45 protein-coding genes and 1 pseudogene (1 of these 46 running past the window's edge) are annotated in these 57671 nt (G+C 72.4%); 17 read left to right on the top strand and 29 right to left on the bottom strand.

Going from position 1 to position 57671, the window contains the following annotated elements; translation table 11 throughout:
* Positions 1-118: 118 nt before the first annotated feature.
* From sucD to ABTY04_RS15825, 5 genes are all read right to left on the bottom strand, one after another.
* Complete coding sequence (gene sucD, locus ABTY04_RS15805; RefSeq protein ID WP_054227728.1) at positions 119-1009, bottom strand: succinate--CoA ligase subunit alpha; 891 nt, start codon at positions 1007-1009, stop codon at positions 119-121.
* Between the two features lie 21 nt (positions 1010-1030).
* Positions 1031-2209 carry an ADP-forming succinate--CoA ligase subunit beta gene (gene sucC, locus ABTY04_RS15810; RefSeq protein WP_352213952.1) on the bottom strand — a complete coding sequence of 393 codons (1179 nt, stop codon included), beginning with the start codon at positions 2207-2209 and terminating at the stop codon, positions 1031-1033.
* A gap of 270 nt (positions 2210-2479) precedes the next feature.
* Positions 2480-3679, bottom strand: coding sequence for a VWA domain-containing protein (locus ABTY04_RS15815; protein WP_502996648.1), 1200 nt, complete (start codon positions 3677-3679; stop codon positions 2480-2482).
* Positions 3680-3876: 197 nt separating this feature from the next.
* Positions 3877-6141 carry a DUF5682 family protein gene (locus tag ABTY04_RS15820; RefSeq protein ID WP_352213954.1) on the bottom strand — a complete coding sequence of 755 codons (2265 nt, stop codon included), beginning with the start codon at positions 6139-6141 and terminating at the stop codon, positions 3877-3879.
* Positions 6138-7244: an ATP-binding protein gene (locus ABTY04_RS15825; protein ID WP_352213955.1), complete on the bottom strand. Its 1107-nt coding sequence runs from the start codon at positions 7242-7244 to the stop codon at positions 6138-6140. The genes ABTY04_RS15820 and ABTY04_RS15825 overlap by 4 nt, the downstream gene beginning before the upstream one ends.
* Positions 7245-7378: 134 nt before the next feature.
* On the opposite strand from ABTY04_RS15825, the gene ABTY04_RS15830 reads away from it, so the two are divergent.
* On the top strand, positions 7379-8719 hold the full coding sequence (locus ABTY04_RS15830; protein ID WP_352213956.1) for an SWIM zinc finger family protein: 1341 nt from the start codon (positions 7379-7381) through the stop codon (positions 8717-8719).
* Positions 8720-8890: 171 nt separating this feature from the next.
* Complete coding sequence (locus tag ABTY04_RS15835; protein WP_502996649.1) at positions 8891-10531, top strand: DUF5691 domain-containing protein; 1641 nt, start codon at positions 8891-8893, stop codon at positions 10529-10531.
* 93 nt (positions 10532-10624) lie between these two features.
* Here ABTY04_RS15835 and icmB read toward each other — a convergent pair whose 3' ends face one another.
* Positions 10625-11029: a coenzyme B12-dependent isobutyryl CoA mutase small subunit gene (icmB, locus tag ABTY04_RS15840; RefSeq protein ID WP_352213957.1), complete on the bottom strand. Its 405-nt coding sequence runs from the start codon at positions 11027-11029 to the stop codon at positions 10625-10627.
* A gap of 209 nt (positions 11030-11238) precedes the next feature.
* Between icmB and ABTY04_RS15845 the strand changes: the two genes are divergently transcribed.
* On the top strand, positions 11239-12030 hold the full coding sequence (locus tag ABTY04_RS15845; protein WP_352213958.1) for an esterase/lipase family protein: 792 nt from the start codon (positions 11239-11241) through the stop codon (positions 12028-12030).
* A 221-nt stretch (positions 12031-12251) separates the two neighbouring features.
* The gene (locus ABTY04_RS15850) at positions 12252-13799 is read left to right on the top strand and encodes a M23 family metallopeptidase (RefSeq protein ID WP_352213959.1); all 1548 of its coding nucleotides are present in this window, start codon (positions 12252-12254) and stop codon (positions 13797-13799) included.
* A gap of 13 nt (positions 13800-13812) precedes the next feature.
* On the opposite strand, the gene pcrA is transcribed toward ABTY04_RS15850, so the two are convergent.
* Both pcrA and ABTY04_RS15860 read right to left on the bottom strand, forming a co-directional pair.
* On the bottom strand, positions 13813-16302 hold the full coding sequence (pcrA, locus tag ABTY04_RS15855; RefSeq protein WP_352213960.1) for a DNA helicase PcrA: 2490 nt from the start codon (positions 16300-16302) through the stop codon (positions 13813-13815).
* Between the two features lie 205 nt (positions 16303-16507).
* Positions 16508-16810 (bottom strand): ArsR/SmtB family transcription factor, encoded by a 303-nt coding sequence (locus ABTY04_RS15860; RefSeq protein ID WP_352213961.1) that lies wholly within the window; start codon positions 16808-16810, stop codon positions 16508-16510.
* Here ABTY04_RS15860 and ABTY04_RS15865 point away from each other — a divergent pair.
* From ABTY04_RS15865 to ABTY04_RS15875, 3 genes are all read left to right on the top strand, one after another.
* On the top strand, positions 16784-17044 hold the full coding sequence (locus ABTY04_RS15865; RefSeq protein ID WP_352213962.1) for a hypothetical protein: 261 nt from the start codon (positions 16784-16786) through the stop codon (positions 17042-17044). The two genes, ABTY04_RS15860 and ABTY04_RS15865, sit on opposite strands and share 27 nt — an antisense overlap.
* Positions 17045-17070: 26 nt before the next feature.
* A complete protein-coding gene (locus tag ABTY04_RS15870) occupies positions 17071-17424 on the top strand; it encodes a hypothetical protein (protein ID WP_352213963.1) in 354 nt (117 codons plus the stop codon).
* A gap of 126 nt (positions 17425-17550) precedes the next feature.
* Entirely contained in the window at positions 17551-18591 is a 1041-nt protein-coding gene (locus ABTY04_RS15875; protein WP_352213964.1) for a C40 family peptidase, read from the top strand.
* A gap of 33 nt (positions 18592-18624) precedes the next feature.
* Here the strand turns inward: ABTY04_RS15875 and ABTY04_RS15880 are convergent, their stop codons facing one another.
* From ABTY04_RS15880 to ABTY04_RS15890, 3 genes are all read right to left on the bottom strand, one after another.
* Positions 18625-19737, bottom strand: coding sequence for an alpha/beta hydrolase (locus tag ABTY04_RS15880; RefSeq protein ID WP_352213965.1), 1113 nt, complete (start codon positions 19735-19737; stop codon positions 18625-18627).
* Positions 19738-19807: 70 nt separating this feature from the next.
* Positions 19808-20500, bottom strand: coding sequence for a LuxR C-terminal-related transcriptional regulator (locus tag ABTY04_RS15885; protein ID WP_352213966.1), 693 nt, complete (start codon positions 20498-20500; stop codon positions 19808-19810).
* The gene (locus ABTY04_RS15890) at positions 20497-21792 is read right to left on the bottom strand and encodes a PspC domain-containing protein (RefSeq protein WP_352213967.1); all 1296 of its coding nucleotides are present in this window, start codon (positions 21790-21792) and stop codon (positions 20497-20499) included. Before ABTY04_RS15890 ends, ABTY04_RS15885 begins: the two co-directional genes overlap by 4 nt.
* A 131-nt stretch (positions 21793-21923) precedes the next feature.
* Between ABTY04_RS15890 and ABTY04_RS15895 the strand changes: the two genes are divergently transcribed.
* On the top strand, positions 21924-23291 hold the full coding sequence (locus ABTY04_RS15895; protein WP_352213968.1) for a PspC domain-containing protein: 1368 nt from the start codon (positions 21924-21926) through the stop codon (positions 23289-23291).
* Entirely contained in the window at positions 23278-23502 is a 225-nt protein-coding gene (locus ABTY04_RS15900) for a hypothetical protein (RefSeq protein WP_352213969.1), read from the top strand. Before ABTY04_RS15895 ends, ABTY04_RS15900 begins: the two co-directional genes overlap by 14 nt.
* Here ABTY04_RS15900 and ABTY04_RS15905 read toward each other — a convergent pair.
* From ABTY04_RS15905 to guaA, 4 genes are all read right to left on the bottom strand, one after another.
* Entirely contained in the window at positions 23448-23963 is a 516-nt protein-coding gene (locus ABTY04_RS15905) for a DoxX family membrane protein (protein WP_352213970.1), read from the bottom strand. The genes ABTY04_RS15900 and ABTY04_RS15905 overlap by 55 nt on opposite strands.
* Before the next feature lie 18 nt (positions 23964-23981).
* Positions 23982-25232 carry a hypothetical protein gene (locus ABTY04_RS15910; protein ID WP_502996652.1) on the bottom strand — a complete coding sequence of 417 codons (1251 nt, stop codon included), beginning with the start codon at positions 25230-25232 and terminating at the stop codon, positions 23982-23984.
* 131 nt (positions 25233-25363) lie between these two features.
* Positions 25364-26185, bottom strand: coding sequence for a class II aldolase/adducin family protein (locus tag ABTY04_RS15915; RefSeq protein ID WP_352213972.1), 822 nt, complete (start codon positions 26183-26185; stop codon positions 25364-25366).
* A 92-nt stretch (positions 26186-26277) separates the two neighbouring features.
* Positions 26278-27870, bottom strand: a complete 1593-nt coding sequence (gene guaA / locus ABTY04_RS15920; RefSeq protein ID WP_352213973.1) for a glutamine-hydrolyzing GMP synthase — start codon at positions 27868-27870, stop codon at positions 26278-26280.
* Positions 27871-28268: 398 nt separating this feature from the next.
* Between guaA and ABTY04_RS15925 the strand changes: the two are divergent.
* Positions 28269-28565: pseudogene (locus ABTY04_RS15925) on the top strand (chorismate mutase); the annotation flags it as partial.
* Between the two features lie 269 nt (positions 28566-28834).
* Here ABTY04_RS15925 and ABTY04_RS15930 read toward each other — a convergent pair.
* The 7 genes from ABTY04_RS15930 to ABTY04_RS15960 form a co-directional block, all read right to left on the bottom strand.
* Positions 28835-30532, bottom strand: coding sequence for a peptidase (locus tag ABTY04_RS15930; protein ID WP_352213974.1), 1698 nt, complete (start codon positions 30530-30532; stop codon positions 28835-28837).
* Positions 30533-30671: 139 nt separating this feature from the next.
* Positions 30672-32453: a GMC oxidoreductase gene (locus ABTY04_RS15935; RefSeq protein ID WP_352213975.1), complete on the bottom strand. Its 1782-nt coding sequence runs from the start codon at positions 32451-32453 to the stop codon at positions 30672-30674.
* Positions 32454-32485: 32 nt separating this feature from the next.
* Positions 32486-34114 (bottom strand): succinic semialdehyde dehydrogenase, encoded by a 1629-nt coding sequence (locus ABTY04_RS15940; protein ID WP_352213976.1) that lies wholly within the window; start codon positions 34112-34114, stop codon positions 32486-32488.
* A 127-nt stretch (positions 34115-34241) separates the two neighbouring features.
* The gene (locus ABTY04_RS15945; RefSeq protein WP_352213977.1) at positions 34242-35900 is read right to left on the bottom strand and encodes a serine/threonine-protein kinase; all 1659 of its coding nucleotides are present in this window, start codon (positions 35898-35900) and stop codon (positions 34242-34244) included.
* A gap of 124 nt (positions 35901-36024) precedes the next feature.
* Positions 36025-38655 carry a serine/threonine kinase C-terminal domain-containing protein gene (locus ABTY04_RS15950; protein WP_352213978.1) on the bottom strand — a complete coding sequence of 877 codons (2631 nt, stop codon included), beginning with the start codon at positions 38653-38655 and terminating at the stop codon, positions 36025-36027.
* A 419-nt stretch (positions 38656-39074) separates the two neighbouring features.
* Positions 39075-41453, bottom strand: coding sequence for a serine/threonine-protein kinase (locus ABTY04_RS15955; RefSeq protein WP_352213979.1), 2379 nt, complete (start codon positions 41451-41453; stop codon positions 39075-39077).
* A 383-nt stretch (positions 41454-41836) separates the two neighbouring features.
* Complete coding sequence (locus tag ABTY04_RS15960; RefSeq protein ID WP_352213980.1) at positions 41837-43558, bottom strand: glycerol-3-phosphate dehydrogenase/oxidase; 1722 nt, start codon at positions 43556-43558, stop codon at positions 41837-41839.
* 257 nt (positions 43559-43815) lie between these two features.
* On the opposite strand from ABTY04_RS15960, the gene ABTY04_RS15965 reads away from it, so the two are divergent.
* Positions 43816-45045, top strand: coding sequence for a nucleotide sugar dehydrogenase (locus tag ABTY04_RS15965; RefSeq protein ID WP_352213981.1), 1230 nt, complete (start codon positions 43816-43818; stop codon positions 45043-45045).
* Between the two features lie 225 nt (positions 45046-45270).
* Here the strand turns inward: ABTY04_RS15965 and ABTY04_RS15970 are convergent, their stop codons facing one another.
* From ABTY04_RS15970 to ABTY04_RS15985, 4 genes are all read right to left on the bottom strand, one after another.
* Positions 45271-46395 (bottom strand): GuaB3 family IMP dehydrogenase-related protein, encoded by a 1125-nt coding sequence (locus ABTY04_RS15970; RefSeq protein WP_352213982.1) that lies wholly within the window; start codon positions 46393-46395, stop codon positions 45271-45273.
* A 194-nt stretch (positions 46396-46589) separates the two neighbouring features.
* Positions 46590-48095, bottom strand: a complete 1506-nt coding sequence (gene guaB / locus ABTY04_RS15975) for an IMP dehydrogenase (protein WP_352213983.1) — start codon at positions 48093-48095, stop codon at positions 46590-46592.
* A gap of 159 nt (positions 48096-48254) precedes the next feature.
* Entirely contained in the window at positions 48255-48884 is a 630-nt protein-coding gene (locus ABTY04_RS15980) for a sigma-70 family RNA polymerase sigma factor (RefSeq protein WP_352213984.1), read from the bottom strand.
* A gap of 348 nt (positions 48885-49232) precedes the next feature.
* On the bottom strand, positions 49233-49844 hold the full coding sequence (locus ABTY04_RS15985; protein WP_003948568.1) for a response regulator transcription factor: 612 nt from the start codon (positions 49842-49844) through the stop codon (positions 49233-49235).
* 378 nt (positions 49845-50222) lie between these two features.
* On the opposite strand from ABTY04_RS15985, the gene ABTY04_RS15990 reads away from it, so the two are divergent.
* On the top strand, positions 50223-50549 hold the full coding sequence (locus ABTY04_RS15990) for a WhiB family transcriptional regulator (protein WP_352213985.1): 327 nt from the start codon (positions 50223-50225) through the stop codon (positions 50547-50549).
* Positions 50550-50649: 100 nt separating this feature from the next.
* Here the strand turns inward: ABTY04_RS15990 and ABTY04_RS15995 are convergent, their stop codons facing one another.
* Positions 50650-51549 (bottom strand): LysR family transcriptional regulator, encoded by a 900-nt coding sequence (locus tag ABTY04_RS15995; protein ID WP_352213986.1) that lies wholly within the window; start codon positions 51547-51549, stop codon positions 50650-50652.
* 88 nt (positions 51550-51637) lie between these two features.
* On the opposite strand from ABTY04_RS15995, the gene ABTY04_RS16000 reads away from it, so the two are divergent.
* The 3 genes from ABTY04_RS16000 to ABTY04_RS16010 all read left to right on the top strand — a co-directional run bounded on the left by ABTY04_RS16000 (position 51638) and on the right by ABTY04_RS16010 (position 54009).
* Positions 51638-52324: an MOSC domain-containing protein gene (locus ABTY04_RS16000; RefSeq protein ID WP_352214067.1), complete on the top strand. Its 687-nt coding sequence runs from the start codon at positions 51638-51640 to the stop codon at positions 52322-52324.
* A gap of 126 nt (positions 52325-52450) precedes the next feature.
* On the top strand, positions 52451-53224 hold the full coding sequence (locus tag ABTY04_RS16005) for an SDR family NAD(P)-dependent oxidoreductase (protein WP_352213987.1): 774 nt from the start codon (positions 52451-52453) through the stop codon (positions 53222-53224).
* 95 nt (positions 53225-53319) lie between these two features.
* Positions 53320-54009: an ester cyclase gene (locus tag ABTY04_RS16010; protein WP_352213988.1), complete on the top strand. Its 690-nt coding sequence runs from the start codon at positions 53320-53322 to the stop codon at positions 54007-54009.
* Positions 54010-54127: 118 nt separating this feature from the next.
* On the opposite strand, the gene groL is transcribed toward ABTY04_RS16010, so the two are convergent.
* Together groL and groES are read right to left on the bottom strand one after the other, a co-directional pair.
* Positions 54128-55756, bottom strand: coding sequence for a chaperonin GroEL (gene groL / locus ABTY04_RS16015; protein ID WP_352213989.1), 1629 nt, complete (start codon positions 55754-55756; stop codon positions 54128-54130).
* A 129-nt stretch (positions 55757-55885) separates the two neighbouring features.
* Positions 55886-56194 (bottom strand): co-chaperone GroES, encoded by a 309-nt coding sequence (gene groES / locus ABTY04_RS16020; RefSeq protein WP_030154760.1) that lies wholly within the window; start codon positions 56192-56194, stop codon positions 55886-55888.
* A 282-nt stretch (positions 56195-56476) separates the two neighbouring features.
* Here groES and ABTY04_RS16025 point away from each other — a divergent pair, with 282 nt between their 5' ends.
* Positions 56477-57181 carry a response regulator transcription factor gene (locus ABTY04_RS16025; protein WP_352213990.1) on the top strand — a complete coding sequence of 235 codons (705 nt, stop codon included), beginning with the start codon at positions 56477-56479 and terminating at the stop codon, positions 57179-57181.
* A protein-coding gene (locus ABTY04_RS16030) for a sensor histidine kinase (protein ID WP_352213991.1) crosses the window boundary here: on the top strand, positions 57178-57671 show its start. It continues 976 nt past the right edge of the window; the window shows 494 of its 1470 coding nt (coding positions 1-494); it begins with the start codon at positions 57178-57180; the stop codon falls past the right edge of the window. Before ABTY04_RS16025 ends, ABTY04_RS16030 begins: the two co-directional genes overlap by 4 nt.

The raw sequence follows: 57671 nt of genomic DNA on the forward strand, positions 1-57671 counted from the left end.
AGGACCGTGCCGACCGCCTCCAGAAGGCGTCTGAGGACATCGCGAAGATCGCGGAGAAGCTCAAGAACCACCGGGTCACCGGCTGGGCACGCCCGTACGACACGTACAGCGGCAATCGTTACTGCGCGGCGTTCAGGATCTCGCGCGCGAGCTTGGCCGTCTCGGTCGGCGTCTTGCCGACCTTGACGCCGGCGGCCTCCAGGGCCTCCTTCTTGGCCTGCGCGGTGCCGGAGGAGCCGGAGACGATGGCGCCGGCGTGGCCCATGGTCTTGCCCTCGGGGGCGGTGAAGCCCGCGACGTAACCGACGACCGGCTTGGTGACGTTCTTCGCGATGAAGTCCGCCGCACGCTCCTCGGCGTCGCCGCCGATCTCGCCGATCATGACGATGAGCTCGGTCTCCGGGTCGGCCTCGAAGGCCTCCAGGGCGTCGATGTGCGTGGTGCCGATGACCGGGTCGCCACCGATGCCGACGGCCGAGGTGAAGCCGATGTCGCGGAGCTCGTACATCATCTGGTAGGTCAGCGTGCCGGACTTGGACACGAGACCGATCTTGCCGGGCTTGGTGATGTCGCCCGGGATGATGCCGGCGTTGGACTGGCCGGGGGTGATCAGACCCGGGCAGTTCGGGCCGATGATGCGGGTCTTGTTGCCCTTGGCGGTCGCGTACGCCCAGAAGGCGGCGGAGTCGTGCACCGCGATGCCCTCGGTGATGACGACGGCCAGCGGGATCTCGGCGTCGATGGCCTCGACGACGGCGGCCTTGGCGAAGGCCGGCGGGACGAAGAGGACGGAGACGTTGGCGCCCGTCTTCTCCATCGCCTCGGCGACCGAGCCGAAGACCGGGACCTCGGTGCCGTCGAAGTCGACGCTGGTGCCGGCCTTGCGCGGGTTCACGCCGCCGACGATGTTGGTGCCGTCAGCCAGCATCAGCTTGGTGTGCTTCATGCCCGTGGCACCGGTCATGCCCTGGACGATGACCTTGCTGTCCTTGTTGAGGAAGATAGCCATGTGAGTCTGTGACCTCTGCCCTTACTTCGCAGCCGCGAGCTCGGCGGCCTTGTCGGCCGCACCGTCCATGGTGTCCACGCGCTGCACCAGCGGGTGGTTGGCGTCCGAGAGGATCTTGCGACCCAGCTCGGCGTTGTTGCCGTCGAGACGGACGACGAGGGGCTTGGTGACCTCTTCGCCCTTGTCCTTCAGCAGCTGAAGCGCCTGGACGATGCCGTTGGCGACCTCGTCGCAGGCGGTGATGCCACCGAAGACGTTGACGAAGACGGACTTGACGTCCGGGTCGCCGAGGATGATCTCGAGACCGTTGGCCATGACGGCGGCGGAGGCGCCACCGCCGATGTCCAGGAAGTTGGCGGGCTTGACGCCGCCGTGGTTCTCACCGGCGTACGCGACCACGTCGAGGGTGCTCATGACGAGACCCGCGCCGTTGCCGATGATGCCGACCTCGCCGTCGAGCTTCACGTAGTTGAGGTTCTTCGCCTTGGCGGCGGCCTCAAGCGGGTTCGCGGCCGCGTGGTCCACGAACTCCTCGTGGCCCGGCTGGCGGAACTCGGCGTTCTCGTCGAGCGAGACCTTGCCGTCGAGGGCGATGACCTCGCCGGAGGCGACCTTCGCGAGCGGGTTGACCTCGACGAGGAGCGCGTCCTCGGCGATGAAGGTGGCCCACAGGGTCACGAGGACCTCGGCGACCTTCTCCGCGACCTCGGCCGGGAACTGCGCCAGGGCGACGATCTCGCGGGCCTTCTCGATGGTCACGCCCTCGTTGGCGTTCACCGGGACCTTGGCGAGCTTCTCGGGGGTCTCCTCGGCGACCTGCTCGATGTCCATGCCGCCCGCGACCGAGGCCATGGCCAGGAAGGTGCGGTTGGTACGGTCCAGCAGGTACGAGACGTAGTACTCCTCAAGGATCTCGGGAGCAGTCTCGGCGATCATCACCTTGTGGACCGTGTGGCCCTTGATGTCCATGCCCAGGATGTCCGTCGCGCGGGCGACGGCCTCGTCCGGGGTGGCGGCGAGCTTGACGCCGCCTGCCTTGCCGCGGCCGCCGACCTTCACCTGCGCCTTGACGACCGACTTGCCGCCCAGCCGCTCGGTGGCCTCGCGAGCCGCCTCAGGCGTGTCGATGACTTCACCGGCCAGCACCGGTACACCGTGCTTGGCGAAGAGGTCCCTCGCCTGGTACTCGAACAGGTCCACGCGCGTCCGTCCCTTGTCTTCAAAGATTCGCAGTGATTCGCGGTTGTCTGCGTGGGCGTGCCGCGGAGGGCAACGTGACGGCGCTGTCACTAGGGAGGCGCACACGGTGACCGTGGACGCGGCATGTCCGTCCCGCAGGTTATCCCCGTGGGACGTGGGTCCCTAAATCGCAGATCACACCTGAGCGGTGATACCTGTCACAGATCGCCTCACGGTTGAACTGGAACTTCGTGTGATCCGCCAGGTGCGGCGGACGCGATCGCAGGCCGATCAGGGGACGGGCAGGGGGCGCTTCTCCAGGGCCGCGGCCATCACCTCCGGAAACAGGTCGGGGGTGCAGGCGAAGGCCGGGGCGCCCAGGGCGGCGAGGGCCGCGGCGTGCTCGCGGTCGTAGGCGGGAGCACCCTCGTCGGACAGGGCGAGCAGGGTCACGAACTCGACGCCGGACGCCTTCATAGCCGCGACCCGGCCCAGCATCTCGTTGCGTATGCCGCCCTCGTAGAGATCACTGATCAGGACCACGACGGTGTCGGCAGGGCGGGTGATTTTCGACTGGCAGTAGGCGAGGGCGCGGTTGATGTCGGTGCCGCCGCCGAGTTGTGTGCCGAACAGGACGTCGACCGGATCGTCGAGCTGATCCGTCAGGTCCACGACGGCGGTGTCGAACACGACGAGCCGGGTCGCGATCGAACGCATCGAGGCGAGCACCGCGCCGAAGACGGAGGCGTAGACGACGGAGGCCGCCATCGATCCGGACTGGTCGATGCAGAGGACCACCTCCTTCTTGACCGACTGCGCCGCCCGGCCGTATCCGATGAGCCGTTCGGGGACCACGGTCCGGTACTCGGGCAGGTAGTTCTTCAGATTCGCCCGGATGGTCCGGTCCCAGTCGATGTCCGCGTGCCGGGGGCGGCCGGTGCGGGCGGAGCGGTCGAGGGCGCCGGCGAGGGTGGCCCGGGTGCGGGACGCGAGCCGCTGCTCCAGTTGCCCGACCACCTTGCGGACGACGGCGCGGGCCGTCTCCCGGGTCGTCTCCGGCATGGCCTTGTTGAGGGAGAGGAGGGTGCCGACCAGGTGGACGTCGGGCTCGACGGCCTCCAGCATCTCGGGCTCCAGGAGCAGGGAGGACAGGCCGAGCCGCTCGATGGCGTCCCGCTGCATGACCTGGACGACGGAGGAGGGGAAGTACGTACGGATGTCGCCGAGCCAGCGGGCCACGTTCGGAGCGGAGCCGCCGAGCCCGCCGCTCCGCTCCGCGGATCCGCGCTTCCCGGCCCCGCCGCTCCCGTAGAGCGCGCCGAGCGCGGCGTCCATCCCGGCGTCCCGGCCGTCCGGCACGTACCCGGTCCCGTCGCCGTCGCCGCCGAGCACCATCCGCCAGCGCCGCAGCCGCGCCGCTGCGGCGCCCTCGCCGGTCGCGCCCGCCGCGGCGGTGGCTCCCGGCGTCTGCGGGATTCCCGTGCCGGTCATGTGTCCGTCCCCCTGCTTCGTCGTGGCTGCGGCCCTGCCGTCGCCGTGTGCGTGTATCCGTCTGGGGCCGGGCGGGACCCCCGTACCCGCCCATGCCGTGTATCCGCTGCGCGGAGCCCTCCCCTGCACCGGCAAAACCCCCGCCCGGGCCAGAGCCGGAGTCCGGGGCGGAGCTCCAGGGGCCGGGCCGCCCCGGGTCAGCTCGGTGGTGTGGACAGGAGGAGCGCGAGGACCGGGAGGACCGCGTCCGCGCGGGCGGGGTCCAGCGTGGGGGCGAAGCCCTCCGGGGCTGCGCCCGGTGCCGGCCTCGCCGACTGCCCGCGGCGGACCAGCTCGCCCAGACTCCGCTTGACCCCCGGCTCATACGCGCCGAACGTCCGCCGCAGCAGCGGCAGTACGTCGATGAACGCACCCTCCGGCACCGAGACGAGCCAGGCATCGATCAGGCCCAGCAGCCGGTCGTCGTGCACCAGCAGCGTGCCGCCGCCCGAGCCGCCGCCCGCGAAGCCCTCGATCCAGCCCGCCGCGTCCGCCGGGGCGGCCGCCGGGGACAGCGCGAGCCCCATCAGGCGTGCCGTCTCCCCCGCCGCCAGCCGCCCGTCGTCCAGGAGCAGCCGGGCCGCCCGGCCGCGGATCACCCCGGGCACCGTGTCCCGGCCGGCCAGCACCCGCAGCACCACCGTCCAGCGCTCCCACAGGCCGTCCTGGCCGAGGAGCCCGATCGCGGCGTGCACCCCGTCCACATGGCCCCGCAGCCCGGCCGCCGCGTCGGCGTCCAGGCCGGTCGCGCAGGCGGGCGGCAGCGCCACGCATATCCGCTCGGCGAGCCCGCCCGCGACCGTGCCCAGCGCCGCCGCGTCGGTCCCCCGTACGTCTCCGTACCGCAGTGAACGGGCCAGCGCCGGCAGCGCCTTGGCGAGCCGGGCCACGTCGGTGTCCAGTGCGGCCCGGTCGGCGAGGGCCCGCAGTACGGCGGGCAGTGCCTCGGACAGCCCGGCCAGCAGGCACCGCTCCGCGAGCGCCGTCACCTCGCCGAGCTCCCGCGCGCCGGCCGCGTCCGCCTCGGCCTTGGCGGTGGCGGCCGCCTGCACGGTGGTGCCCCAGATCCCGGCCTCGGCGACCCGCACCGACAGCTCCGGCTCCCAGCGCAGCCGCCACGTCTCGCGGAACGTGCCGGTGCTCCCGCGCGAGGCGGTCGGTGCGCCCCAGTCGATGCCGAGCAGCCGCAGCCGGTGCAGCAGCAGCGACCTGGCCGCGTCGGTGTCCTTGCGCAGGTCGAGCTCCAGCTCGCGGTCCTGGGCCTCGGGCTTGAGCCGCAGCCTGCGCTGCTGCCGGGTCAGGTCCCGCTGGAGGGGTACGACGGGGGCTCCGTCGGGGACCTCGCCGAGCACATCGCCGACGACGAGGCGGTCCTCGACGAGCGCGAGCGGTATGCCGGAGCCGTCGCACATCACGGCCCGCACCGCTTCGAGGGTCTCCGCCAGCCCGGCCACCGGCCGCCCGCGCACCGCGGCCAGTGTCGCGGCCAGCCGGACGGTCTCGATGACGTGCGCCGAGGAGACCTGCCGGTCCTCCTCCCGCAGCAGTCCGGCGACCTTGGTCAGCCACCGCTCCACCGGCCGGTCCGGGGACGCGAAGAGGTGTGCGTACCAGCCGGGCGAGGCGATGCCCGCGCCGTACCCGCCGGCCCGGGCGAGCCTTCGGTGGGTCCAGGGGACCCAGGTGGTCTCCACCTTGGTCTTGGGCAGGCCGGTCAGCAGCGCTTTGTCCGCGGCGGCCGTGGTCCTCGCGCGCAGCGCCGGCACGTGCCAGGCCCCGCACACCACGGCGTACGCGTCGCCGAACTCCCGGCGGGCGGCCCGCATCCGCTGCCGCATGTACGCCTCGCGCACCAGGTCCCGGGCCTGGCCGCCGTCCCCCTGCGCCTCGCGCAGGGCCCCCATGGCCTCCCCGAGCGCCTCGAACACGGCAAGGGGGTCCGTCTCCTCCCGTACGCCGCCGCGGTGCTCGACCACGTCCTCCCACCAGCGCTCGGGGTCGTCGTACCCGGCGGTCTCGGCCAGCACCGCGAGAGGGTCCGGCCGTACGGAGCCGGCGTCGTCCGGATCGGTCCCCGCGGCCAGCGTGTGCGCGGCCGGGAGGTCGATGAACCGCACCGGGACCGGTACTTGCTGCTCCTGCGCCCAGCGGATGGCGACCCACTCCGGCGAGAACGCGGCGAGCGGCCAGAACGCGGCCCTGCCCGGATCTTCGGCGGCGTGCGCGAGGAGGGCGACGGGCGGCCGCATCCCGGGGTCGGCGGCCAGCGGAAGCAGCGCGTCCCCCTCCGGCGGGCCCTCGATCAGCACGGCCGCCGGCCGGGCCGCGTCGAGGGCGGCCCGCACCGCGCGGGCGGAGCCCGGCCCGTGGTGCCGTACGCCGAGCAGCAGCGGCCCCCGCCGCCCGGCGGCCGGTCCGCTCATGCCGTCACCTCCCGGCAGGCGCGGTAGAAGTCCTTCCAGCCGTCCCGCTCGCGCACCACGGCTTCGAGGTACTCCTGCCAGACGATCCGGTCGGCTGCCGGGTCCCGGACGACGGCGCCGAGGATCCCGGCGGCCACGTCGGACGGGCGCAGGACGCCGTCGCCGAAGTGGGCCGCGAGCGCGAGGCCGCCCGTGACGACGGAGATGGCCTCGGCGGTGGACAGTGTGCCGCTCGGCGACTTCACCTTCGTACGGCCGTCGCCGGTGATCCCGTCGCGCAGTTCGCGGAAGACGGTGACGACGCGGCGGATCTCCTCCAGGCCTTCGGGCACAGCCGGCAGGTCGAGGGCGCGGCCCATCTGGTCGACGCGGCGGGCGACGATGTCGACCTCGGCATCGGCGGTGGCGGGCAGCGGCAGGACGACGGTGTTGAATCGGCGGCGCAGCGCGCTGGAGAGCTCGTTGACCCCGCGGTCGCGGTCGTTGGCGGTGGCGATGAGGTTGAAGCCGCGCACGGCCTGCACCTCCTGGCCGAGCTCCGGTATGGGGAGCGTCTTCTCGGACAGGACGGTGATGAGGGTGTCCTGGACGTCGGCCGGGATGCGGGTGAGCTCCTCGACGCGGGCGGTCGCCCCCTCGGCCATGGCCCGCATGACGGGGCTCGGCACGAGGGCTTCGCGGCTGGGCCCGTCGGAGAGGAGGCGGGCGTAGTTCCAGCCGTACCGGATCGCCTCCTCGGGGGTGCCGGCGGTGCCCTGGACGAGCAGGGTGGAGTCTCCGCTGACGGCGGCGGCCAGGTGTTCGGACACCCAGGTCTTGGCGGTGCCCGGGACGCCGAGCAGGAGCAGGGCCCGGTCGGTGGCGAGGGTGCTGACGGCGACCTCGACGATGCGGCGCGGGCCGACGTACTTGGGCGTGATGACGGTGCCGTCGTCGAGACTGCCGCCCAGGAGGTACGTCGCGACGGCCCACGGGGAGAGCTTCCAACGCGTTGGGCGGGGCCGGTCGTCGGCGGCGGCCAGGGCTTTCAGTTCGTCCGCGAAGGCGTCCTCGGCGTGCGGCCGCAGCGCCTCGGCGCCCTTGCCGTTCTCGGGCATGGTCATGGTCCCCCTCCAATGCTCGGCAGCCGTTCCCGACTGCTGGAACAACGGTGCACCACGCCACTGACAACGCCCCTTCCCTGCACAGTCGTTGCAGGTCAGAGCGATTGTCAGTGGGGGTCCCTACGGTGGAACACATGACTGAGCAGGGGGTCCGCTGGACGGCGGAACAGGTACTGGCTCTGGCTCCTGACGACGCTTCACGCAAGGCGGGTGCCAAGCTGGGCGGGGCGGGGCCGTGGTCACAGACCGGAGATTCCGCTTCCGGTTTGGTGTGGGGGATGTGCAAGGGCAGCGGCAGTACGCCGTACCGGACGGTCGTGGACCTGACGGGCCCCGCGTACAAGTGCTCCTGCCCCAGCCGGAAGTTCCCGTGCAAGCACGCGCTCGGGCTGCTGCTGCTCCGGGCGGCGGAGGGGTTCGGCGAGTCCGGCGAGGCTCCGGACTGGGCCTCAGCATGGCAGGCGGAGCGGGCGGCGAAGACCGCGCGGGCGGCTGCCGCGCCGGGCAGACCGGTGGACGAGGAGGCGGCGAAGCGCCGGGCCGAACGGAGGGCGGTCCGGATCGGCGCGGGCGTCACCGAGCTGGAGCAACGGCTTGAGGACGTGCTGCGCGGGGGTCTGGCCGGTCAGCAGCAGGCCGGGTACGCGCCCTGGGAGGAGACCGCGGCGCGGATGGTCGACGCCCAGGCGCCGGGACTCGCGGCGCGGGTGCGGGAGCTGGGGACGATACCCGGTTGCGGTCCGGGATGGCCCGCCCGGATGCTGGAGGAGGGCGCGCTGCTGCACCTGCTGAACCGGGGCTGGCTCGGATTGGCGGGCCTGCCGGAGCCGCTCGCCGCGACGGTCCGGAGCAGGGTGGGGCTGCCGGGTACCGCCGCGGAGGGGGAGGTCGTACGGGACCGCTGGCTGGTGCTGGCCCAGTACGACTCGGTGTCACCGGACGGCCGGCTCACCACCCGGCGGACATGGCTGCGCGGGCTGGGGAGCGGACGCCCGGCCCTGGTGCTGGACTTCGGTCCGCCCGGGCGGCCTCCGGGGCTGGCACTGCCGGTGGGGCTGGCGCTGGAGGCGGAGGCTCGCTTCCGGCCCGGTTCGGCGGGGCTGCGGGCGGATCTCGGGGAGGGGTCCGCGGTGGTCGCGCCGGGCGATCGGGTCCCGGCCGGGGTCAGTACGGGTGCGGCACTGGAGGCGTACGGAGCGGCACTGCGGGAGGACCCGTGGCTGGACTCCTGGCCGGTGGTGCTGGGCCCGGTGATCCCCATACCAGGGGAACTGGGCTGGCAACTGGCGGACGCGGAGGGCACCTGCGCGCTGCCGGTCGCACTGGCCGGCGGGGGGTCGCGGTCCGGGCTGTGGCAGCTGGTCGCGCTCTCGGGCGGCGGGCCGGTCACGGTGTTCGGCGAATGCGGACACCGCGGATTCACTCCGTTGACGGCCTGGCAGCCGGGCTGCCCGGAACCGGTCGCGCTGGGGTGACGGGGCCGGACGGCCCCACAGGGGAGGGAACGGCGGCGCGGGGGCGCCGGCGTGCACGGACGACGAAGCCGGGGGGCTTTTGTGAACGACAACCACGCAAGCTGAAAGGCCGGCCGACGGGGGGACCGAAAGCCGCTCCGGTCCCGCGGAGGGGGCGGGACCGGAGCACGGATGACGAGAGGGAGGGACGCGGTGACCGCGACGGCGACGACGCCGGTGGCCGCGACGGCCATGGCCAAGGGCATGACTGCGGACACGGGATACGGGGAGTGGGAGGAGTTGGTCGGTGCCGCGCTGCTGGGCACCGGGCGGCGCCAGGGCAGCCCGGCGGCGCTGCTCGACGCGGCCGCCGTGCAGACCGTACGGCGCCGGGCCGGGCTCCGGCCCGGCGAGGCGGGTCCGCGGCCGGAGGCCGCGCCGCGGGATCCGCGCCCGGTGCCGCCGGAGCCGGCCGGGCGGCGGCTCGCACAGCTGCTGGCCGGACGGACGGGCGCGGGCAGCGGCGGCGGGCGGCGCGGGGCCGCCCCGGATCTGACGGAGCTGCTGCCGCAGTGGCTGGCCGCCGCCGCGCGGCACGGCTACCGGGCGCCGGCCGCGCTCGTGCCGGCGCTGCTGGACGCCGCCCGGGCCCGTACGGACCTGCGCCCCCAGGCGCTGGCCCTCGCCGGGGCGCGGGGGCTGTGGCTGGCCCGGCTGAATCCGGACTGGCGGTTCGCCCTGCGCGGCGGGGCGGCGGGCGCCGGGGAACTGCCCCACCCGGAGGACGGGGCCGGGGTGGAACGGCTGTGGCAGGAGGGGCTGTTCGCGGAGCGCGTGGCCCTGCTTGGGGCCGTACGGGCACACGAGGCGGCGGCGGCGACGCGGCTGCTGTCCTCGACCTGGGCCACGGAACGGGCCGAGGACCGGCTGATGTTCCTCGACTCGCTGCGGGTGGGGCTGGCGGAGGCGGACGAGCCGTTCCTGGAGGCGGCCCTGGGCGACCGGAGCCGCAACGTCCGGGCGACGGCCGCCGAACTGCTGTCCGCACTGCCGGAGTCCGCGCTGGCCGGGCGGATGGCGCAGCGGGCGCTGGCCTGTGTGGGACCGGAGGGGGTGACCCCGCCGGCCGAGTGCGATGCGGGGATGCTCCGCGACGGGGTGGTCAAACGGCCGCCGGACGGGCGGGGGGAACGGGCCTGGTGGCTGGGCCAGCTGGTGGAGGCCGCGCCGCTGTCCTGCTGGCGGGAGCGGTTCGCGGGGCTCGGGCCGGCGGAGATCGTGGCGCTGCCGGTGGCCGGGGGCGAGAGCTGGCGGGAGGAGCTGCACGCCGCGTGGTGCCGGGCGGCGGTGCGCCAGCACGATCCGCAGTGGTCGAAGGCCCTGCTGGGCTCGGCTTCGGCGCCGCCCGCGACGGCCCCGGGCACGGCGTCGCTCGCGGAGCGGGCGAAGCTGCTGTCGATCCTGCCGGACGGGGAACGGGCGGAGTGGGTCGCGGAGTTCATACGGGCCCACGGCCTCTCGGAGGCCTTCCAGCTGCTCGGCGTGTGCGTGGTGCCGTGGGCGGGGACACTGGGGCGGGCGGTGGTGGACGCACTGGACGCCGCGCGGGAAGCGGGCAGCTACCCGTGGAGCTTCAGCGGAGTGATGGGGCTGGCGGAGCGCTGCCTGGATCCCTCGGAGGCCGGCCATCTGGAGTCCCTGACGGCGGCGTCGGACGGCCCGCCGGACGCGTCTCCGGGCGCGGCGGCGTACTGGTCCGAGGCCTTCCAGCGCCTGGCCGCCACCTTGCGGCTGCGCGCCGCGATGCTCTCGGAGCTGGCCCCGACGCCTTGACCGGACCCGGCCCGGCCCGGCCCGGCCCGACCGGGCGTCCCGAGGGGTTGCCGCTGCGCGGGCCGGATCCCCGGGCAGCGGCGGCCCCGGCGGCTACGCGGCGCGGACGTGGGCGCGGACCCAGTCCACGATCGACGTCGTGGTCGCACCCGGGGTGAAGATCTCGGCCACGCCCTTCTCCTTCAGGGGGGCGATGTCGTCCTCCGGGATGATGCCGCCGCCGAAGACCTTGATGTCCTCCGCCTCGCGCTCCTTCAGCAGCTCCAGGACACGCACGAACAGCGTGTTGTGGGCGCCCGAGAGGATCGAGAGGCCGATCGCGTCGGCGTCCTCCTGGATGGCGGTGTCCACGATCTGCTCGGGAGTCTGGTGGAGGCCCGTGTAGATGACCTCCATGCCCGCGTCCCGCAGCGCACGCGCGATCACCTTGGCCCCGCGGTCGTGGCCGTCGAGACCCGGCTTGGCCACCACCACACGGATCGGACCGGTCACACCCATCGCACTGCCTCCCGAGTGAACGAACGTTAAGTACAGCATCGCGCACACCCCCGTTTCACGGTCAACCACGAGGGGGAAATCACACGTGGGACGGCGTTGATTCACCGCCGGGGGGAGCCGCACCGGGGGCGCCGCGCCACCGTACCGACAGCCGCACGGCACGGTGGCGCGGCCGGCCGCAGTCCCAAAAGGCTTAGGGGAGGCCGTCGATGGGGCTGTCCATACCCGTGTCCGTACCCGTGTCCGGGGCCGCGCTGCGGGCCGGTGTGCTCGAAGCGGTGGTCTTCGGCGGCCACCTGCTGCTGTACCCGACCGGGATACGACAGGAGAAGCCGGGCCAAACCGGCAGGAAACACCTCGGCCAGACGCCCGTACTCCTGCTGCACGGGTTCAGCGACAACCGGTCCGTCTTCGTCCTGCTGCGCCGCACCCTCGCCGCGGGCGGGCGCCGGCAGGTGGAGACGTACAACTACTCCCCCTTCACGCGCGACCTGCGCGTCACGGCCCGCCACCTCGCCCGGCGCGTCGAGGAGCTGTGCGAGCGGACGGGACAGGAGCGGGTGGACATCGTCGGGCACAGCCTGGGCGGGCTGGTCGGGCGGTACTACGTCCAGCGCCTCGGCGGCGATGCCCGCATCCGCACGCTGGTCACGCTCGGCACCCCGCATTCCGGCAGCCGGGTCGCACCCTTCATGGACGCCCATCCGCTGGTGCGGCAGATACGCCCGGATTCCGCGGTGATGGCGGAGCTGCGGGCGCCCGCGCCCGGCTGCCGGACCCGATGCGTGGCGTTCTGGAGCGAGTTCGACGAGCTGATGGACCCGACCGAGACGGCCCGTATCGAGCATCCGGATCTCCGCGCGGAAAACGTCCAGGTCACCGGTATCGGGCACCTCACCCTCCTCGCTCATCCCGCCGTGGCGGCCGCCGTCCGGCGCACCCTCGACGGACCGGCGCCGGCCGCCGTCCAAGACCTGGGAGACGCCGCTTCCGTCGCGTGAACACCAATCCGCCAGGACTCGAACGCATTTCGAACTCAAGGCCAAGGCTCGGCCTTGCCGCGACCGAAAGACGGCCGAATGCCCGGTTCCGCAAAGCCCGGAACCCCTCGAAGATTGTCGTTGCCAGTAACCGCCGGGTACAGTCACGCCACTGCTCTCCCCAGGGAACCTTGAGTTCCCTGGCCACCCAGGCCCCCACTGCCGAGGCGAAAGAGAAGTTGGTGAACGACCGCCCCTCGTCGGGCCTGTACCCCGATTCCGGGTACGACGGCCTTTCCAACACCACTTTCGCTGGTGACTCGGCATACGTTTCCTACGAAACGCAGGGCCAGGGGTACGACTACGCCTCTTACGCCTCGTATGACACCGGCGCGTACGACACCACCGCCTGGTCCGCGCAGGCCGGTTACGTGCAGGACGCCGGCCATCTGTCGACCGTCCCCGCCCAGCGCGGCGTCCCCGAGGACACCGGAACCGGAACCGGGCAGTGGGACACGAGCGCCTGGAGCCAGCCGGGCAGCACGGACTACCAGGCCACCGCCTTCGGCTACGAGCAGACCGGGCAGTGGGCGATGCCGGGCTACGGCACCACGGGCACCGAGACCGGCGCCTACGACGCCACCGCCTGGAACACGGTCCCGCAGCACGAGCAGCAGACCCAGACCTTCTCGTACGACCACCAGTACGAGTACCAGCAGCAGCACCAGCCGCCGCAGCAGCAGGACACGGCCTACTCGTACGAGGCGTCGGCCGCCCCGGCCGCCGAGGCCTACAGCGAGACCGCGGTCTTCGAAGTCCTCGGCAGCGAAGGCCTCGGCAACGAAGGCCCCGAGCCGGACCTCGACCTCGACCAGGACTTCGGTCAGGACCTCGGCCCCGATCCCGACGCCGACCTCACCGCCGCCCCGGTGTACGACATGCCCACCCAGGCCATGCCGGTCACCCCGGCCGCCACGCCCGTGCCGCGCTCGTCGCGCCGCGCCGGTGCCAAGACGAAGGCGTCGGCCGCGGCGTCCGGCGGCAGCAGCAGCCGGCGCCGTACCCCGGCGAAGCGTTCCGCCTTGTTGACCGTGGCCGTGCCCTCCGCCTGCGTGATGGGCGTCGCCGGTGTCGCGGCCGCCTCCGTCGGCGGACTCACCGGCGTGGAAAAGCCCTCCGAGGACACCACCACGATGGCCGCGCCCGACCCGGCCTCGGTGAAACCCGTCGCGGCGAACAGCAAGCTCGACACCCAGCTGACGGCGCTCAGCGCCGACGCGGGCGACTTCGCGGACCGCGCGAGCCGCACGCAGGAGCGCATCGACCTGCGCCAGCGCCAGGAAGACGAGAAGAAGAAGAAGGCGGAGGAGGAGGCGGCCAAGGAAGCGGCCCGCCCCAAGTTCGCGATCCCGGTCGAACAGCACGGCCTCAGCGCCAGTTTCGGCCAGGCCGGCGGCATGTGGATGTCCGTGCACACCGGCATCGACTTCCCGGTCTCCTACGGCACCCCGGTCATGGCCGCTACCGACGGCACCGTGCGCACCCAGTGGAACAGCGCCTACGGCAACATGGCCATAGTGACCTCGCCCGACGGCACCGAGACCTGGTACTGCCACCTCAGCAGCACCAAGCTCCGGTCCGGCAAGGTCAAGGCCGGCGACGTCATCGCGTATTCGGGCAACTCCGGCAACTCCACCGGCCCGCACCTCCACTTCGAGGTCCGGCCCGGCGCCGGTGCGGCGATCGACCCCCTGCCGTGGCTCCGCAGCCACGGCCTGGACCCGACCTGAGCCGCCTGAGCCGTTACAGCTTCTGCACCGGCGCGTAGCGCAGCAGCAGGCGCTTCGGCTTGTCGTCCCCGAAGTCGATGGTGGCCTGTGCATCCGCACCGGCGCCCCTGACCTCCATCACCGTGCCCAGCCCGAACTGGTCGTGCGTGACCCGGTCCCCGACCGCCAGCGCGATGACCGGCTTGTCCGCGGCCCGGCTCGTCGCGAACCCGGACGGCCCCGACCTCGTACGCGACGAGGACAGGAACGCTTCCGGCGAAGTGCCGAAGGAGGCCTTCCCGGACCCCGACCCGTAGCCCGAGCCCGAACCGGAACTCCGCATCGGGCCCGCCGGCTTCTGCGTGGCGCCCGTGCGCTTCCAGTGGAGGTACTCCGCCGGGATCTCTTCGAGGAACCGCGACGGCGGGTTGTACGAGGGGGTGCCCCATGCGCTGCGCATCGAGGAGCGGGTCAGGTACAGCCGCTCGCGCGCACGCGTGATGCCGACGTACGCGAGGCGGCGCTCCTCCTCCAGCTCCTTGGTCTGGCCCAGCGCCCGCATGTGCGGGAAGACGCCGTCCTCCATGCCGGTCAGGAAGACCACCGGGAACTCAAGGCCCTTGGCGGTGTGCAGGGTCATCAGCGTGATGACGCCCGAGCCGTCCTCGTCCTCGTCCGGGATCTGGTCGGAGTCGGCGACGAGCGCGACCTGCTCCAGGAATTCGGCGAGCGTGCCCGGGTCGCCCTCCCCGCGGGCCTGCTCGAACTCCAGGGCCACGGCCGCGAGTTCCTGGAGGTTCTCGATGCGCGTCTCGTCCTGCGGGTCGGTCGAGGCCTGGAGCTCGGCGAGGTAGCCCGTACGCTCCAGGACCGCCTCCAGCACCACCGCCGGGCCCGCGCCCGAGTCGGCGATCGTGCGGAGCTCCTCCATCAGCACGTTGAACCGCTTCACCGCGTTGGTCGAGCGCGCGGCCATGCCGAACGCCTCGTCCACGCGCCGCAGCGCCTGCGGGAAGGTGATCTTCTCGCGCATCGCGAGCGCGTCGATCATCGCTTCCGCGCGCTCGCCGATGCCGCGCTTGGGCACGTTCAGGATCCGCCGCAGCGGGACGTTGTCCTCCGGGTTCGCCAGGACGCGCAGGTACGCGAGGACGTCCCGGACCTCCTTGCGCTCGTAGAAGCGGACGCCGCCGACGACCTTGTAGGGCAGGCCGACCCGGATGAAGATCTCCTCGAACACACGGGACTGCGCGTTCGTCCGGTAGAAGATCGCGACGTCGCCCGCCTTGGCGTCGCCCGCGTCGGTGAGCCGGTCGATCTCGTCGGCGACGAACCGGGCCTCGTCGTGCTCGGTGTCGGCGACGTAGCCGGTGATGACGGCGCCCGTGCCGGCGTCGGTCCACAGGTTCTTGGCGCGACGGTTCTCGTTGCGCTCGATGACCGCGTTGGCGGCGGAGAGGATCGTCTGGGTGGAGCGGTAGTTCTGCTCCAGCAGGATCGTCGTCGCGTCCTTGTAGTCCTCTTCGAACTGGAGGATGTTGCGGATGGTCGCGCCGCGGAAGGCGTAGATCGACTGGTCGGCGTCACCCACGACGCACAGCTCGGCGGGCGGCAGGTCCGGGTAGCCCTCGCCGACCAGCTCGCGCACCAGTGTGTACTGGGCGTGGTTGGTGTCCTGGTACTCGTCCACCAGGACGTGGCGGAAGCGGCGACGGTAGTGCTCGGCGACGTCCGGGAAGGCCTGGAGCAGGTGGACGGTGGTCATGATGATGTCGTCGAAGTCGAGTGCGTTGGCCTCGCGCAGCCGCCCCTGGTACATCGCGTACGCCTGGGCGAGCGTCTTCTCGAACCCGTCGGCCGCCTGGGCGGCGAACGCGTCCTCGTCGATGAGCTCGTTCTTCAGGTTGGAGATCTTGGCGTTGAAGGACTTGGGCGGGAACTTCTTCGGGTCCAGGTCCAGGTCGCGGCAGACGAGCGCCATCAGGCGCTTCGAGTCGGCCGCGTCGTAGATCGAGAAGGACGAGGTGAAGCCGAGCCGCTTCGACTCGCGGCGCAGGATGCGCACGCACGCGCTGTGGAAGGTGGAGACCCACATGGCGTTCGCGCGCGGGCCGACCAGGCCCTCGACGCGCTCCTTCATCTCGCCGGCGGCCTTGTTGGTGAAGGTGATCGCAAGGATCTGGCCGGGGTGGACGTTCCGCGCGGCCAGCAGGTGGCCGATGCGGTGGGTCAGCACCCGGGTCTTGCCGGAGCCGGCGCCGGCCACGATGAGCAGCGGGGAGCCCGCGTGCACCACGGCCGCGGCCTGCTGCCCGTTCAGCCCGTCCAGGAGCGCCGCGGGGTCGATGACGGGCTTGGGGGCGCCGTCCCGGTAGTACGCGTCACCGCTCACGGGCAGGTCGAACCGGCCCCCGAAGAGGTCGTCCGCACCCGGCTCCGGGGCGGCGTGCTCCTCGGGCGGCGGAGGGACCTCGTCGGAGGGGGTGAGGTCCGCCAGGAAACTGTCGTCAAAGAGGCTGCTCATCGCCTTCCGAGTCTAGGGGTCGCGACCGACACCCGGTCCCGGCCGCGGAAAATCGGCGGCTCCCGCCCCTGTGGCCCCTCTCACCTCGGCCCGCCCACGGACCCCGGCGGAGCACGGGCTCCGACCGCCCACGGACCCCGGCGGAGCACGGGTTCCGACCGCGCACGAACCCCGGCGGGGGGCACGAGCCTCAGCGGCACAGGCCTCAGCCGAGCACGAGCTCCAGCAGGCCCGGGAAGCGCAGCTCCAGGTCGGCCCGGCGCAGCGTGAGGTAGAGCTTGCGGCCCTGCGGGCGCTGGCAGATCACTCCGCCCTCGCGGAGCGTCTTGAGGTGGTGCGTGACGCTCGACCTGGGCAGGTCGGGCACCACCTCGCCGCAGAAGGTCTCCTGGCCGGAGGCGAGCCTGCGGACGATCTCCAGCCGGACGGGGTGCCCGAGGGCCGCGAGCACCTCGGCCAGGTCGAGGTCCTCCGCGGCGGGGTGGGTCAGCTCAGCAGCGGCAGCCATGCCCCCACTGTACGCAGATCTCGTACGGACACGACCGGAAGCGTTCAGGGCCTCCCGGAGCAGCTGCTCGCCGGCCGCTTCCACCACCTGCTGGACCGGCTGTTCACGAACACAGCCGCCGCCCCCGCCCTCGGCACCGACACCCGCGTGGTCCGCGTCGACGGCAGCGGCCACTACCTCCCGGAGGAGCGGCCGGAGGTGGTCGTCGAGGAGCTGACCCGCTTCCTGGGCTGACCGGGAGCCCCCGTACGCTCGACGCCATGGACGTACTCATCAATGCCTTCGTGGGCCTGCACATCATCGGCATCGCCGCCCTCCTCGGCGGCTTCATGACCCAGATGAAGGCGATGAGTGCCGGCACCGCCCGCTTCGTGCCCGCGATGCTGCACGGAGCGCTGACGATGCTCGTCACCGGCGTCCTGCTGGTCGGCTTCCGCGAGATGGACGGCGGCCACGTCGACAACATCAAGATCGGCGTGAAGCTGGCCGTCCTCTTCGTGATCCTCTCCCTCGTCTACGTGAAGCGGGACGAGGAGCGCGTGGAGAAGGCGCTGTTCGGTGCGGTCGGCGGGCTGACCGTGGTCAATATCTTCATCGCCGTCCTCTGGCACTGATCCAGAGCCGCCACATCCGGTCACGTCAGGCCACTTGCGAGCATCTCGTCATCCGGCCGTTACCTTCGGGTCTAGCGTCCTCCTCCAAGCACCGAGCTCCCGAGCGAGGAAGGACGTGAGGCCCTCGTGGCCAGTCACCGAAAGCCCAGGCAGCGCCCGCTCTCCCGCGGCACCGTACGGACCGCCGCCACGCTCGCCCTGGCGGGCGCTGCCACCGCCACCGCCTTCGAGGGCACCTCGCAGGCCGACCCCCAGCCGACGCCCTCCCAGGTGAAGACGGAGGTGGACCGGCTCTACGAGGAGGCCGAGGAGACGGCCGAGCGGTACAACGGGGCGAAGGAGAAGGCCGACGAGGCCCAGCGCGCGCTCGACGGCCTGCGCGACGAGACCGCCCGCAAGACCGACCGGCTCAACACCGCCCGCCGGGCGCTCGGCTCCCTGGCCGCCGGCCAGTACCGCAGCGGCGGCCTGGGCCCCGCCATGCAGCTGGCGCTGGCCGCGGACCCGCAGGAGTACCTGGACCGGGCCTCGTTCCTCACCCGGACCGGCGACCGAAACGCCGCCGAGATCTCCGAGGTACGACGTCGGCTGGACGAGGTCGGGCAGCTGAAGGACCAGGCCGCCGGCCGGGTCGCCGACCTGCGCGCCCGCGAGGGCGAACTGGCCGAGTACAAGACCGCCGCCCTGGGCAAGCTCGCCACCGCCAAGCAGCTGCTCGCCAAGCTCACCGCCGAGGAGCGCGCAGCGTACGAGGCCCGGTCCGCCGGCGCCGCCCCCGCCGGCCCGCAGGCCGCGGCCCCGCCCGCCCCTTCGGACGGCTCGCGCGCCGCCCGCGCGGTGGCCTTCGCGTACGGGGCGATCGGCAAGCCGTACATCTGGGGCGCGACGGGACCGGGCTCGTTCGACTGCTCCGGCCTGACGCAGGCCGCCTGGCGCTCGGCCGGGGTCTCCCTCCCCCGCACCACGTACACCCAGATCAACGCGGGGCAGCGCGTCTCCCGCGACCAGCTGGCCCCCGGCGACCTGGTGTTCTTCTACTCCGGGGTCACGCACGTCGGCCTGTACATCGGCAACGGCCAGATGATCCACGCCCCCCACCCCGGCTCGACGGTCCGCGTGGCCCCGGTCGACTCGATGCCCTGGGCCGGCGCCTCCCGCCCGGCGTAGCGCCTTCGCCGCCCTCGCCGCCCCCGACTGCTCCTACGGCGCCTTGACCTGGGTGGTCAGCCAGCCGAAGGTCTGCGGGATCTGCTTCGACCACGAATCGAGGTTGTGGCCGCCGACCACCTTCTCCGCGTGCACCGCCGTCGGGGTCTGCGCGATCGCCTTGAGGTCCGTGCCGGACAGGTAGCCGTCCTGCTCGGCGCCGGACATCCACAGCGAGACCGCCGGCGGCGCGGGCGCGGCCTTGAGCAGGGCCTTCAGGTTGTGGGTGCGCCGCATCTCCGGGTCCTGGGCGACCAGCGAGGTGGGCTCCTGGCCCGGGTCGTTGTAGCCGGACAGGGAGACGGCCGCGCTGTACCGGTCGGGGTGGAGGATGGCCAGCTTGGCGGCGCAGTACGCGCCGGCCGAGTACCCGGCCACGCCCCAGGTGCGCGGCTCGTCCGACGCCCGGAAGTTGTCGGTGACCATCTTGCGGACGTCGACGCTGAACCAGCTGTCCGCGTTGACCTTGCCGGGGATGTTCGCGCAGCCGGTGTCACCGCTGCCCAGCAGCATGGCGCGCGGCGAGACCAGGATGAACGGCTGCACCTTGCCGCTCTTCATCAGCGGCTCCAGCACCTCGTGCGCCTTGAGCCCCTGGAACCAGGACTTGCCCGTTCCGGGTATGCCCGGGATCAGCTCGACCACCGGGAACTTCTTGCTCTTGAACGCCGGGTCGTCGTACTGCGGCGGGAGCCACACCATGACGTCGCCCTTGACCCCGGAGATCTTGCCGTCGAGCTCGGTCTTCTTGACCCGGCCGCCGAGGCCGTCGACCGGCTGGAAGTTCTGGAGCACCTTGGGCTCCGCCTTGACCTCCGCGGCCTTCTTCCCGCCGAGCCCGTCCGGACCCAGGTCGGGGGCGGCCGTGACGTACTTGCCGGTGCCGAGCAGATCGCCCCAGGAGTTGTAGAAGGTCTCCTGCCGGTTCACCGCGATGAACACCAGCGCAACGGCGGTGACCTGGGCGAACAGCACCATCAAGGCGCGCGCCGTCACGCGTGCGACGGCGGGGCCGCGCACCTTGCTCCACACGGCCAGCGGCAGGACGACGGCGATCACCGTGAGGACGATCGCCGTCGCGAAGAGGGGGATCCCCGTCAAGCTCATCACGCCACCCAAGAGGGCCGCGTGACGCCGCGCGGTTGCCCCCGCCCCCTGCGGCATGGATCACATGTGGTCAGACCAGGCGGCGTGCCGTCGCCCAGCGGGTCAGCTCGTGCCGGTTGGACAGCTGGAGCTTGCGCAGGACCGCCGAGACGTGCGACTCCACCGTCTTCACCGAGATGAAGAGCTGCTTGGCGATCTCCTTGTACGCGTAGCCGCGCGCGATCAGCCGCAGCACCTCGCGCTCGCGCTGCGTGAGGCGGTCCAGGTCCTCGTCGACCGGCGGCGCGTCCGTCGAGGCGAACGCGTCGAGCACGAAGCCCGCCAGCCGCGGCGAGAACACCGCGTCCCCGTCCTGCACCCGGAAGATCGAGTCCACCAGGTCGGTCCCGGTGATGGTCTTGGTGACGTACCCGCGCGCGCCGCCCCGGATGACCCCGATGACGTCCTCGGCCGCGTCCGACACCGACAGGGCCAGGAACCGCACCTGGTCCTCGGACGCCGCCATCAGCGGGGCGCAGCGGCGCAGCACCTCGACCCCGCCGCCGCCGGGCAGGTGCACGTCGAGCAGGACCACCTCGGGCCGGGTCGCGGTGATGACGGTGACGGCCTGGTCGACGTCGGCCGCCTCTCCGACGACCTCGACCCCGGTGCGGGCGGTCTCGCCGATCTCGGCCTGCACGCCCGTACGGAACATCCGGTGGTCGTCGACGAGCACCACCCTGACCTGCCTGGCCACTCCCGCGCTGCCGGTCTCTTCGGTCATCCTGCCTTCGCCGCCCTCTCCATCTCCAGCTCGACTTCCGTGCCGCCGTCGGGCGCGGACCGCAGCCGTGCGGTCCCGCCGTTGCGCTGCATCCGGCCGATGATCGATTCTCGTACGCCCATGCGGTCGTCCGGGACCGCGTCGATGTCGAAGCCCGGCCCGCGGTCCCGTACGGACACGAACACCGTCTGCCCCTCCACCTCGGCGTACACCTGCACCGGCCCTCCCTCGCCACCGTACTTGGCGGCGTTGACCATCGCCTCGCGTGCGGCCTGGATCTGTGCGGCCAGCTTCTCGTCCAGCGGGCAGTCGCCGACCACGACGACCTCGATCGGGACCCCGTGGTGGTCCTCCACCTCGGCCGCCGTCTTCTTGACGGCCTCCGCGAGGGTGGCGGGCTCCTCGGCCTCGTCCTTGCCGGTGCCCTCCGGCTTGTACAGCCAGTTCCGCAGCTCCCGCTCCTGCGCCCGGGCCAGGCGGCGCACCTCGCCCACGTCCTCCGCGTTGCGCTGGATCAGGGTGAGGGTGTGCAGCACCGAGTCGTGCACGTGGGCGGCGACCTCGGCGCGCTCCTGGGCGCGGATGCGCATCAGGCGTTCCTCGGAGAGGTCCTGGGTCATCCGGATCAGCCAGGGGCCGGCCAGCAGGGCGATGCCGACGAGGACGGCGAGGGCGGCGGTCAGTACGTTGCCGAGCTGCGCCGCCGAGCCGCGTACGACGATGAAGACGGTCAGGCCCACGCCGACCAGCGCGACCCCGGCGAATCCGCGGGCCATCTGGAGCAGGCGCGCGTTGCGCCCGGAGGCGGCGCCCCAGTGGGCGCGGCGGGCGTTGTCGGCCTGCCGCCAGACGAGGACCACGCCGGCGCCGACCAGCAGCGTGGGCCACACGTACCGGCCGGAGGTGCCGCCGAGCTGGACCTTGGAGATGAATATCCCGGCGCCGATGCACAGCGCGATGAGCGCGGTGATCTGCCCCTTGTCGGGTTTGCGCAGGCGCCGGGTGCCGTCGGGGAGGGTCTCGAAGAAGGAGCGGTGGCCGGTGCGGCCGCCCACTCCCAGCGGTACGAAGACCCAGAACGCGGCGTAGAGCAGCACGCCCAGCCCGTCGCCCCACATGAACAGGCCGAGGAACGCGAGCCTGACCCAGACGACCGGCAGCCCGAGGTGCCCGGCGAGACCGCGCGCGACACCGCCGAGCATCCGGCCGTCGGCGCTGCGGTAGAGCCTGCGGTGCGGCGGTTCGTCGGCATCTGCTGCGTGCGGGGGACGGGGGGCGGCGGAAACGGGCATGTCACTGATGGTCACACGCGCGAGGCGGGCGGGGCATCAGGGCATCCCCCCAGTTCCGTCGGGGGGATATCAGGGTTGTGCCAGGGTCGGGCCCGGTGCCGCGGCGCGCGGCGGGCCGTCACCATGGAGCCATGACCAAGCACGACTCCCCGCCGTCGCCGGCCGGTGCCGATGCGGCACCGCCGCCGGGCGACCACGCCGCGGGCTCCGCAGACCGGCCGGCCGGCCCGCCCGCCGACCGCGCCGCCGACCGGCCGCCCCTGCGCCGCAGCAGGCGCGACAAGGTCCTCGCGGGCGTGTGCGGCGGCCTCGGCCGGTATTTCGACCTGGACCCGGTGATCTTCCGGATCGTGCTCGGTGTCCTCGCGATCACCGGCGGCGTCGGCCTCATCTTCTACGGCTTCGCGTGGCTGCTGCTGCCGGTGGAGGGCGAGGAGGACAGCGAGGCGAAGAAGCTGCTGACCGGCCGGGTCGAGGGCGCCACCCTGGCCGCGGTGTTCGCGGCCCTGGTCGGCTGCGCGCTGTTCCTGTCGATGCTGGACAACGGCGGACTGGCCGTGTTCTCCGTACTGGTCATCCTGGCCCTCGGCGCGGCCGCGTACTGGTCGCAGCGCCGCCGCAGCACCTCCGCCCCCGAGGCCGAGCCTCAGTCGGCGCACCGCCCCGCTCCGCCGGAGACCCAGGCTCCGCCCGTGCCCGGCAGCCCGTCCTGGTGGCGGGACCCGCTGGTCAAGGACGGCACCACTGGCCCCGTCGGGGCCACCGGATACCTGTGGGGCCCGGACGACTCCGCCGCGGCCTCCGGGAGTGCCCTGGGCGGCCGCGTCGCGTCGGCACCCGGGCGGGCCGCCGCCCCGGCGGTGCCGCGCGGCGGCATCGGCGGCCGGGTGTTCGTGCTGGCCGTGCTGGCCGGCGGCGCCGCCACCGCCTCGGTCTGGCAGGGCAGCACCCTCTCGCACGCGCTGCAGATCGGGCTCGCCTCTGCCCTGGCCGTCTTCGGTCTGGGTCTCGCGGTCAGCTCGGTCAAGGGCCGCACCGGCTTCGGCACGGTCCTGCTGGCGATGATCACCACCGGGCTGCTGGCCGGCGCCTCCGCGCTGCCCCGGGAGATCGGCACCGACTGGAAGGCCGTGGAATGGCGGCCGGCCGCGGTGGCCGACGTACGGCCCGTCTACGCGTCGGGCACCGGGCTGGCCACGCTGGACCTGAGCCGGCTGGACGTCCCGAAGGGCACCACGCTGCCCGTCCACGCCACGATGAAGGCGGGCCGGCTCAAGGTGATCGTGCCCCGGGAGGTGACGGCGCAGGCCGACGTCTCGGTCAGGCTGGGCGACATCAGGATGCCCGGCGACACGAGCCAGGACGTACGCATCAAGAGCGGCGGCGAAACGCAGCAGGTGACCCTGAAGCCGCCCGTCGGCACCGAGGCCGGGGGAACGATCGATCTGCACCTGGACGCGGGTGTGGGACAGGTGGAGGTGGCCCGTGCGGCGTCATGAGTTCCAGCCGGGACGGCTGCTGGCCGGCCTGGTCCTGATGGCCGCGGGCGTGCTGTACCTGCTCGACGCGACCGGCGAGGCCGACCTGCCGTGGTTCCTGGTCATCCCGATGGCCATGGGCGGGCTCTGCCTCGCCGCGCTGGTGGGGACGGTGACCTACGCGGTGCGCCGGGACCGGCGCGACCGGATCAGGGAGTCCAGCGAGAGGTAGGGCGCACCGGCCAGGACCAGCGGGGTCCAGGCCATCAGGTAGATCAGGTCGTTGCCGTAGTAGTACGGGGACACCTGCCAGGACACCGTGAGCCACAGGCTGAGCGAGATCAGCGCTCCGCCGGTGGCCGCGATCCGCGTCAGCAGGCCGGCCAGGACGCCGAGGCCCACCAGGAGCTCCCCGACGGCCAGCGTCACGGCGAATCCGACGGGGGACAGCAGGGCCTGGTCCACGAGGGCGGGGATCGCGGAGGTGTCGCGCACGCCGTGCATCAGCTCGCCGATGGAGCCGGTGCCGGAGGCGGACAGGAACGCGGAGTCGGTCAGCTTGTCCAGGCCTGCGTAGACGAAGGTCACGCCGAGGAAGATCCGCAGCGGCAGCAGTGCGTACCGGGCGGCCTTGTCCCGCAGTCCGGGAGCGGCGGTGGAACGGGCGGCGGAGGGGACGTCAGTTCGGGTCACGCCCCATGTGTACCCGGTTCACTCGGCGACGTCGATGGTGCAGCGATTGGATTCCACTCCGCCGGCCGTGACCACTTGGACCTCGATGCGCCCAGGTTCCACTTCCGCCGGGACGGGCACCGTCAGGACCGAGTCCGACGGGTTGGTGAACCCGCCCGCGACCGGCACCAGCGGCACGTGCACGTGCACCGCCCCGACGCGTACGACCAGCCGGGCCAGCATCTCCGGCGTCTGCGCCCCGGGGGGTACGAAACCCACGCCGCGGATCTCGATGTCGTCGCCCGGCCGGATGGCCGCGTCGAGGTCGCCGGGCTCCCGTCGGCGGACCACCGACAGCACCAGCGGACGGGTCACCTCCGCGTACTTCGCCGCCAGGTACACCGCCGCCGAGAGGGCCACCAGCACGGCCAGCGCCCACGGCAGCCGCGGCAGCCGGTCCGGGAACCGGGCCATCGACACCGCCGCGAAGGCCAGCACCACCGTGGAGACCAGCAGGTACTGCGCGTCCGGGAAGCTCCCGCGGCCCGCGTCGTCCGTCAGCAGGTCCACCCCGCGCGGCCGGTCCGCCGGCAGCTTCTGCATCCGCTGGCCCATGATCCGTACGGTGACCACGCGGCGCACCAGCACCGCCACCGCCGAGGTCAGCGCGAGCACCGCCAGCAGCGGCAGCGCCCGCCCCAGCGCGAGGCCCTCGTACAGCGCCTGCCGCTCCGGGCCGGGCGCCGAGGCCGCCAGCCGCAGCGCGGGCAGCAGCGCGGCGAACGCCGTCAGCACCACCCACGCGATCGGCACCGCCTTCGAGGTGGACAGCCGGTTGTCCTCCCCGACCAGCGGGGCGAGCAGGCCGCCGCGCACCGACTGGGCGCGGGCGGCGACCGTGAGCAGCCCGGCCAGGACCACCGCCGCGAGCAGCCCGGCGGTGCGCGCCGTCGACCAGCCGGTGCCGAGGGCCGTGCCGACCTGCACCAGCAGCAGCACCCCGGCGGCGATCCACACGGCGAGCACGGCTCGCCGCGAGAACAGGTACAGCCAAGAGATGCCGGCCTCCCGTCCCCGGTCGGCGACGGTCCGGGCCGAGAGGGTCAGCTCGTCGGAAACCCACTGCCGGGACGCCCCGGCGGACCGGGCCACCGCCGCCGGCAGTCCCTGGCCCGCGGCGAACTCGTCCCGTTTCTCCGTGAACGCGGCGACAGCGCGCCGGTGCCCCTCCCGCGCGCCGTGCGGGCAGTCGTCGCAGGTGCAGGCGCCGCCGTGGGTGCTTCGGGACATCTCTTGGACAGCCACGCGCGTGCCGCCTCTCTGAACTACGGTGCAATGCCAGCGAATTGTGCACCACTGCGGCAGTACTCCGGATTGCGCACGATGTCAGAGCAGGTGATTAACCGTTCATGATGTTGACGTCACCCGCGCGGTCCAGTCCCGTCAGGGCAGGGGGCGACGGTCTGCCAGAGCGGCTGGTAGCTGACCCAGGCGGCGAGATCCGTGCCGAACCGCGCCCGCGCGGCGAGCGCGCTGCGGTGGTCGATCGCCGCCGGCTTCCCGGCGGCCCGCGCGATCAGCTGCACCTGCGCCGCGCGTTCCGCCGCGATGAACCACCAGGCCGCCGCGTCCACGGAGTCCCCGACCGTGAGCAGCCCGCGGTTGCGCAGGACCAGCGCCTTGTACGGGCCCAGGGCGCGGGCGATCCGCCCGGCGTCCCCGGCCCCGGAGAACCCGTCGAGGAGCGCGTGGTCCTCGTAGAAGGCGCAGGCCTCCTCGCTGATCGGGGCCAGCAGCTCCCCGAGCGCGGCAAGCGCCCTGCCGTACGGGGCGTGCGTGTGCACCACGGCCACCGCGTCGGGGCGGGCCCGGTGCACGGCCGCGTGCACGGCGAAGGCCAGCTCGTTGACCCGCCGGTCCCCCTGGAGCACGCGGCCTTCCCCGTCGACGAGCAGCAGGTCGTCGGCGGTGAGTACGGACAGGGCCTGCCCGAAGGGGTTCACCCAGTGGCAGTCCTCGAACTCCGGGTCCCGCGCGCTGGCGTGCCCGGCCACCCCGTCCTCGTACCCGAGCCGCCCGAACAGCCGCAGCGCTCCGGCCAGCCGCTCCTTGCGGTACGCGCGCTCCTCGGCCGCGTCGGCGTGTACGGGCGGCATCGGGAACCGCAGCCGGTCCACGGGTACGGGTGCGGGCTGCTCGGCCACGGGCGCTCCTTGCTCACGACGGCTCGGTTCGCGGCGCAAGGTACCGGCGGCTCCCGCAAGTGGCCATACCGACGGCGAAGCCGCCGCTCCCCGAGGGGAACGGCGGCTTCGTCACGGGCGGCGGGCGGGGACTACTCCCACTCGATGGTGCCCGGGGGCTTGCTCGTGCAGTCGAGGACCACGCGGTTCACGTCCGGCACCTCGTTGGTGATGCGGGTGGAGATCCGCGCGAGCACCTCGTACGGCATGCGCGTCCAGTCGGCGGTCATCGCGTCCTCGGACGAGACGGGGCGCAGCACGATCGGGTGACCGTAGGTGCGGCCGTCGCCCTGGACGCCGACGCTGCGGACGTCCGCGAGCAGGACGACCGGGCACTGCCAGATCTCGCGGTCGAGGCCGGCCGCGGTGAGCTCGTGGCGGGCGATGGCGTCGGCCTCGCGGAGCAGGTCCAGGCGCTCCTTGGTGACCTCGCCGACGATGCGGATGCCGAGGCCGGGGCCCGGGAAGGGCTGGCGCTGGACGATCTCCTCGGGCAGGCCGAGCTCCTGGCCGACCATCCGGACCTCGTCCTTGAACAGCTGGCGCAGCGGCTCGACGAGCTCGAACTCGATGTCGTCGGGGAGGCCGCCCACGTTGTGGTGGGACTTGATGTTCGCGGTGCCGGTACCGCCGCCGGACTCGACGACGTCCGGGTACAGGGTGCCCTGGACCAGGAAGGCCACCGCGGGACCGTCCTCCTGGAGGATCTCCAGCTGGGCCTGCTCGAAGACGCGGATGAACTCGCGTCCGATGATCTTCCGCTTGGTCTCCGGGTCGGAGACGCCGGCGAGCGCGGTCAGGAAGCGCTCCTGCGCGTCGACGACCTTCAGCTGGACGCCGGTGGCGGCGACGAAGTCCTTCTCGACCTGCTCGGTCTCGCCCTTGCGCATCAGGCCGTGGTCGACGTACACGCAGGTCAGCTGCGAGCCGATGGCCTTCTGGACGAGGGCCGCGGCGACCGCGGAGTCCACGCCGCCGGAGAGGCCGCAGATGGCGCGCTTGTCGCCGACCTGCTCGCGGATGGCCGCGATCTGCTCCTCGACGATGTTGCCGGTGGTCCAGGTGGGCTCCAGGCCCGCGCCGCGGTAGAGGAAGTGCTCCAGCACCTGCTGGCCGTGCGTCGAGTGCATCACCTCGGGGTGGTACTGCACGCCGTACAGGTGCTTCTCGTCGTTCTCGAAGGCCGCGACCGGGACGACGTTCGTCGACGCGGTGACGGTGAAGCCCTCGGGGGCGGCGGAGCAGGCGTCGCCGTGGGACATCCACACCGACTGGTTCTCGGGGGTGCCCTCGAACAGCGTCGAGCCGGCCTTGGAAACGGCCAGCGGGGTGCGGCCGTACTCGCGGGCGCCGGTGTTGTCGACGGTGCCGCCGAGGGTCGTCGCCATCAGCTGGAAGCCGTAGCACATGCCGAAGACGGGGACGCCGGACTCGAAGAGGCCGCGGGCGTCGTCCAGGCGCGGGGCGCCCTCTTCGTAGACGGAGGACGGGCCGCCGGAGAGGATGATCGCCTTGGGGTTCTTGGCCAGCATCTCGGCCACGGGCATCGTGCTGGGCACGATCTCGCTGTAGACCCGTGCCTCGCGGACGCGGCGGGCGATGAGCTGGGCGTACTGGGCGCCGAAGTCGACGACGAGAACCGTGTCCGGGGCGCTGTCGTGGGCGGCGGAGGGTGCTTCTGGCACGGGACGGCCTTCCGGCGGAAGAGGGTGGCTGTTTTGTCGATTCTACCGGTGGCGCCGGCCGCCGGTTTGTCGCACCATCCGAGGCCCACGTCACCGTGACGCCCCGCGACGCCTTCGTCACAGCGCCCGGCGCGCCTCCCCGACCGGGCACGACCTGTTCCGCCGGGTGTCCACCGGCCATGTGCGCGTCACGCGTACGGCCGGGCCGTCTCACCATCCGAACCCGGTTGGCCGGGACGAGGATGGGCGGCCATAATCCAGTCCATGCGCAAGCAGATGAGCTTCCTCTTTACCTATGGCACCGGCCGGTCCGGTCGCCATGGGTCCTCGTGATGCTCGCTTGAGCCGCTGACTTCCCAGAGCGCCCCGGTCCGACAGGACCGGGGCGCTCTGGCGTTTCCGCTCCTGCCGGCACAACCCACAGGAGTATGAACATGACCGTGACCACCACCCCCGCGCAGCTGATCGCCGAGTCCCGCGAGCGCATCGACGCCATCGACGACCGGATCATCGGCCTGGTCCGGGAGCGGATGGCCGTTTCGACCGTCATCCAGGAGGCCCGGATCGCCTCGGGCGGCCGCAGGGTGCACCTCTCGCGCGAGATGGAGGTGCTCGCGCACTGGAGCGACGCCCTCGGAAAGCCCGGGACCGCCCTCGCCATGACCCTGCTGGAGCTGTGCCGCGGCCGCGTCTGAGGCGTTCGGCGCCCCTTAACGCCTGTTCGTCACCCGTACGGACCGTGACCGGCCCGTACGGGCTTCGTTGGGGTGGATGGCCGCGTCAGCCAGGCGCGGGACCGCAGCACCACGCGTGGCTCCGCAGGAGCGATGAGACGTACGGCCCGGTCGGGACGTGCATCGTGGGACCTCGCTCCTTCGCGTGACCGGACTGCAGGGGACAGCAGCCCGGTCACCCCGGAAGGACGGCCGGCCCGGGGGACGCCCCGGACCGGCCGTTCCGTTGTCTACGCGTGCCCGCCACTGCGGCGGCGGCGCGCCCCCACGTACAGCGCACCGCCGGCGACCACGGCGGCCAGCGCGCCCAGCGCGATCGGGCCGACGGAGCTGCCGGTCGAGGCCAGGTTCCCGCCCGTGCCGCCGGCGGCGGACGGAGACGAGGACACGGTCGCCGAGGCCGACGCCGAAACCGAGGCCGACGGGGACGGCGAGGCTGAGGCCGAGGCCGACGGACTCGGGCTCGCACCCGTCTTGACCTCGACCGTGAAGGCGGCCGTGGAGTTGCCCGCGACCGGGTCGAAGGCGTGCAGCTTGGTGCCGCCCGGGACCGGCTCACCGACGGTGACCGAGCCCTTGGCGTCGGCGACGGCCTTCTCGATCTTCATCGCGAAATGGTTGGCGTACGCGCCGCCGACGCCCGCGAACAGACCGGCGTCGCAGAAGTAGCGGGGCGCGCCCAGCAGCTCCTTGCGGTCGCTGCCGTCGGCGTTGACCGCGCGGCAGTTCGGGGGCACGTCGGTGACCTGCACGCCGGCCGGCATCACGACGTCGGTACGGGCCACGCTCTCGCCCGAGGCCAGGTGGCTGATCACGGCCGGGCCCTTGTTGCGGAAGCCGAGCTCGGCCACGACCGTGTCCCCCACCTTGCCGGCGGGCGAGGCGGTGACCGCCTCGAAGTCGGCCTTGGCGCCCTTGGCGGTGAAGTCGAACGAGCGCTCGTTGTCGCGCGGGTTCAGGTCGGTGTCCTCGGCCCGCGTGGCGGCCCGCGGGTCCAGGTTGGACTCCGTGACCGGCACGGCGGCCGACGCCTTGACCAGCGTCAGCTTCTTGCCGGTGGCCGGCTTGCCCGAGGGTGCGTCCTTGCTCGGCGCCGGGTCGGGGACGACCCCGTACCGCAGGGTGTCCCGGTAGGCCCGCTCGGTCGTCTTGAGGTGCAGGGGCGAGTCCGGGGAGAGCCGGTAGGACTCGCCCGGCAGGAACTCGCCCTCGACGAGGCACACCGTGGTGGCGCCGTTGCCGACCGAATCCCGCCGGAGGCAGTTGTCGTAGGCCTCCGCCGGCTCCAGGCCGGCCGAGGCGCCCAGCTCCAGCGCGACCGACTTGGCGGGCAGCGTGCCCCGGTTCGCGAAGGCCAGCGGCAGGTCCTGCTGCTCGCCCGCCGTCACGTCGGCCTTGAGCTTCAGCTCACCCATGTGCAGGTCGGGTCCGCCCACGGTCAGCTTGGTGGTGACGGGCGTGACGCTCGCGCCGGTCACCTTGCCCGTGACCGCGATCTCGCCGGTCGCGCCGTTCTTGCTGCCCTGGGCGGAGGAGACGAGCAGGTCGAAGCTGTTGCTCCCGTGCCCGACCGACAGGCCCTGCTGCTTGCAGACGATCGCGGTGGCGCTGGCGGTGCAGTCCGGCCTGGGCTTGGCCGGGTCGAGCCGGACCGACGCCACCCCGGCGACCTTGCTCAGGTCGACGGTGATGGTGAACTCGCCGGGGAAGCTGTTCCCCGGGCCCACATAACTCAGGTCGTAGCGAAGGCTCCGCTCCTTCGCGGGGCCCGCGTCCGGGTACGGCTGGAGCACTTGGGCGGAGGGGCCGCTGAGCGGAAAGGCAGGTTCCGCGGCGAGCGCGGGGGCGGCCGCGCCGAGGCTCAGGGTCGCCAGCCCCGTGGCGGCCAAAAGGGAGATGCGCTTGTCCATGAAGGTCGAGACCGCCAACTACCGTCCACAGTTGCCCACTTCGCGGCGTGATGGGCATCACATGCAACCATCCGGACTGATCACCTGTCACTTATGTACGCGGCGGCGGGTTCTGCCCTCGGAGGGGGAGCGCAGACCCCGTCGCCGCGTACACGTGTCACGCCTTCTTCGGCACCTCCGGTACCGGGAGCAGCAAAGGCAGCCGCAGCGCACCGAAGGCCTCCTTCGGAACCGCCGGACGGGCCGGTTCCACCGCTGCCAGGCGGGTGTAGGCTCCGCCCTGCTCCGGCCGCGGGTCCTGCTCGCCCTTGTTCGGCCAGTACGACATCGCCCGCTCGGCCTGCGCCGTGATCGTCAGCGACGGGTTCACGCCGAGGTTCGCGGAGACCGCCGAACCGTCCACCACCGAGATGCCCGGGTGCCCGTACAGCCGGTGGTACGGGTCCACCACGCCCTCCTCGGCGGAGGCGCCGATCGGGCAGCCGCCGAGGAAGTGCGCGGTCAGCGGCGTGCCCATCAGCTCGCCGATGTTGCTGCCCGGGAAGCCGTTGATCTCCTCGGCCAGCAGCGTGGCCGCCTCGGTGGCCTCCTTGATCTGCACCGGGTTCGGGGCCCCGTGCCCCTGGCGGGCGGTGAGCAGCCCCTTCCCGAGGCCGCCGGGCTTGCGGTACGTCGTGAGCGAGTTGTCCAGCGACTGCATGACGAGCCCGATGATCGTCCGCTCCGACCAGCGCCGGTTGGACAGCGAGCGCGCCAGCTGCACCGGGTGCTTCGCGGTCCGGGCGAACCAGGCCCGTACCCGATGCCTGCCGTAGGGCACTTGGAGGACGGTCATGAACCCCATGGCGTTGGAGCCCTTGCCGTAGCGGACGGGCTCGATGTGGGTGTCGGCGTCGGGGTGCACGGACGAGGTGATCGCGACGCCCCGGGTGAAGTCCGCGCGCCGCTCGCTGCCGGGGCCACGCCCGTGCCGCCTGCGGTAGCGGCGGTCGTCGGTCTGCGCGCCGACCAGGCCCTCCGAGTTGGTCCGGGTCAGCTCGCCGAGCCGGTCCGAGATCCGCGGGAGCAGCCCGTTGTCCTTCATCGTGTGCAGCAGGGTCTGGGTGCCGTACGTGCCCGCCGCGACGACCACGTACCGGGCCCGCAGCTCCTTGGCGATGCCCCGGCGCCGGGCGTCGGTGGGGACGGTGCGGATGCGGTAGCCGCCCTCGGGGTGCTCGGCGAGCGCGGTGACGGTGGTCATCGGGTGGATGACGGCGCCGGCGCGCTCGGCGAGGTGGAGGTAGTTCTCGTTGAGGGTGTTCTTGGCGCCGTGCCGGCAGCCGGTCATGCACTCGCCGCACTCGGTGCAGGCCTTGCGGGCGGGTCCGGCGCCGCCGAAGTACGGGTCGGGGACCTCCTGGCCGGGACGGGCCTCGCAGCCGCCCTCCGCGTCCGAGCCGTCGCCGAAGAAGACGCCGACCGGGGCCATGTGGAAGGAGTCCCCGACGCCCATCTTCTCGGCGGCGGCCTTCAGGTGGACGTCGGAGGGGGTCATCGTCGGGTTCAGCCGCACGCCGAGCATCCGCTTGGCCTGGTCGTAGTACGGGGCGAGTTCCTCGCGCCAGTCGGTGATGGACGCCCACTGCCGGTCCTCGAAGAAGGCGGCGGGCGGCACGTACAGGGTGTTGGCGTAGTTGAGCGAGCCGCCGCCCACCCCGGCGCCCGCGAGCACCATCACGTTGCCGAGCAGGTGGATCCGCTGGATCCCGTACAGCCCGAGGGCCGGGGCCCACAGGTAGTTCCGCAGGTCCCAGCTGTTCTTCGGCAGGCTCCCGCGGGTGAACCGGCGCCCTGCCTCCAGGACGCCGACCCGGTACCCCTTCTCGGTCAGCCGCAGCGCGGAGACCGACCCTCCGAAGCCCGATCCGATGACGATGACGTCGTAGTCGTACGACACTGCTTGTGCCTCCCGGTTGGGTCCTGGCGTGTCTAGCGCAGGCGAAGGGCCTTCATGACCTTGAGGCTGCGGGTCATGAACGCCGCGTACTTCTCGTCGTCCATGCCCAGCGAGGGCGCCATCGGGAGCAGTCGCTGGTGGGCGACGGTCTGGGCCTCGGTGTACTTGAGGATGCCCTCGGAGCCGTGGCGGCGGCCGAGGCCGGAGTCCTTCATGCCTCCCATGGGCGCCTGGGCGCTGCCGTAGGCGGGGGCATAGCCCTCGTTGATGTTGACGGTGCCGGTGCGCAGCCGGGCGGCAACGGCGTGGCCGCGGCGGGCGTCCTTGGTCCAGACGCTGGAATTGAGTCCGTACGCGGTGGAGTTGGCCTGCGCGACGGCCTCGTCCTCGTCGGTGAACCGGTAGATCGAGACGACAGGGCCGAAGGTCTCCTCGCCGCAGACCGCCATCGGCGCCTCGACGCCGTCGAGGATGGTGGGCTCGTAGAAGAGCGGACCGATGTCGGGGCGGGCGGTGCCGCCCGCGACGAGGGTGGCGCCCTTGGCGACGGCTTCGTCGACGTGCCGCTGTACGGTCTCCAGCTGGCGCTCGCCGACCAGCGAGCCCATGTCCGCGCCGTACGCGAGGGAGGCGCCGAGCCGCATGGCCTTCGTACGGGCGGCGAAGCGCTCGACGAACGCGTCGGCGATCGAGGCGTGGACGTACAGCCGCTCGATGGATATGCACAGCTGGCCGGCGGAGGAGAAGCAGGCGCGGACGGCGCCCGCGGCGGCCTTCTCGATGTCGGCGTCGTGCAGGACGAGCATGGCGTTCTTGCCGCCGAGCTCCAGGGAGACACCGACCAGGCGGGCGGCCGCGCCCTGGGCGACCTCGCGGCCGGTACGGGTGGATCCGGTGAAGGAGACGTAGTCGGCGTGCCGGACCACCTCGGGGCCGACGACGGGGCCGTCGCCGAGGACGATCTGGAAGACCTCGGCGGGCAGTCCGGCCTCGATCAGCAGGTCGCGGGCCCACAGGGCGGTGAGCGCGGTCTCGGTGTCGGGCTTCATGACGACGGCGTTGCCGGAGACGAAGGCGGGCAGCGCGTCGCCGACGGACAGTTCGAGGGGATAGTTCCAGGGGGCGATCTGGCCGACGACCCCGCGCGGCTGGCGCAGCTCGGTGACCTTGGTGAGGGTGGGCATGGCGCCCGTGTGGCCCTTCGGGCGCACGTACGCGGGGGCCTTGCGGCCGTAGTGGCGGGAGGCGACGGCGACGGCCTGGACCTCCTCGTGGGCGTGCAGCCGGGCCTTGCCGGTCTCCAGCTGGATGAGGTCGAGCACCTCGGCCTGGCGGGCCAGGATCAGGTCGTGGAAGCGGAGCAGTACGGCCGCCCGCTTGCGTACGGGGACCGCGGCCCAGGCGCTCTGGGCGGCGCGGGCCCGGTCGAAGGCCTCGGCCACGTCCCCGGGGGTGGCCTCGGGGAGGTCCGCGAGCTTGGCCCCGGTGAAGGGGGTGTGGTTGGCGGTCCGGCCGGAGCCGATCACTCCGCGGGTGAGCCGGGTGACCAGGTCGGGGGTCACCACGTCGGCGGCGGTGCGTGCACCGGCCGGGGCGGGGGCGACCGGGTTGGTGGGCTGCGGTGCGCTGCGGAGGGGGGCCGGGGCCTGCGAGTCCGTCATGGCGGTGAGCGTATTCCGCCCGCGGGGCTTTGGGTACCCGTGGGTAACCGGATTTTGTCATTTCCGCCAGCGATCGCTGGCAGCATGCCCGGTGACCGGTCGGCGACCGGCCGGCCGCCTTCCGGGGTCAGCCCTTCTTGGCCGGCGGGGCCCACCCGCTCAGCACGGTGTCGAACTGCGTGCGGGTGGTCTGCCAGTCGGCGGCCGGGCCCGACATGTACACCGCGTACTCGGTGCCGTCCGGGGCGATGTACATCTGCTCGATGGCCCGGCGCGGCCCGGCTTGCGTCCCCTTCTCGGTCCAGGTGAAGTCCCACAGCGCGGATCGGGCACTGTCCTGGAAGGTGTTCTGGTTCAGCTTCTGCCGCTTGTAGTCCGTCCGCTGCTTGAGCTGCTTCTCCAGGTCGAGCAGGTGCTCGTACGGGTTGTCGTAGTCCGGCGTCGTGTCGGAGGCGATCCGGATGAAGTGCTTCCCGTTGTCCGGGGTGTAGTCGATCTGGTCGCCGTCCATCTGGCGCTTCCAGCCGTTCGGCACGAACAGCGTGAAGCCCGCCGGGTCGGTGACCTCGCTGTAGCCGTCCGGAGGGCCGGCGTCCTCGTCGCTGCCCTGCTGGTCGGGGGCGCTCGCGTTCTTGTCGGAGCCGCCGTCCTTCCCCGCGTCCCCGTCCCCGGTGAGCTTCAGCACGCCGAACACGGCGCCGCCGCCGACCAGCGCCGCCACGAGAGCGACCGCGGCCGCCCGCTTGACCCGGCCCGCGGCGGGGCTTGCCGGCCGGGGCCCGGGAGCGGCCGCGGCCTGTTCAGGCTGGGCCGCCGTGCGCCCCTGCTCGGACACCGGGGCGGTGTGCGGCGCGGTCGGCGCGACGGACTCCGCCTCGGTGTCGGGCTCCTGGGCGTCGGCGAGTTCCTCCGGAGTCACCGCGCGCGTGGGCACGTACGCCTGCGCCGCCTTGGGTGCGCGGCCCTCCATCGCCTCGATCAGCATCCGCTCGGTCTCCTGGGCCGAGGGCCGCTCGTCCGGATCCTTGCGCAGCAGGGCGGTGATGACCGGGCCCAGGGCCCCCGACTGCCGCAGTGCCGGCGGCTCGTCGTTGACCACGGCCTGGAGGCTGGAGATGGGCGAGGTGCGGCGGAAGGGCGAGCGGGCCTCGACGGCCGTGTACAGGGTCGCGCCCAGCGACCACAGGTCGGAGGCCGTGCCGGGGGTTCCGCCGGTGACCCGTTCCGGGGCCAGGTAGTCGATGGAGCCGACGATCTCGCCGGTCCGCGTGATGGAGGAGTCGCCCTCGATCGCGGCGATCCCGAAGTCCGTGAGCAGGACCCGGCCGTCCTTGGCGAGCAGCACGTTCCCCGGCTTCACGTCCCGGTGCAGGACGCCGACCGCGTGCGCGGCGCGCAGCGCGCCCAGGACGTGCAGGCCGATCCGGGCCGCCTCGGCGGGCTCGATCCGGCCGGCCGCCTTGGCCGCCTCCGCGAGGGAGGGTCCGTCGATGTACTCCATGACGATCCACGGCCGGTCGTCGTGCTCCAGTACGTCGTGGACCACCACGACCGCAGGGTGCTGGATCCTGGCCGCGGCCCGGGCCTCCTTCTGGGTCCGGGCGTGCAGCACCTCCCGGTCGGCCTGGGCCACGTACAGACCCGCCGTCAGTTCCTTGACGGCGACGGTCCTGTGCAGCAGCTCGTCATGCGCGCGCCACACCTTGCCCATGCCGCCGCTGCCGATGGGCTCCACGAGCCGGTACCGGCCAGCGAGCACCGCACCCGCACCTGTCTGCTGTTCCACGAAACCCCGCCGCTCTGTGCACTTCGGGCCAGATTACGGAGCGCTCGGGGCTCCAGGAACCGTGAAGGCGCGGTTCCGGCTGCACTGTGACGCAATCGCCGTACTGAGTCACCGTCAGTCGGCGTCAACCGCCTGATTTGTAACTCCCCGTGGCCTTCTCGAAGACTTCGGTGACCTTGCCCTCCCCGTCCTGCGGACCGCTGACCATGACGACGTGGTAGCTGCCCCCGAGCGCCACGACGAAGTTCCGGGCCACGACGCTGCGGCCGTTGCCGTCGATCCACGTGTACCGCCCGGTGACCCGCAGTTGCTGGCCGACCTTCGTGGTCTTGACGTCGCCGCCGCTGGCCCAGGTGGAGGACCGGTACGGGGACAGCTCCGGCTCCTTGTCCTTCTGGTACGTCGCCGGGTCCGGATTGCCGTCGACCTTGTCCCGCCCGGGCACGACCGTCAGGACGTACTCGCCGTCGGTGTAGCGGACCTGCCCGGCCTCGTTCATGCCGCGCCGCTCCCAGCCGCCCGGGACGGCGATCTCGAAGTGCTCGGGGTCCTGCTGAGTGGTGTAACCGGGCGGCGCGGGGGCCGCCGTCTGCGGCGCGGGCCTGGACTCGGGTGTGCCGGCGGGCGTCCGGCTCTGCTGCGGCGCCGGCGCCTTCGACGGGGACTTCGTCGGGGTCGCGGACCCCTGCGACACCGGGGTCTTGGCGGCGGCGTCCTCCTGGTCGGCGGAGCGGGGCAGGAAGAGCATCGCGTACGCCACCGCGCCCGCGAGCAGGGCGAGGACGCCGACGAGCAGGGTCCGCCCGAGGGAACGCGGGGTGCGGGAGGCGGCGGGATTGCGGTGCCGGCCGTGCAGGTCGCCGCGCCGGCGTACGACGGGAAGCCGCGCGGGATCCGGCTCCGGCACCGGGAGCGCACCGAGGCCGCCGTCCGGCTCGGGGGCGGAGCGCACGAGCGAGCGCAGCCAGCCGCTGAGCGCCTCGAAGTCCGGCCGCTCGGTGGGGTCCTGGCGCAGCAGCGACTCCACGATCGGGCGCAGCGGGCCGCATTCCTCGGCGAAGGCCGGGGACTCGGCGCAGACCATCTCGACGAGCTCGGTGACGCTGTCCTCGGGGTACGGGGCATGGCCCTGGACCGCGCGGTACAGCAGCGCGCCGAGCCCCCAGAGGTCGGTGGCGGGCCCGACGGGCGCGGCGAGCTGCCAGGGCCCCGTGACCGGTCCCGCCTGCTCGGGGGCCCACCGCTCGGTGACGGCCCCGACCACGGCCATCCGCGTCTGCCGCGCCCGCTCGGCATCCAGCCCGCTCCGGATCCCCCCGCTCCCCCAGCCTCCGCCTGCAGGCTGCGCCGCGGTCCGGCCGGGGAGCGGGGCCGGGTCCGCGTCCGGGCCGCCGGGCCCGTTCGGCCGCGTCAGACCGGCCTGTTCGGGGCGAGGCGCCGGTGGTCGGTCCTGGCCGGAGGGCAGGAACGAGGCCATGGTCGGGCCTTCGGCGGCGCGCGGCCGGTCGGCCGGGTCGGGGGCGTCGGCCTGGCGGTAGCCCTGGGGCAGGGCCAGTTGAGCGGGCAGTGCGGGCCGGGCCGGCACCGGGCCGGTCTGCGGCTCGGGCTCGGGATACGGATCCGGAGCGGGCTGCGGCTCGGGCTCCGGCTGTCCGGCGGGCGGAAGCGCGGCCTGGCGGCGCGGGGTGGCCCCGTGCCACGGCGCACCCGTACCGGTCTGCGGACCGCCGTACGGGTACGAGTACCCCTGCGGAAGGTTCGACCCCTGCGGCCTCGGCTCCGGCGCGGGCCCGGGCCCGGCCTTGCGCTGCTCGGTGACCCGCGCGGCGGCGGCCTGTGCCCCCGCCCGGTACGCGGCGATGGCCCCGGCCCGCGCGGCGGCCTTGAGGTCGGGCCGCTCCGCCGTCGCCCCGGGCGTGATGTGGTCGGAGTACCGCGGCCCGGTGTCGTACCCGGGCGCCACGAGCGGCGCGTAACCGCCCGCGCGCGGACCGGCGTCCGGCCCGGCCCCGGCCGGCCCGGCCCGGTCCCCGCCCTGGGGCCCCCGTACGGCGATCCCCGCACCGGGCGGGGCATCCGGACCCGGCGCAGCACCGGGGGTGGGCGGCGCGCCGGGGGTGGGCGGCGCGCCGGGGGTGGGCGGCGCGCCGGGGGTGGCCGCGGGAGCGGATTCCGCCGGGACCGGGTCGTAGCCGCACAGCGCGTCCTCCGCGGCGCCCGCCGCCAGCCCCGTGAGGACGACCCGACCGTCATCGCATATCAACACGGTCCGGACCGTGATGTTCCGGTGCGTCCAGCCGTGCGCGTGCAGTACCCGCAACGCGGTCAGCACGTCCGCGGCGACCTCAGCCGCCCGGTACGGGCTCAGCGGTACCTCGGCGATCAGCGCGGCCAGCGGACGGGCCGGCACCAACTCGCTCACGATCCACAGCGACCCGCCTTCGGCGAACACGTCGAAGACCTGGTCCAGCCTCGGATGGTCCGGAACGGACGCGGCCGCCTGCGCGGCGGCGATGGCCCGGCGCACGGCCGGCGGGTCCCCCGCCGGGCGCCGGGCGACGGCCGCCGGGGTCCGCGCCCCGTCGGCGTCGAGCAGCTCGGCATCCACGATCTCCGGTAACGGCACCTGCCGTACCAGGACTTCCTGCCCGCTGCGCGTGTCAAAGGCGCGGGTCTCGACCAGTTCGTACTCGTCCGACGGCGGCAGCGGCAGACGGTAGCGGTCGGCCAGGATCCGGCCCGCGTAGTCGTCCACTCCGCCTCCCCCGAGTGCCGGGGCGCACGTCCCCCATGGCCCCGCTGCCACGATACGTCGCGCAGGGCGCCCGCGTCCCGGGCGTGGGAAGGCTCACCGGGTTCCTTGCTCCACCCGGTCCAGAACAGCACGCCCCGCGCCCAGGCGACGCAGGGCACCCTCCCCCGCCCGGCCATACGGCCGGGCGGGCAAGCGTCCGGAGGGACACGCCCACACGGACCGGACCAGGCTGCCCCGCGCAGCCCACCGGAACCAGAGCGTGACAACGATCAGCACACCACCCACCAGCCGACACCGGCCACACGGGGCAGCACTGGGCGCGGGATTCCACCACCACGCCCACGCCTCCCCACCACGGTGGGAAACGATCCCAGACACCACGTCTGACACAGGATCACTAAGCTGATTAGAGACGCTCGTCAGCCGAGCGGCTGGAAGGTCTGGAAGGCCGTGTTGCGCATCGTCGTGCACTCCGGGCCGTCCCACTGGTCCGCCGCGCAGCTGATCATGATGGCGTAGCCGTGCTTCCCGTCCACCTTGAAACCGCGGTTGAGCACCCGGACCTTGATGCCCTTCTGCTCCCGCTCGAACTCCCAGTCCGCGACGGTCGGGTAACCGTTGTACTCCGTCGAGTCGATGCGGATCGTCCGGTAGTTCGTGCTGGAGCTCGCCACTCCCGCCACGGCTTCGGCCCACGCGGCGCGGGCGTCGTTGCCGGGGCTGTTGGTGTAGTCGACCTGAATGCGCGGGAAGCCGCCGTCGCGGCTGTATATCGCGCCGGAGTTGTCGCCGGCTATGGCCGTCACCTTGAAGCCCGACGGCATCGCCATGGAGAAGTGGAACCCCGGGTCTGTCACCTTCGCGTATCCCTCGGGGAGTCCGGCGCCGGAACCGGCCGGAGCGGCGCCCTGGCCCTGGCCCTGGCCCTGGCTCTGCCCCTGGACCTGGCCCTGGACTTGGCCCTGCTGCCCGCTCGGCGACTGCCCCTGGCTGGGCTCGGTGCTGCCGCTTCCGTTGCCGGTACCGGTGGCGGTACCGCCGCCCTTGCCGGAGGTGGAATTGGTCTCGCCGGTCTTGGCGGAGGAACCGGGCTTCGGGGTGCCGGAAACCGTCGCACCCGGACCGCCCTTGCCCGCGTCCTTCTTGTCGGACGCGTCGTCACCGCTGAACGCGTAGGCGATCAGCGAACCGATGACGGCGAGCACGACGACCGCACCGGTTATCGCGAGGGCGATGGTGCGGCGGGACATGACGTCGGTGAGCGGCGCCGCGACCGGCGAGGGCCTGCCCGCGGCCGGGGGCTCCGCCGCGGTGGCCGCCGTCGTCGCCGCCGCGGCGGCCGCGGCCTTGCGGGCCGCCTTCAGCGCCGCGCGGGCCCGTTCGCGGTGCTCGCGTTCGAGCCGCTCGCGCTCCTTCTTCTGCGCCTTCTCGGCGGCCTTTTCGGCGGAGGCCTTGGCCGCCGCCTCCTTGGCGTCGGCCAGCGATATCTGCCGGGTCTCCTCGACGGCCGGGGAGAGAACCGGGGCGGGCACCGGCTCCGGCGCGTTGACGACGGCGGTGAGCATCGCCCGCGCGCGCTCGTCGTCGAGGCGCTGGGCCGGGTCCTTGGCCAGCAGGCCGTAGATGACCTCGGTCAGCGGGCCCGCGTTCCTGGGCGGCTCCACCGGCTCGGTCATCACGGCCGTGAGCGTGGCGAGCGCGGACCCCTTGTCGTACGGGGGCACACCCTCGACGGCCGCGTAGAGCAGTCCGCCGAGGGACCACATGTCGGCGGGCGGGCCGGGCTTCTGGCCCCGGGCGCGCTCGGGAGAGATGTACGAGGGGGCGCCGACGAGCATGCCGGTGGAGGTGACGGAGGGGTCGCCCTCGACCTGCGCGATGCCGAAGTCGGTGAGGACGACGCGGCCGGTGCGGGCGATGAGCACGTTGGACGGCTTCACGTCCCGGTGCAGGATGCCCTGGCCGTGCGCGGCGCGGAGCACGTCGAGGATGGCGAGACCGACCTCGGCGGCGCGGTGGGGGGTCAGCGGGCCCTGTTCACGGATGAACTCGGCCAGCGAGGGGCCCTCGATGAGCTCCATGACGATCCACGGGCGCCCGTCCTCGTCCACGACGTCGAAGACGGTGACGGCACCCCCGCTACGGATCCGGGCAATGGCCTTGGCCTCGCGGAGGGTACGGGTGATGAGCCGGCGCTTCTCGTCCTCGTCGACGCCGGTGCTGAAGCGGAGTTCCTTGACGGCGACCGTCCGGCCGAGGGTCTCGTCCTCGGCACGCCAGACGGTGCCCATGCCGCCCTTGCCGAGCACTTCGCGCAGCCGGTAGCGGCGGGCGAGCAGCCGCCCCTCGTCCTGCCCGTCCCCGGCGGCCTTGGCGGCGGCGGCCTTGACGGCAGCGGCGACGGCATCGGCCTTCTCGACCACGGGGTTCACGGCGGGCTTCCTGTCTTCCGCCGCGACGGGCTTCCCACCCTCGGCGGCACCCGCCCCGGCCTTCGCCGAACCGGCATCCGCAGGCTTCGCCGACTCGGCCGCCGCCGCTCCCGGCTCGGCCGACCGGGCCGCCGCAGCAGCCGACTTCGCCGGCTCGGCCGCTGCCGGCGCCGGCTTCGCCAGGTCGGGCTTCGCCTCGGGCGAGCCCGCAGCCTTCGCGTCCCCGGACGCGCCGCCACCAGCCTCCGCAGAGGCCGACTCGCCGCCCGCGGCAGCACCCGCCCCGGCCTTCGCCGAACCGGCGGCCGCAGGCTTGGTCAGCTCGGTCTTCGCCACAGCAGGCGCCTTGTCCTCGGGCTCCGCCATGTCAGCCTCCGCAGGCTTCGCCGGACTCGGCTTCGCCACGGGCGAGCCCGCAGCCTTCGCCGAATCGGCGTGCGCAGCCGCAGGCTTGGTCAGGTCGGCCCTCGCCGCAGCAGGCGCCGCGTCCTCAGGCTCCACCGACCCGGCGGCCACAGGCTTCGCCCGGTCCTGCTTCGCCGCAGGCGACTCGGTGTGCTCCGGCTTCGACATGCGTCCCCTCTGCGATCGTGCCGCCTGCTCCGGCTGCTCCGGCAGCCTCCGGGATCCCCGGTGGCCCGCCCCCGGAGAACCCGTGCGGTAACCCGCCCCGGCAGAACCCTCATTGTTCCTCACTCCGCAACGGACGGGCGCCCCGGGTCCGCGGTTCCCCCCTCCGCATCCCGGAGTTACAACGGAACGATGTCCGGCGCCCCCAGCCGCGCCGCATCCGCCGTCTGGTCGTCCGGCTGACGCTGCGATTCCCGTTCCGCCTGCACCCGCTTCTCGTAGTGTTCCACTTCCTTCTCGATCTGCTGTTCGTCCCACCCCAGGACCGGGGCCATCAGCTCCGCGCACTCCCTCGCCGACCTCGTCCCCCGGTCGAACGTCTCGATCGAGATCCGCGTCCGCCGCGTCAGCACGTCGTCCAGGTGCCGCGCCCCCTCGTGCGAGGCCGCGTACACCACCTCCGCCCGCAGGTAGTCCTCCGCGCCCGTCAACGGCGCGGCCAGCGAGGGGTCCGCCACGATCAGGTCCAGCAGTTCGTCCGTCATCGAGCCGTACCGGTTCAACAGGTGCTCCACCCGCACCACGTGAAGGCTCGTCCGAGACGCGATCCGCGCCCGCCCGTTCCACAGCGCCCGGTACCCCTCCGCCCCCACCAGCGGCACGTCCTCCGTCACGCACTCCGCGACCCGCTGGTCCAGGCCGTGCACCGCCTCGTCGACCGCGTCCTTCGCCATGACCCGGTACGTCGTGTACTTGCCGCCCGCGACCACCACCAGCCCCGGCACGGGATGCGCCACCGTGTGCTCGCGCGAGAGCTTGCTCGTCGCGTCCGATTCCCCGGCCAGCAGCGGCCGCAGGCCCGCGTACACGCCCTGTACGTCGTCGCGCGTCAGCGGCACCGCCAGCACCGAGTTCACGTGCTCCAGCAGGTAGTCGATGTCCGCGCTGGACGCCGCCGGATGCGCCTTGTCCAGGTCCCAGTCCGTGTCCGTGGTCCCGACGATCCAGTGCCGTCCCCACGGGATGACGAACAGCACCGACTTCTCGGTCCGCAGGATCAGCCCGGTGCTGGAGTGGATCCGGTCCTTCGGGACGACCAGGTGAATGCCCTTCGACGCCCGGACGTGGAACTGTCCGCGCTCCCCGATCAGCGCCTGCGTGTCGTCCGTCCACACCCCCGTCGCGTTCACGACCTGCCGCGCGCGGATCTCGAACTCCCCGGCATCTCCCCGCCGCCGGCTCTCCACGTCCCGCACCCGCACCCCGACGACCCGCTCGCCCTCGCGCAGGAACCCGACGACCCTCGCCCGGTTGGCGCACTGCGCCCCGTACGCCGCAGCCGTACGGACCAAGGTGGTCACGTACCGCGCATCGTCCATCTGGGCGTCGTAGTACTGCAGGGCCCCCACCAGCGCGTCCTTGCGCAGCGCCGGCGCGACCCGCAGGGCGCGCCCCCGCGACAGGTGCCGGTGCACCGGCAGCCCCCGCCCGTGCCCGCTGGACACCGACATCACGTCGTACAGCGCGACGCCCGATCCGGCGTAGAACCGCTCCCAGCCCTTGTGCCGGAGCGGGTACAGGAACGGCACGGGCTTGACCAGGTGCGGGGCCAGCCGCTCCAGCAGCAGGCCGCGCTCCTTCAGTGCCTCCCGGACGAGGGCGAAGTCGAGCATCTCCAGATACCGCAGGCCGCCGTGGATCAGTTTGCTCGACCGGCTGGAGGTGCCGGACGCCCAGTCCCGGGCCTCCACCAGCCCCGTCGAGAGGCCTCTGGTCACGGCGTCGAGCGCGGTGCCCGCGCCGACCACGCCCGCACCGACCACCAGCACGTCCAGTTCCCGCTCGGCCATCCGGGCGAGCGCCTCTTCGCGCTGGACCGGCCCCAGTGTCGCTGTCCTCACGGCTGCCTCCCGTCGGTGCGGGTTGTCCCCGCTCGGTGCGGGTGATCCCGCTCACATCCCCGCCCTCGATTCTGACCCGGCACACCCACATCAGCCACCGCCTGTGGACAACACAACAGTGACCATCGCCCTCTAATGCGACACTTCGGTCATATATACGCTTAGTGTGACATCACGCCAGCTCTGCCGGGACCCGCACGGTCCACAGGACTTGCGCACCCAGCCCCCTCATGCATGCCAGGGAAGGCACGGCACCCATGCCCGCAGATCTCGCCGTCATCGGACTCGGCCACCTCGGCCTCCCGCTGGCCCAGGCGGCCGTCGCGGCCGGAATCGAGACGGTCGGATACGACAGCGGTCCGGCCACGGACTCCACCCTCACCGCCGCCGAGGTCCGCCGCATGTCGGCCGCCGGCTTCCGGGTCACCACCAATCCCGCCGAACTCGGCCGGGTCCGCACCGCCGTCATCTGCGCCCCCACCCAGCTCGGCGCCGACCGCGCGCTCGACCTCTCCGCCGTCGGCGAGGCGGGCCGCACGCTGGCCGCCCGGCTGCGCCCGCACACCACCGTCATCCTCGAATCCGCCGCCCACCCGGGTGTCACCGAGGACTACCTGCGCCCCATCCTCGAATCCGGCTCGGGCCTGCGCGCCGGCCGGGACTTCCACCTGGCCTACTCCCCCAGCCGCCTCGACCCCGGCAACCGGACGCACGGCATCGCCAACACGCCCAAGGTGATCGGCGGCCTCACCCCCGCCTGCACCGAGTCCGCCCACGCCTTCTACGCCCGCCTCACCGAGAAGGTGGTCCGGGCGCGCGGCCTGCGCGAGGCCGAGACCGTGCAGCTCCTGGAGACCAACTACCGGCACGTCAACATCGCCCTCATGAACGAGATGGCGGTGCTCTGCCACGACCTCGGCGTCGACCTGTGGGACGTCATCCGCTGCGCCGAGACCAAGCCGTACGGATTCCAGGCCTTCCGGCCCGGCCCGGGGATCGGCGGCCACAGCGTCCCCCTCGACCCCAACTACCTCCCCCACACCACCCGCACCCCGGGCCACCCCCTGCGCATGGTGGGCCTGGCGCAGGAGATCAACGGCCGGATGCCCCAGTACGTCATCCAGCGCTCCGCCACCCTGCTGAACGAGCACGGGAAATCGGCCCGCGGGGCCCGGGTGCTGCTGCTCGGCGTCACGTACAAGCCGGACCTGGGCGACCAGGAGGGCTCGCCGGCCCGCGAGATCGCCAGCCGCCTCCTCGACCTCGGGGCGCTGGTCAGCTACCACGACCCGTACATCGCCGGATGGTGCGTCAGGGACCGGCCCGTCCCCCGTGCCGAATCGCTGTACGAGGCCGCCGCGAACGCCGATCTGACGATCCTGCTCCAGCACCACCGCACGTACGACCTCCAAGGCCTGGCGGTGAAAGCGCAGTTGCTGCTGGACACCCGCGGCGCCAGCCCGGCGGGAGCGGCACACCGCCTCTGACCGCGCGGGAAATCCCTTCCCGTGATGCCGGATCAGGCTGGTCGGCTTCGTCGCCGGCGTATGCCGGCGCGCGACCCGGCCCGGATCCCGCAGCCCGGCACGCAGGCGGCGGCCGGTGCGTGGACCGCAGGAAGAAGGACAAGAACCGACCGGCCGGACGGCCGAACGGGCGAATGCCGAAGGGCCGGCTCCCGTCCGGGGAGCCGGCCCTTCTCAGCGTGTGGATCAGCGGCGGTGCTGCGAGTCCGCGACGGTGACCTCGACCCGCTGGAACTCCTTGAGCTCGCTGTAGCCCGTGGTGGCCATCGAGCGGCGCAGCGCGCCGAAGAGGTTCATCGAGCCGTCCGGGGTGTGCGACGGACCGGTGAGGATCTCCTCGGTGGTGCCGACGGTGCCCAGGTCGACCTTCTTGCCGCGCGGCACGTCCTCGTGGACGGCCTCCATGCCCCAGTGGTGGCCCTTGCCGGGCGCGTCGGTGGCACGGGCCAGCGGGGAGCCCATCATCACGGCGTCCGCGCCGCAGGCGATGGCCTTGGGCAGGTCGCCGGACCAGCCCACGCCGCCGTCGGCGATGACGTGCACGTAGCGGCCGCCGGACTCGTCCATGTAGTCGCGGCGGGCAGCGGCCACGTCTGCGACGGCGGTGGCCATCGGGACCTGGATGCCGAGCACGTTGCGCGTGGTGTGCGCGGCGCCGCCGCCGAAGCCGACCAGGACACCCGCTGCGCCGGTGCGCATCAGGTGCAGGGCCGCGGTGTACGTGGCGCAGCCGCCGACGATGACCGGGACGTCGAGCTCGTAGATGAACTGCTTCAGGTTCAGCGGCTCGGCGGCGCCGGAGACGTGCTCCGCCGAAACGGTGGTGCCACGGATCACGAAGATGTCCACGCCCGCGTCGACGACCGCCTTGGAGAACTCGGCGGTGCGCTGCGGGGAGAGCGCGGCGGCGGTGACGACGCCGGAGTCGCGGACCTCCTTGATGCGCTGCCGGATCAGGTCCGCCTGGATCGGGGCGGAGTAGATCTCCTGGAGACGACGGGTGGCGGACTCCTCGTCCAGCTCCGTGATCTCGTCGAGCAGCGGCTGCGGGTCCTCGTACCGGGTCCACAGGCCTTCGAGGTTCAGCACGCCGAGGCCGCCGAGCTCGCCGATGCGGATGGCGGTCTGCGGGGAGACGACCGAGTCCATGGGCGCGGCGAGGAACGGGAGCTCGAAGCGGTAGGCGTCGATCTGCCAGGCGATCGAGACCTCCTTCGGGTCCCGCGTACGCCGGCTCGGGACGATGGCGATGTCGTCGAACGCGTACGCCCTGCGGCCGCGCTTGCCGCGCCCGATCTCGATCTCAGTCACGTGTGGTGGCCTTTCCTCTGGGTCTGCCTGTCCAGTATCCCCGAATGCCGGGGGCCCGCGTTCCGGTGACCGCTGTACGGACGGCCCGGTGCTCCGGACGACGTGCGCGCGGGGTGCGTACGACGTACGTGCCGGGGCGGGCACGGCGAAGGGGCGGGCCCGTCCGGGCCCGCCCCTTCACTCGGTCACTCCGATCAGCCCTTGCGGCTGTAGTTCGGCGCCTCGACCGTCATCTGGATGTCGTGCGGGTGGCTCTCCTTGAGGCCCGCCGACGTGATGCGGACGAAGCGGCCGCGGTCCTGGAGCTCCGGCACCGTGCGGCCGCCGACGTAGAACATCGACTGGCGCAGGCCGCCCACGAGCTGGTGCACGACCGCGGCGAGCGGGCCGCGGTACGGGACCTGGCCCTCGATGCCCTCGGGGATGAGCTTGTCGTCGCCGCCCACGCCCTCCTGGAAGTAGCGGTCCTTGGAGAAGGAGCGCTGGTCACCGCGGGACTGCATCGCGCCGAGCGAGCCCATGCCGCGGTACGACTTGAACTGCTTGCCGTTGATGAAGAGCAGCTCGCCCGGGGACTCCTCGCAGCCCGCGAGCAGCGAGCCGAGCATCACCGTGTCGGCGCCCGCGACCAGCGCCTTGGCGATGTCGCCGGAGTACTGGAGGCCGCCGTCGCCGATGACCGGGACGCCCGCGGCCTTGGCGGCGAGGGAGGCCTCGTAGATGGCGGTGACCTGCGGGACGCCGATGCCGGCGACGACGCGGGTGGTGCAGATGGAGCCGGGGCCGACGCCGACCTTGATGCCGTCGCAGCCGGCGTCGATCAGCGCCTGGGCGCCGTAGCGGGTGGCGACGTTGCCGCCGATGACGTCGACGGAGGAGTTCGACTTGATCTTGGCGACCATGTCGCCGACCAGGCGGGAGTGGCCGTGGGCGGTGTCCACGACGATGAAGTCGGCGCCCGCCTCGATCAGGGCCTGGGCGCGGTCGTACGCGTCCCCGGCGACGCCGACCGCGGCGCCGACCAGGAGGCGGCCGTCCTTGTCCTTGGCGGCGTTCGGGTACTTCTCGGCCTTGACGAAGTCCTTGACCGTGATGAGGCCCTTGAGGATGCCCGCGTCGTCGACCAGCGGAAGCTTCTCGATCTTGTGGCGGCGCAGCAGCTCCATGGCGTCCACGCCGGAGATGCCGACCTTGCCCGTGACCAGCGGCATCGGGGTCATGACCTCGCGCACCTGGCGGCTGCGGTCCGACTCGAAGGCCATGTCGCGGTTGGTGACGATGCCGAGCAGCTTGCCCGCGGGGTCGGTGACCGGGACGCCGGAGATGCGGAACTTCGCGCAGAGCTCGTCGGCCTCGCGCAGCGTCGCGTCGGGGTGCACCGTGATCGGGTCGCTGACCATGCCGGACTCGGAGCGCTTGACCAGGTCGACCTGGTTGGCCTGGTCGGCGATCGACAGGTTGCGGTGCAGTACGCCGACGCCGCCCTGGCGGGCCATCGCGATGGCCATGCGGGCCTCGGTGACCTTGTCCATGGCGGCGGACAGCAGGGGAACGTTCACGCGCACGTTCCGGGAGATGAGGGAGGAGGTGTCGATCTCATCCGGCGCCATGTCGGACGAGCCCGGCAGAAGCAGGACGTCGTCGTACGTGAGGCCGAGTGTGGCGAATTTGTCGGGCACTCCGTCGGCGTTCACAGTCATGACACCTTCCCAATGGTCTTGCTCAGCGCGGGTCTCCATGCTAACGGGATCGCGACGCGTCTCATTCCACGAGCTGGTTCAAGCCCAAGTTTCGTGGCTTCCTACTATTGATCGTCACCGTACCGATCATCGAAGGGATCACGGCCCTCGCGGCGGCGGCTACTGCTCGGCGAGTGCGCGCAGCCTGCTGAGCGCACGGTGCTGGGCCACCCGGACCGCACCGGGGGACATCCCGAGCATCTGCCCGGTCTCCTCGGCCGTCAGTCCGACCGCCACCCGCAGCACGAGGAGCTCGCGCTGGTTCTCCGGAAGGTTGGCCAGCAGTTTCTTCGCCCAGGCGGCGTCGCTGCTCAGCAGCGCCCGCTCCTCAGGACCCAGCGAATCGTCCGGCCGCTCGGGCATCTCGTCGGAGGGCACGGCCGTGCTGCCCGGGTGCCGCATGGCGGCCCGCTGCAGGTCGGCGACCTTGTGCGCGGCAATGGCGAAGACGAAGGCCTCGAAGGGACGGCCGGTGTCCCGGTAGCGCGGCAGCGCCATCAGGACGGCGACGCAGACCTCCTGCGCGAGGTCCTCCACGAAGTGGCGGGCGTCACCCGGAAGCCGCGACAGCCGGGTGCGGCAGTAGCGCAGGGCCAGCGGGTGCACGAAGGCGAGCAGGTCGTGCGTGGCCTGCTCGTCGCCCTCCACCGCCCGGCGCACGAGCGCGCTCACGGCCCCGGCGCTGCCGCTTTTGGCGGCGCCGGTGGAGCCTGTGGCCGCGGGTGACCCCGGGGCCTCGTCGTCGCGCATCAATCCATGGTGCCTTGGCGCCGGAGCATTCGCGGCACCACGGCCCGTGTTGTGCATCGAAGCGTTATGAGCGGGTGCGCCTGAGCTCGTCACTGCGCCCTCCCCTCCCGCTCGACCGAATACTCCCCGAGGCCCCATCCCAGAAAATGCGCCACACCTCAAGCATGCGGCATCGCGCGCGAAGCGACACGTCCCCCGGATTGTGCCCCGCCAATCCCCGGGTACGCACGGGGTGCGACGGGACGGAAACAGCCCGGAACGGATCGCGGTCGGCGGGCGTGCACCGCGCCGCCCCGCCCGCCGGTGGCGGACGGGACCGCTCTCAGCGTCCGGCCTGCGGGCTGGCGGTCAGCGGACCAGGCCCCAGCGGAACCCGAGCGCGACGGCGTGCGCCCGGTCCGACGCACCCAGCTTCTTGAACAGTCGGCGGGCGTGCGTCTTGACCGTGTCCTCGGAGAGGAAGAGCTCGCGCCCGATCTCCGCGTTGGACCGGCCGTGGCTCATGCCTTCCAGGACCTGGATCTCGCGGGCGGTGAGCGTGGGCGCGGCGCCCATCTCGGCCGAGCGGAGCCGGCGCGGGGCCAGGCGCCAGGTCGGGTCGGCGAGGGCCTGGGTGACCGTGGCCCGCAGTTCGGCGCGCGAGGCGTCCTTGTGCAGATAGCCCCGGGCGCCGGCGGCGACCGCGAGGGCCACGCCGTCCAGGTCCTCGGCGACCGTCAGCATGATGATGCGGGCGCCCGGATCGGCCGAGAGCAGCCGGCGCACCGTCTCCACACCGCCGAGCCCCGGCATCCGTACATCCATCAGAATCAGGTCGGAGCGGTCGGCACCCCAGCGGCGGAGGACTTCCTCGCCGTTGGCAGCCGTCGTCACACGCTCGACGCCGGGCACGGTGGCAACCGCGCGACGGAGCGCCTCTCGGGCAAGCGGGGAGTCGTCGCAGACGAGGACGGAAGTCATGACCGCCCTCCGCAGCTGCTGATGCGCGTCACCTTGAGCCTCCAGGCTGGTACGTATCGTCACCTGTGCGGTCGATGCCCTCGGACACCCGTCCGGGAACTTCTTGGTTCAACCGCCTTCGCACTCTCAACGATGGTCACTCGAAAGAGTTACGGGTCGGACGGACACCTTCGGCACTCTACGTGAGGGTGCGATCACGACACGGCCGCCACTGCCACATGTCCTCCATCTGGAGCTATGCCCTATTTGGCGGCTTTCCTTCCGTTTGGCATGTGTCTGAGGCTAGATTCCCAATGAGTCATATTTACATCTACTACGACAGTAGGTGTGGAGACTTGGACCGTATCCGTCTCAGTACCGGCACCAAGAGGACTACCCATGGCAGATTTCTCCCGCCTCCCCGGACCGAACGCCGACCTCTGGGACTGGCAGCTGCTGGCAGCCTGCCGGGGGGTCGACAGCTCCCTCTTCTTCCACCCTGAAGGCGAGCGGGGCGCGGCGAGGAGTGCGCGCGAGGCCTCGGCTAAAGAGGTCTGCATGAGATGCCCGGTGCGCTCGGAATGCGCCGCGCACGCACTGGCCGTCCGCGAGCCCTACGGGGTGTGGGGCGGCCTCACCGAGGACGAGCGCGAAGAACTGATGGGGCGCGCCCGCCATCGCCTGATCCCCGCGTCGAGCACGATCGGACCCGTCCCTCCACCCTGACCCGCAGGCTCGCCGAACGCCTGAAGGAACGTTTCCTCAACCCGCGCGGACCGGAACGCCACGCGCCGCCACGCACCGCCCTGCGGCCGGCGCGTGGCGGTCAGCGCGCCGCGGCCCGTTCCAGCTGGTCCAGGGTCGCCGCCACGGCCGGTACGCGGGCCAGGTCGGGCAGGGTCAGCGCCACGACCTCCCGTTCCACGGCCGGTTCCACGGCCACCGTGCTGACGCCCTTGGCCCGTACGGACTCCACCGCGAGCTCCGGCAGCACCGCGACGCCCAGTCCCGCGCCGACGAGGCCGACCACGGCCGGGTAGTCGTCGGTCGCGAAGTCGATGCGCGGGGTGAAGCCCGCCGCCTCGCACACCTCCACCAGATGGCGCCGGCAGCGCGGACAGCCCGCGATCCAGGGCTCGTCGGCCAGTTCCGCCATGCCCACCCGTTCGGCCCCGGAGAGCCGGTGCCCCTCGGGCACCAGCCCGACGAGCCGGTCCGTGAGCAGCGGCCGCACCACGAGGTCCTCCCACTCGGCGGCCGAGCCGGTGGCCCCGCCGTAGCGGAAGGCCAGCGCCAGGTCGCAATCGCCCTCGCGCAGCATCTCCACCGACCGCGGCGGCTCGGCCTCGACCAGTGAGATCCGCGTACCGGGGTGCTCGGCGCGCATCGCGGCCAGCGCCGTCGGCACCAGCGTGGAGCTCCCGCTGGGGAAGGACACCAGCCGGACCCGGCCCGCGCGCAGCCCGGCGATCGCCGCGACCTCCTCCTCGGCGGCGGTCAGCCCGGCGAGGATCCCGGCGGCGTGCCGGACCAGGGCCGTACCGGCCTGGGTCAGCCGCATCTCGCGGCCGGCCCGGACGAGCAGCGGGGTGCCGGCCGACTGCTCCAGCGCCTTCATCTGCTGGGAGACGGCGGGCTGGGTGCAGCCGAGCTCGCGGGCGGCGGCGGAGAAGGACCCGGTGCCGGCCACGGCGCGCAGCACCCGGAGATGACGTGCCTCGATCATCCTTCGAGCATAAGCCGTGCTTTGACGGCGGCGCGAATACTCCCGCGCCCCTTTGAGAGGGCTGGGCTAGCGTGTCCCCATGACCCCCTTGCATGTCGTCTCCGTGAACCTCGGCCGCGCGACGGCCGTCGACTACACCGATGCGGAGGGTGGTGTGACCGGCATCGGCAAGCGCCCCGTCCCCGGCCCGGTCCGCGTGTCCGCCCCGGGACCCAAGGGCACCGGCGCCGGCGGCCTCGAAGGCGACGCGGTCTGCGACCTGCGCCACCACGGCGGGGACCACCAGGCCGTCTACGCCTACGCGCGGGAGGACCTGGACTGGTGGGAGGGGGAGCTGGACCGCGAACTGCCCGCCGGGCTCTTCGGCGAGAACCTCACCACCTCCGGCATCGATCTGACCGGTGCGCTGCTCGGCGAGCGCTGGCGGGTCGGCGCGGGCCTCGTCCTCGAAGTGGCCTCGGCCCGGATCCCGTGCCGCACCTTCCAGGGCGCCCTCGGCGAGAAGGCCTGGGTCAAGCGGTTCACGCAGGCCGCGCGGCCGGGTGCTTACCTGCGCGTGGTCCAGGAGGGCCCGGTCTCCCCCGGCGACTCCGTCGAGATCGTCCATCGCCCGGACCACGACGTGACGGTGGAGCTCTGGTTCCGGGCCTTCACCACCGACCGGTCGCTGCTGCCGCGCACGCTGGCGGCGGGCGGGGCGATGGAGCCCCGGGCGCACGAGAAGGTCCGCTCGTACATGGCGAAGCACGAAGTGCGGGAAGCGGCCCGGGAGTAGGGCCAAGGTAGCCGGAAGTAGCGGTTCCGCAGCGGGAAGCGACGACCCGCGACGCGAACCGTCACGAAGGGGTACCGCCCGGCGGGCTCCCCTTGAGCTGTCACCGAGGACGGCTAGGTTGCGCCTATGACGACTGCGTTGATTACGGGATCCACGGCGGGCATCGGCGCCGCATTCGCCCGGCGGCTCGCCGCCCAGGGCCACAACCTCGTTCTGGTGGCCCGCGACACGAAGCGGCTCGGCGAGCAGGCCACCGAGCTGCACGACCGGCACGGCATCGAGGCCGAGGTGCTGACCGCCGACCTGTCCACCGACGAGGGCATCGCGGCGGTCGAGCAGCGTCTCGGCGACCGTACGCACCCGGTGGACCTGCTGGTCAACAACGCGGGCTTCGGCAACAAGGGCCGTTACCTCGAAGTCTCCATGGCCGACGAGCTCACCATGCTGAAGGTGCACATCGAGGCCGTCCTGCGGCTGACCTCGGCGGCCACCGCTTCGATGCGCTCGCGCGGCCGCGGCGGCGTCGTCAACGTGGCCTCGGTGGCGGCCTTCGTGCCGCGCGGCACGTACGGGGCGAGCAAGGCCTGGGTCGTGCAGTTCACCCAGGGCGCGGCGAAGGACCTGGCGGGATCCGGCGTACGGCTGATGGCGCTGTGCCCCGGCTTCGTCCGGACCGAGTTCCACCAGCGGGCAGGCATGGGAACGGACAACATCCCCAACTGGATGTGGCTGGACGCAGACAAGCTGGTGGCCGCGGCCCTGGCCGACCTGGCGCGCGGCAAGACGGTCTCGATCCCGGATCCGCGGTACAAGGCGCTGATGGGCTTGGTGAAGCTGACGCCGCGCGGGCTGCTGGGCGGGGTGTCCTCGCGTACGGGCCGCAAGTACGGTCCCCAGTAGCCGAAGTGACCTCCGGGTAGGCCGGTCCGGAAACCGGCCTAACGGGTGAAAACTCCCTAAACTGGGACGTGTCCCATCCAGCCCGGGAGAGCGCCATGACATTCGTACAAATAGTCGATTACGAGACCAGCAGGCCGGAGGCCGTCAACGAGGTCATCGACCGGTACCTGGCGAAGACAGAGGGCAAGCGCACCGTGTCCCACTCCGTGGTGGGCAAGGACCGTGAATCCGAAACGCACTTCGTCGACGTCGTCGAATTCCCGTCGTACGAAGCGGCCATGAAGAACTCTCACCTCCCGGAAACGGACAAGATGTTCCAGGAGATGGTGGCCCTCTGCGACGGGATGCCCCGGTTCACCAACCTGGACGTCATCCGCGACGAGCACCTCAACACGCTGCTCGCGAACCGCATGTACGACGACGTCGCCATGAAGGGCGACATGTCCGCCGTGGACGAGATCTTCGCGGCGGACTACCGGGACCACGACATCAGCAACCCCGTGGACAAGATCGGCCGCGAGGGCATCCGCGAGGACGTCGGGATGTGGCGCAGCGCCTTCGACTTCACCTTCACGCGGGACGCCCAGATGGCGCAGGACGACTACGTCACCACGCTGTGGACCTGGACCGGCAAGCACAAGGGCGAGTTCATGGGGATCGCCCCGACCGGCAAGACCTGCACGATGACCGGCACGACGGTCTTCCGGTGCGAGGACGGAATGATCAAGGAAGGCTGGTGGCACTACGACGCCATGCGCCTGATGCGGGAACTGGGCGCGATGTAATCGCCTCTCGCATCCCGCCGCCACGGGAAAGGCCCCGGTCACCACCGCTCTGGCAGCGGCGACCGGGGCCTTTCTCCGTTCAACTACTCAGCTGTTCAGCCGTTCAACCACCAACGGGTCAGTGGCTGTGGCCGTGACCGTGGCCGTGACCGGCGTCGGCCTCTTCCTCGGCCGGCTTCTCGACGACCAGGGTCTCGGTCGTGAGCAGCAGGGAGGCGATGGAAGCGGCGTTCTCCAGCGCGGAGCGGGTGACCTTGACCGGGTCGATGACGCCGGCCTTGACCAGGTCGCCGTATTCGCCGGTGGCGGCGTTGAAGCCGTTGCCCTTCTCCAGCTCCGCCACCTTCGAGGTGATGACGTAGCCCTCAAGGCCGGCGTTCTCGGCGATCCAGCGCAGCGGCTCGACGGCGGCGCGGCGGACGACCGCGACACCCGTGCCCTCGTCGCCGGACAGACCCAGGTTGCCCTCCAGCACCTTCACGGCGTGGACGAGCGCGGAGCCACCGCCGGAGACGATGCCCTCCTCGACCGCGGCGCGGGTCGCCGAGATGGCGTCCTCAAGGCGGTGCTTCTTCTCCTTGAGCTCCACCTCGGTGGCGGCGCCGACCTTGATGACGCAGACGCCGCCGGCGAGCTTCGCCAGGCGCTCCTGCAGCTTCTCGCGGTCCCAGTCCGAGTCCGTGGACTCGATCTCGGCCTTGATCTGGTTGACGCGGCCGAGGACCTCGTCGGAGCTGCCGGCACCGTCGACGATGGTGGTGTCGTCCTTGGAGATGGTCACGCGGCGCGCGGAACCGAGTACGTCCAGACCGGCCTGGTCGAGCTTGAGGCCGACCTCCTCGGCGATGACGGTGGCACCGGTGAGGGTGGCCATGTCCTGGAGCATCGCCTTGCGGCGGTCACCGAAGCCGGGGGCCTTGACGGCGACCGCGTTGAAGGTGCCGCGGATCTTGTTGACGACGAGGGTGGAGAGCGCCTCGCCCTCGACGTCCTCGGCGATGATCAGCAGCGGGCGGGAGCCGCCGGCCTGGATGACCTTCTCCAGCAGGGGCAGGAGGTCCTGGATGGAGGAGATCTTGCCCTGGTTGATCAGGATGTACGGGTCGTCGAGGACGGCCTCCATACGCTCCTGGTCGGTGACCATGTACGGCGAGAGGTAGCCCTTGTCGAAGGCCATGCCCTCGGTGAACTCCAGCTCCAGGCCGAAGGTGTTGGACTCCTCGACGGTGATGACACCGTCCTTGCCGACCTTGTCCATCGCCTCGGCGATGAGCTCGCCGACCTGCTGGTCCTGCGCGGAGAGCGCGGCCACGGCGGCGATGTCGGACTTGTCCTCGATCGGGCGGGCGGTCGCGAGGAGCTCCTCGGACACGGCCTTGACCGCGGCGTCGATGCCCTTCTTCAGGGCGGCCGGGGAAGCACCGGCGGCGACGTTGCGCAGACCCTCGCGGACCAGCGCCTGGGCCAGCACGGTGGCGGTGGTGGTGCCGTCACCCGCGATGTCGTTGGTCTTGGTCGCCACCTCCTTCACGAGCTGCGCGCCCAGGTTCTCGTACGGGTCGTCCAGCTCGACCTCGCGGGCGATGGTGACACCGTCGTTGGTGATGGTGGGGGCGCCGAACTTCTTGTCGATGACGACGTTGCGGCCCTTGGGGCCGATCGTCACCTTGACCGTGTCGGCAAGCTTGTTGACGCCGCGCTCGAGGGCGCGACGGGCGTCCTCGTCGAACTTCAGGATCTTCGCCATGTGAGCGGTTCAGCCCTCTCGAAAACTCGGGTTTAACGAACTGCGCCCCTTGCCGCCCGGCAATCAGCGGGGTGACCAGGGGCGCAGCTCAAGCAATACAGATGAAGCGAAAGACGTTTGACGTCTTACTTACTTCTCGATGATCGCGAGCACGTCGCGAGCCGAGAGGACGAGGTACTCCTCGCCGCTGTACTTCACTTCGGTGCCGCCGTACTTGCTGTACAGCACGATGTCGCCGACGCTGACGTCCAGCGGGAGACGCTGGCCGTCCTCGAAGCGGCCCGGGCCCACGGCGAGGACGACGCCCTCCTGGGGCTTCTCCTTCGCGGTGTCCGGGATGACCAGGCCGGAGGCCGTGGTCTGCTCGGCGTCGAGCGGCTGGACCACGATGCGGTCCTCAAGCGGCTTGATGGCAACCTTGGAGCTGGTGGTCGTCACGATCCGACCTCCCCCTTCGGAGATCTCACGGGGCTAACTGTCTGTGGTGGCGACCAGGTGGATCCGTCGTCGCGGGTGCCGGACCTGCCCGTCGCTGTGTTGGCACTCACCGGGGGCGAGTGCCAGGTGCGAGACTATTCCGGCGATTAGCACTCGGTCAAGCGGAGTGCCAACACGCTCCGCTGGACCGCCCGGATCCGGGGCCGCACCCGGCCCCGGGCGGCCCGGCTCCCGGCAGCGGGGCCGGGCCGGGTGGGCCGGGGGGTATGTGACGCTTGGGGCGTGCGCATTCTCGTGGTCGAAGACGAAGAAGGCCTCGCCGAGTCCCTGCGGCGCGGCCTCTCCGCCGACGGCCACTGGGTCGACGTCGCCCACGACGGCCACCGCGGCCTGGACCTCGTCCGCACCGGGTCGTACGACGCCGTCCTGCTCGACCTGATGCTGCCCGGCCTCAGCGGCTACGAGGTCTGCTCCCGCATGCGGGCCGACGGCGACCCGACGCCCGTGCTCATGCTGACCGCCAAGGACGGCGAGTACGACGAGGCCGAAGGCCTCGACTCCGGCGCCGACGACTACCTCACCAAGCCGTTCTCGTTCGTCGTCCTCGCCGCCCGCCTCCGCGCCCTCGCCCGCCGGGCCGCGGCCGGAAACGGGGCCGGGCCCGGGGACCCCCACCGCACCCTCCAGGCCGGCGACCTCTTCCTCGACCCCGCCGGCCGCCGCTGCCGCCGCGGCACGCACGACATCGAGCTCACCGCCCGCGAGCTCGGCGTGCTCGCCTGCCTGATGGAACAGCCCGGCCGGGCCGTCGCCAAGCAGGACATCCTGGACCAGGTATGGGACACCCCGCACGCCATCGACCCGAACATCGTCGAGGTGTACGTCTCCTCGCTGCGCAAGAAGATCGACGCCCCCTTCGGCCGGCGCTCGATCCTCACCGTCCACGGCACCGGCTACCGGATGGCCCCCGACGGCGGCCCGGCGTGATCCGGAGGGCGGGCGGCCCCAGGCCGCTGCGGCGCCGCGCCGCCCTGGCCGCCGCCCTCGCGATGGCCGCCGTCCTGGCCGCCGGCGGGCTGTGGCTGTACGCCCTGCTGCGGGCCAACCTCCTCGACAACACCACCAACCGCACCGAGCTCGCCGCCCGCAAGGTCGCCGCCCAGCTCGACGGCCGCACCCTCCCGCCCGGCGGCCGGCTGCCGGCGCCGGAGAGCGGGGTGGACCTGGTCCTCGTACGGGACGCGCAGGGGCGGACCGTCGCCTCCACCGGGGCCCTCGGGGACGCGCCCGACCTCGGCGGCCTGCGCCCGCCCGCACCCGGCACACCCGGTGACGACTCCCGCTCCGCGGTCCTCCCGCCCGCGCGCCCCGGCGCGGAACGGCGCGCGGTGGTCGTGGTCGAGGCGCCGGGAGCGCACGAGGTGTACGCCGTCACCGTGCTCGGCGACGTGGACGACGCGACCCGGGCCATCGCGCT

It is taken from the genome of Streptomyces sp. NPDC097981, from assembly GCF_040302565.1.
GTDB lineage: Bacteria > Actinomycetota > Actinomycetes > Streptomycetales > Streptomycetaceae > Streptomyces.

Excerpts from the sequence above, each read along its gene's own strand:
- sucD (WP_054227728.1), bottom strand. The coding sequence starts at position 1,009 with ATGGCTATCTTCCTCAACAAGGACAGCAAGGTCATCGTCCAGGGCATG.
- ABTY04_RS15815 (WP_502996648.1), bottom strand. The coding sequence starts at position 3,679 with ATGACCGGCACGGGAATCCCGCAGACGCCGGGAGCCACCGCCGCGGCG.
- ABTY04_RS15820 (WP_352213954.1), bottom strand. The coding sequence starts at position 6,141 with ATGAGCGGACCGGCCGCCGGGCGGCGGGGGCCGCTGCTGCTCGGCGTA.
- ABTY04_RS15825 (WP_352213955.1), bottom strand. The coding sequence starts at position 7,244 with ATGACCATGCCCGAGAACGGCAAGGGCGCCGAGGCGCTGCGGCCGCAC.
- ABTY04_RS15830 (WP_352213956.1), top strand. The coding sequence starts at position 7,379 with ATGACTGAGCAGGGGGTCCGCTGGACGGCGGAACAGGTACTGGCTCTG.
- ABTY04_RS15835 (WP_502996649.1), top strand. The coding sequence starts at position 8,891 with ATGACGAGAGGGAGGGACGCGGTGACCGCGACGGCGACGACGCCGGTG.
- icmB (WP_352213957.1), bottom strand. The coding sequence starts at position 11,029 with ATGGGTGTGACCGGTCCGATCCGTGTGGTGGTGGCCAAGCCGGGTCTC.
- ABTY04_RS15845 (WP_352213958.1), top strand. The coding sequence starts at position 11,239 with ATGGGGCTGTCCATACCCGTGTCCGTACCCGTGTCCGGGGCCGCGCTG.
- pcrA (WP_352213960.1), bottom strand. The coding sequence starts at position 16,302 with ATGAGCAGCCTCTTTGACGACAGTTTCCTGGCGGACCTCACCCCCTCC.
- ABTY04_RS15860 (WP_352213961.1), bottom strand. The coding sequence starts at position 16,810 with ATGGCTGCCGCTGCTGAGCTGACCCACCCCGCCGCGGAGGACCTCGAC.
- ABTY04_RS15870 (WP_352213963.1), top strand. The coding sequence starts at position 17,071 with ATGGACGTACTCATCAATGCCTTCGTGGGCCTGCACATCATCGGCATC.
- ABTY04_RS15880 (WP_352213965.1), bottom strand. The coding sequence starts at position 19,737 with ATGAGCTTGACGGGGATCCCCCTCTTCGCGACGGCGATCGTCCTCACG.
- ABTY04_RS15885 (WP_352213966.1), bottom strand. The coding sequence starts at position 20,500 with ATGACCGAAGAGACCGGCAGCGCGGGAGTGGCCAGGCAGGTCAGGGTG.
- ABTY04_RS15890 (WP_352213967.1), bottom strand. The coding sequence starts at position 21,792 with ATGCCCGTTTCCGCCGCCCCCCGTCCCCCGCACGCAGCAGATGCCGAC.
- ABTY04_RS15895 (WP_352213968.1), top strand. The coding sequence starts at position 21,924 with ATGACCAAGCACGACTCCCCGCCGTCGCCGGCCGGTGCCGATGCGGCA.
- ABTY04_RS15910 (WP_502996652.1), bottom strand. The coding sequence starts at position 25,232 with ATGTCCCGAAGCACCCACGGCGGCGCCTGCACCTGCGACGACTGCCCG.
- ABTY04_RS15940 (WP_352213976.1), bottom strand. The coding sequence starts at position 34,114 with ATGACGGACTCGCAGGCCCCGGCCCCCCTCCGCAGCGCACCGCAGCCC.
- ABTY04_RS15955 (WP_352213979.1), bottom strand. The coding sequence starts at position 41,453 with ATGGCGGAGCCCGAGGACAAGGCGCCTGCTGTGGCGAAGACCGAGCTG.
- ABTY04_RS15965 (WP_352213981.1), top strand. The coding sequence starts at position 43,816 with ATGCCCGCAGATCTCGCCGTCATCGGACTCGGCCACCTCGGCCTCCCG.
- guaB (WP_352213983.1), bottom strand. The coding sequence starts at position 48,095 with ATGACTGTGAACGCCGACGGAGTGCCCGACAAATTCGCCACACTCGGC.
- ABTY04_RS15980 (WP_352213984.1), bottom strand. The coding sequence starts at position 48,884 with ATGCGCGACGACGAGGCCCCGGGGTCACCCGCGGCCACAGGCTCCACC.
- ABTY04_RS15985 (WP_003948568.1), bottom strand. The coding sequence starts at position 49,844 with ATGACTTCCGTCCTCGTCTGCGACGACTCCCCGCTTGCCCGAGAGGCG.
- ABTY04_RS15990 (WP_352213985.1), top strand. The coding sequence starts at position 50,223 with ATGGCAGATTTCTCCCGCCTCCCCGGACCGAACGCCGACCTCTGGGAC.
- ABTY04_RS15995 (WP_352213986.1), bottom strand. The coding sequence starts at position 51,549 with ATGATCGAGGCACGTCATCTCCGGGTGCTGCGCGCCGTGGCCGGCACC.
- ABTY04_RS16005 (WP_352213987.1), top strand. The coding sequence starts at position 52,451 with ATGACGACTGCGTTGATTACGGGATCCACGGCGGGCATCGGCGCCGCA.
- ABTY04_RS16010 (WP_352213988.1), top strand. The coding sequence starts at position 53,320 with ATGACATTCGTACAAATAGTCGATTACGAGACCAGCAGGCCGGAGGCC.
- groL (WP_352213989.1), bottom strand. The coding sequence starts at position 55,756 with ATGGCGAAGATCCTGAAGTTCGACGAGGACGCCCGTCGCGCCCTCGAG.